Genomic DNA, 57671 nt, shown 5'->3' with positions numbered 1-57671 from the left:
AGAGTTGCCAATTATGCAGGCGCTGCGGGGCGAAACAGTGCGGACTGAGGGTATAGAAATTAGGACTGGAAATAAGATTATTCCGGTGGAGAGTTGGGCGACTCCTATTTATGATTCTATCGGCGATATTTGCTACGGGATTATTGCTTTTACTGATATTACGGAACGCAAGCAAGCTGAAACAGCGCTGGTGCAAGCTGAAGAGAAGTATCGCCAGATATTTGAAAATGCTCTTGAAGGTATTTTTCAGACTGCACCGGGGGGAAAATTGCTCAGCGCTAATCCTGCTCTGGCTCAAATTTACGGCTATGATTCCCCTGAAGAATTGATCGCAAGTGTTAATGATATTCAGCGGGAATTATACGTGCAACCGCACCGCCGTCAAGAGTTTTTGGCGCTGATGGAAAAGTACGGTAGCGTGTCTGAGTTTGAGTCGGAAGTTTATCGGCTAGATGGTAGTGTTATCTGGATTTCTGAGGATGCGCGCACTGTTTTTGATGCTAGCGGTGATGTGCTTTACTATCAAGGTTTTGCTGAGGATATTACTTTGCGAAGACTGGTAGATGTGGAACGACTCAAGTTTACAAATGATTTAGAAAAAGCTTTGGTAGCTCAAGAAAAGTTAAATGGAGCGCTGTTAGAAAGTGAAAATCGGCTGACTCAATTGCTGGAAGCAGTGCCGGTGGGTATATTTGTGATAGATAATGTCGGAAAACCTTGCTATATGAATTCTTGGGCTGAAAAAATATTTGGCAAAGGTTTGGTTTCTGATGTTGTTCCTAGCAATTTGTCTGCAGTTTATCAAATTTATTGTGCTGGAAGCAATGAGCTTTACCCGGACGAAATTCAACCGATTGTACGGGCGCTGCGGGGGGAAGTGGTGCACGTTGACGATGCGGAAATTCACGGCCCGGAGAAGATTGTGCCGATCGAGGTTTGGGCGACTCCAATCTACGACGAACGAAAAAACATAGTTTACGCGATCGCGGTTTTTCAAGATATCACAGAGCGCCAAGAGGTAGAAACCGAGCGGCAAAAATTCACAAACGAGCTCGAAAAAGCTTTAGCAGCGGAAGAAAATTTAACAGATGCTTACGGGCGGTTTGTGCCGCACCAATTTCTCCACTTTCTGGGATATGAAAGTATTCTGGACGTAAAATTAGGCGATCAAGTACAGAAAGAAATGTCGGTGCTGTTTTCAGATATTCGCGATTTTACTACTCTTTCTGAAACTATGAATCCTGAAGAAAATTTTCAATTTATTAATGCTTACTTGTCGCGGATGGAACCAGTAATTACTGAGAATTTTGGCTTTATTGATAAATACATTGGCGATGCGATTATGGCGCTGTTTAATGGCAGCGCAGACGATGCTGTGAAAGCTGGAATTGGTATGTTAGAACAGCTTAACGAGTATAATGTCAGCCGTCATCAACCCGATCGCCCGCCGCTGCAAATTGGCATTGGCATCAATACAGGTTCTTTGATGTTAGGTACGGTTGGCGGCCAAAGTCGGATGGACAGCACGGTGATTAGCGATGCGGTAAATTTAGCTTCCCGCGTGGAAAACTTGACGAAAGAGTATGGAGTTTCGATGTTAATTACTCACCATACTTTTATACAGTTGAACGATATTTATGATTTTAGATTGATCGATCGCGTTACAGTGAAAGGTAAATCGCAATTGGTAACAGTTTATGAAATATTCACGGGAGATCCGCCGGAGGTGCGACAAAAAAAATTAGATACAAAGACAATCTTTGAGGAAGGTTTGGTATTGTACAATAATAATAGGTTTGTCGAAGCGAGAAGATTGTTTTCGCAGTGTAAACAAATCAACCATGAGGATAAGGTAGCTAAAATTTATATGCAGCGATGTGTGAAACGGGCGATATATTCTATATAAAATTATTTAAAATTTTCGGCTGCGGTGTGAGCGCTAACGTCGAAGGATTTGAGATTGAAAAAATGAGAATGAATAAAAAAAGTTGTAACAATAATAAAGAATTTTTGCAAAAAGTCTACTGATTGCGTAAGAGTTGGGAACTATATCATGTCCTGCTGAACACCATAACAAATACGGTTACACTCATACATGATGTTAACTGTTAACTGTTAACTGTTAATTTAGTATTCCGATGAATAGAAAATTTGATATGAATCGATCGGACACGATATAATTATTTTTTAGATGGGCAGGGAAACGCAAACAATTGTTTCTTGCTGCGGTAAACTTTCTATTTTAAATCTTCCTCCGTGCAATTCTGCAAGGCGTTGAACTATGGCTAAGCCCAATCCCAAACCTGCTTGTTGGTATAGTTTGCGATCGAACTGTCTGTAAGCTTCTAGTTGTGCAATGCGATCGGGAGTCAGGCCGCGTCCTTGGTCTTTTACAGAGAGAATAAACGTCCGATCTTCGATAAAAGTGCTTAAAAAAACTGGGGTTCCTTCTACAGAAAATTTGAAGGCATTGTCGAGCAGTTCCTCAACAATTTTTGTGAGTTTTATAGAATCGATAGCGACTGACGAATCTTGCAAATTTAATTGTAAGTCGTCGGTTCTATTCACTTGTTTTGCTTGCTGCCGCGCTTTTTCAGTCAGCAAAGATTTGACGCAGCTAAATTCGCTGCTACGCATCTCTTTTAGCTGTTCGGGATTTGTGGCGGCTATTTCCAGTTCTGCATAAAGCAAAACGTTTTGAATCAGCCTGTACAAGCGATGACCGGAAGTGTTAATTTGACCGATCATTTCTAATATTTCTGCTTTTTCAAAGACTTGATATTCGGATAATATTAGCTCAGAAAAACCCAGAATGGCATTCAAAGGAGTCCGCAATTCGTGGGGAAGAGACATACTAATATTAGTCCGCAATTCGTCTAGGGTTTTTTGAGACTGCTTGCTAATGGTTTTATATTTTTCAAGTCGAATAGCAATTGCTTTTAGCAATTCTTGCGGCGTACAAGGCTTAGTAATGTAATCGTCGGCTCCTAGTTCCATGCCCGTGCGAATGTCATTTTTATCGGCTTTGGCTGTGAGGAAAATAAATGGAATTGTGGCAGTTAGGGGTTCGGAGCGCAAGGCTTTGAGGACGGCGTGACCGTCTATTTCCGGCATCATCATGTCGCACAAAATTAAATCTGGGATTTGGGCGATCGCCAATTTGATGCCGGCTCGGCCGTTGGTGGCTCCAATTCCTTGAAAATTCTCGGCTTCAAGTAAATCTAAAATATTTTCTCTAATCGATTCTTCGTCTTCTATTACCAAAATTTTTGCCACGGTCGTTACTCCTTTTAATTAATAGTTGATTAGAAAATTGTTCTTTCAGAACCTTGACAATTTTGTGATTTTTTGCTAAAATTTAGGTGATTGGTTGATCTTTATAGTTAAGCATTAAGTGATTATTGTGTTTGTGAAATCAAAGGCAAGGTAATAGTGAAAGTTGTACCTTTTTCTTCTTGGCTGTCGATCGCCATTTGGCCGCCGTGCAGTTCCACAGCCCGTTTCACAATGGCTAAACCGAGGCCAGTTCCCGAAATAGTGCCGACATTTGTAGAGCGGTAAAAAGTTTCCAAGATGCGCTCTAGATCGGCTTGGGGAATCCCGATGCCGCGGTCTTGAACTTGGAAAACAGCTTTTTGGTTTTGACAGTTGAGCTGTAAGGAAATTGTACTGCCGGCGGGGGAATATTTGATAGCATTTGAGAGGATGTTTCCCAAGATTTGCCGCAGCAGTTTTTCATCCATTTGAGCGTCGCAGTTGTCGCCTTCATGTTTAAAGGCGATCGGGTGTTGGTTGCTGTCGTTGAGCTGCTGTTCTTCTACCAGTTGGCGGCAAAATTTTTCGAGGTTTAAGGAAACTGGTTGAAACTGCAAGGTGTTTGCTTCGATTTTGCCAATTACTAGAATATCTTCTAATAACTCTGTCATGCGTTTAATTGCTATTTGAATCCGCGCAAAATGAGTAGATTTTTTATCTTCAGTCCACTTAGAACTGTAGTCTTGCAGCAATCCACTCGAAAATTGGATGGTTGTCAAGGGGGTGCGGAACTCGTGGGAAACCATTGTCACAAATTTGGCTCGCAGTTCGGAAAGTTCTTTTTCTCGTGCGAGGGTTTTGAGAATTTCTGCTTCGGCTCGTTTGCGATCGCTAATGTCGCGGGCTTCAGCAATCAGCAGCAAAACTTGTCCCGTGTCATTTTTAACAGGTTTCAGTGATAAATCAACTGTGATAATTTGGCCACTTTTGCCTAAAAAGTCTATTTCGCGGCGAAAAAATTCACCCTTAGCAGCCTTGGCGAGACCTTCTTTTAATTGTTCTTTACCATTTGGTGATTGTTGCCAAATCAACTGTTCCCAAATCGGGCGGCCTACAATATTTTGCGATCGAACTCCGGCAAAATCTAGGGCTGTCTGGTTCACTTCCAGCACGATTCCTTCGGGAGTCAGCAGTTTGGTAAGCTGAAAGGAAGAGTCAAAAATCGCCCTAAAACGCCGCTCGCTTTCCCGCAGCATTTGAAATGTTTGAGAACGTTCGATCGCGTAGCGGATCGTCCGCACTAATAATTGAGTGGTAATTTGACCTTTAACAATGTAATCTTGGGCTCCCAAGCGCACTGATTCGAGTCCGATCGCCTCATCGTCCAAGCCTGTCATTACCACCATTGCCGCATCGGGAGCCACTTCTCGCAGTCGAGTTAGCGTTTTCAAACCGTGGCTGTCGGGCAAAGAAAGGTCTAGCAAAACTATATCAAAGGATTGCTTGCCCAGTTGGGCGATCGCCTCGTGCAGGAATTCAACAGACACGAGTTCCCACTCCACTCCGACAGATACTTCCAACAGTTCTGCAAGCAAATCAGCATCAGCCGGATTGTCTTCTACTAACAGAATCTTAATCCACATAGCTTAAAGATTTTTGACTGTAACATTTTCACTGCGTATCAATCTCAGGTTAAACTTTTTGGTTTTTTTATGCAATTTTTATTTGTTAAGCTATTATTCTAAAAGTGTCACTACCGCCAGCCACCAATCCTCAATCCATTAATAAATTACAGGAAGGTGGACAACGGCGAGCCAGAATTCCTCAATTAACCTGACTACTTTAGTAAATTCTACAAAGTCTACAGGCTTAGTTATATAACAGTTGGCATGGAGCGAGTAGGACTTGAGAATATCCTCGGGAGCAGCAGAAGTGCTGAGAATCACGACAGGAATTAATTTTAACTTCGGGTCAGTTTTAATTTCTTCTAGCACTTCAACACCGCTTTTTTTCGGCAGATTCAAATCTAGCAAAATCAAATCGGGACGGGGTACGTCCAGATAGGGTGCTTTTTTGCGTAAAAACTTGATTGCTTCGACTCCATCCTCCACAAAATGCAAGTTATTCAATATTTTACCCTGACTGAGGACTTCTCTTGCCAAATCGGCATCGCTGGGCGAATCCTCAATTAACAGAATCTCAATTAATCTAACAGTGCTTGGATCGCTCATAACCTGTTTATCCTTGTGACTATAAAAAAAATAAATGAAATTTAAGCCTTCAGATACTAATTATAGGAATAGTAAAGTAAAAAGTCGCTCCTTTTCCTTCTTGAGATTCCACCCAGATGCGCCCGCCGTGGCGTTCCACAATGCGCTTGCACATCGCCAAACCTATGCCAGTACCGGAATATTCGCGGCGAGAGTGCAGGCGTTGAAAAATAATAAAAATGCGATCGGCATATTGCGGATCGATGCCAATGCCCCGATCGCGCACGCTGAACACCCATTCGCTATCTTGCCGGCCCGCAGCGATATGAATCAACGGGATATCTTCGCGACAAAATTTGATACCGTTGGCGAGCAAATTTTGGAATAACTGCACCAGTTGAAATTCATCCGCCATCACGGTTGGCATCCTGTCGCAGGTGATGACAGCTTTTGTTTCGGCGATCGCAATTTGCAAATTAGACAAACTTTGGTTGACAGCAGCATTGCAATCGGCTAGCTCAAATTGTTTACTTCGGGTTTCCAAGCGCGAATAGGCCAACAAATCATTAATCAATTGTTGCATTCTGGTAGCGCCGTCAACAATATAATGAATATATTTATTTGCTTTAGCATCCAAATTGTCTTGATAGCGGTGGGCGAGCAATTGAGCGTAGCTGGTAACGGCTCGGAGCGGTTCTTGCAAATCGTGGGAAGCCACATAAGCGAATTGTTCTAATTCTTCGTTAGAACGCTTCAGATCTTCTGTAAGTTGCAGCATTTGTTGCTCCGATATTTTACGTTTTGTAATGTTATAAACTAAGGCACAGCATGATAGCATATTTCCCTGAGAGTCCATGACTGGACTGGTAGACATATCCGTCCAAATATCTTTACCATCCTTAGTTTTGAATTTGAATTCGTGTTGTTCAGCAATACCTTCCTTGCGACGCTCGAAATTATCGAGAGCTTGTTGTTTTTCCGGTTCATCCATGAAGTCCCAAAGCGGCCGACCGAACATTTCTAATTCACTATAGCCGAGCATTCGCGACATTGCGCGGTTCACGTAAGTCGTGACGGCCTTGTTATCAATTACCCAAATACCTTCTTCTGCTAATTCAACTATTTGCCTGTATTTGAATTCGCTTTCCTGCAACGCTGTTTCAGTTAGTTTACGCTCGGTGATATCTTTCATAAAACAGTGATAGCCGTTAAAGGTTCCTTCGGCATCGCAAGCTTTGACCATTGTTAATTGATTGTGAAAAAATGAACCCTTTTTCCGCACACCTCTAGCTTCAACTTCTACTTTGCCAGAAATTAGCATTTCTTGATAAGCTAATGTCAACATCTCAACATCGTCTGGATGCACGGTAAGCTGCCATTCCATGCCTAGCATTTCTTCCGGTTCGTAACCACATTTACGAGCGTAAGCTCGGTTAACATTCACATAGCGTCCGTCAATGTCCAGCAGCGAAATGCCTTCCACCGCATTTTGCAGAGCATTGGTGAGGTCGCGCAGCTCTTTTTCAGCTTGTTTGCGTTGCGTAGCTGTCGCCACGGCATCGCTAATATCTTGACCGATCGCCAAAAAACCAGTAATATTTCCTTCAGTATCAAATAAGGCTGTCACCGACAATTGCACCGGAAACCGCGAACCATCTTTGCGAATGTAAGTCCATTCATTTTCGTCAGCCATTCCCCCGCGCGGCAAAGTAAAAAAAACTTCCATTCCCGGCTCTATCTTTACTCCCAATTCTTGAGACAAAACTTCCGCTCTTTTGCTGACCTCCAGAGGATCGTGAATGATGGCTGGCGTGACTTTTCCTACCACTTCTCCGGGGGAATAGCCTAAAAGTTGCTGGGCGGCGCGATTAAATGTTTTAATTTTACCGTCTGGTTCAGTGGAAATAATTGTGTAGTTAGCGCTGTTAAGAATTGCATTTTGCAGTTGCGTCAATTCCAACAAAGTTATCGCAATTCTTTGTCTGTAAGCTACTTCGCTTTGCAATTGTTGGTTGGAAATTTCCATTTGAGCAGTGCGATCGGCAATTCGATTTTCCAGAGTTTCATTGAGCAGTCGATTTTCCTCTTCTACCAGCTTGCGTTCTGTAATATCAGTAATGGTACACACATAGCTTTTAACCTCCCCATTTTCTCCGATTTGACCGACAGATTGAGCGAAAACCCACTTCACGTGACCGTCGTCAAGACGTTGAAAACGGTACTCAGATTTAAACGGCAATTGCTCCTGCGCGACGCTATACCATTGAGCAAAAACGCTCTCGCGATCGTCTGGATGAATGCCTCGCAACCACCCTTTACCCAAAGCTTCATCGCCGGTAATTCCAGCAATTTGACACCAGCGTTCGTTGACATATAAACAGTCTCCGGCATCGTCAGCATAAAATATTCCAACTGGCGAAGCTTCTGTTAAAGTTTGATAGTGAGCTTCTGTTTCTCGGCGTTCGATGATTTCTGTTTGCAGTATTTGATTAATTATCTCTAATTGAGCGGGACTCGTGAAAACTAATGCTTCAGGAATTAACGGAATCAATGCGAAAGCTGTGTAAGCAGAAATGACTGCGGTGATCAGTTTCAAGCTCCCAGAAAGCCAATAAACAGGATGCCAAAGCGTCCAAACTTCCATTATATGAGTAGTGCCACAGGAGAAAATAAAGGCTCCAAACAGCAAAAAAATGTTGCGAAAGGGCAAGTCTTTTCCTTGAGTGCTAAAATAAATTAGCGATACGGGTATTGAATAGTAAGCCAGGGCAATTATAGAGTCTGACACTACGTGGAGCGCGACTAGATCTCGCTGCCAAAGGTAACAGTGGCCGTGAGAAATATAGTTGCTAGTGAATAACAGGTTATTTAAAAAAGTCCACATGATAAAGGAATGGGTAATGGGGAATGGGTAATTGGTAATTGGTAATTGGTAATTGGTAATTGGTAATTGGGTAACGGGGAATTTAACCCCATAACTTATAACTTATCTCAAATTTTTGAAATATACATAAGACCGGGCAAATGGAATTCGCACGCCAAACAAACGAAACCCACCGCAGCGGGTTAAGGTTTGATCTTCTTCAGTCTTCAGTCTTTAGTCTTCCGTCTTCCGTTTTCCTTCTTCCTTCTTCCTGATGACGTTGGACGGAAAGCTCCGGGGAGACAGCAAAACATGACTAATGACTAATGACAACTAAGAGGGCCCGCACGCACCATCCACCGCCCCTACTGACTGATGACTAATGACTTCTTCCTTCTTCCTTCTTCCTTCTTCCTTCTTCCTTCTTCCCTCTTCCTTCTTCCTTCTTCCTTCTTCCCTCTTCCTTCTTCCCTCTTCCTTCTTCCTTCTTCCTTCTTCCTTCTTCTATAAAAAAAGGGGGCGAGCCAAAAGCCCGCCCCATCATTCATTATGCTACTGCGATTAACCCAAGAGTGCCTTAGCTTTAGCCACCACATTATCAACGGTGTAGCCAAACTTTTCTAAAGCAACGGGGCCTGGTGCGGAGGCACCGAAGGTGTCGATGCTGATGCTGTCGCCTTCGGAACCTAAATAACGTCCCCAGCCGAAGCTAGAAGCTGCTTCAACTGCTAACCGTTTGGTAACAGCTTTCGGGAGTACAGATTCGCGGTAAGCGGCATCTTGTGCGTCGAACAATTTCCAGCAAGGCATGGAAACGACGCGGACTTTTTTGCCTGCGGCGCGCAATTTTTCAGCGGCATCAACGCAGAGGTATGTTTCGCCACCGGTGCCGATTAAAATGATGTCGGGAGTGCCGCCGTCGTCGGACAAAATGTAAGCGCCTTTGGCTGTTCCTTCGATCGAGCTTCCGGCCAAATTCGGCAAGTTTTGACGGGACAAAGCCATTAATGTGGGGCGTTTGGGGCTTTCAACTGCCACTTTGTAAGCACCGGATGTTTCGTTTCCATCCGCAGGGCGAATCACCAACAAATTGGGGATGGCGCGCAGAGAAGCGATGGTTTCGACTGGTTGGTGAGTGGGGCCATCTTCGCCCAAAGCTACGGAGTCGTGAGTCATGACATAGATGACTCCAGCTTCCGAGAGTGCGGAGAGGCGAATTGCACCGCGCATATAGTCGGCAAATACCAAGAATGTGGCGCAGTAAGGAATCAAACCGCCGTGGAGTAGCAGACCATTGGCGATCGCGCCCATAGCGTGTTCCCGCACGCCAAAGCGCAGGTTACGTCCTTCGTATTGACCTTTTTGGAAGTCTTTTTCACCCTTAAGCAGAGTCATGTTAGAAGATGCCAAGTCAGCCGAACCGCCGATCAATTCAGGTAGGACAGCAGCCAAAGCATTCAAACATTTTCCAGAATGATTCCGAGTCGAATCAGCCTTATCTTCTACCTTGTAAGTCGGGAGAACTTTATCCCAACCTTCGGGAAGTTTGCCAGCAACCGTGCGTTCGTATTCTGCTGCTTCGGCGGGATATTTTGCTTTATAATCTGCAAAAGTTTTATTCCATTCTTGTTCGGATGCAGCACCGCGATCGACTGCTTTGCGGAAGTGAGCCAAAGCATCATCAGGAATTTCAAACGGTGCGTATTCCCACTTCAAGAAATCGCGAGTTGCTTTCACTTCATCGGTACCCAAAGCAGCCCCGTGAGAACTGTAAGAATTGCGCTTGTTGGGAGAACCATAACCGATGACTGTGCGGACTTTAATCAGAGACGGTTTGTCCGTGACTTTTTTGGCTTCTTCAATAGCTTTGTGAACTGCTTCTGCGTTAGTATCTTCGTCGAGGTTGGTATTGTCTACTGTAATGACGTGCCAGTTGTAGGCTTCAAAACGCTTGCCGACATCTTCAGTAAAGGCCAAGTTAGTGTCGCCTTCAATGGAAATGTGATTGTCATCGTAGAGGGCGATTAATTTGCCAAGTCCGAGGTGCCCGGCCAAAGAACAAGCTTCGCCAGAAATACCTTCCATGTGACAGCCGTCACCCATGATGACATAGGTGTAGTGGTCAACAATGGTGCTATCGGGCTTGTTAAACTTGGCAGCGAGGTGAGCTTCTGCCATTGCCAAACCGACGGCGTTAGCAATGCCTTGTCCCAGGGGGCCGGTGGTGACTTCTACGCCTTCGGTGACGAAGTTTTCCGGGTGTCCGGGGGTTTTGGATTCCCACTGACGGAATTGCTTGATGTCGTCGAGGCTGACGCTATCGTAGCCGGCGAGGTACATGAGGGCGTACTGCAGCATACAGCCGTGGCCGGCGGAGAGTACGAAGCGATCGCGATTGAACCACTTAGGGTTTTTAGGGTTGAACCGCATGAAGCGATCCCACAGTACGAAGGCCATAGGCGCAGCGCCCATCGGTAGTCCTGGATGTCCTGATTTTGCTTTTTCTACCGCATCGATGGCGAGAAAGCGGATAGAGTTAATGCAGAGTTCTTCGATTGATTTGGTTGCAACAGCCATAATTCTGGTTTTTATATGTATGAGAGAGTGTGTGCGAGCTCATATCCGGTGAATTGACCGTGATTGTTGTAGGGGCGAGTTAACCAATAATCCTCATCAAAACCAGAGTTTTAGTAAACGCCCCAAACCAAATAGTACGATCGACCGACCGGACACGATCTGTGTGGTCAATTTTGGCAGAGGTGCGATGAGTCGAGTTCGATCGCTCGCGTGTCTGCTATGGAGTTTCTGTGGAACTGCCGTGAGACTGCACTACATATCATCTCACCTGTTGCGACCGACAGACAACTTAATTTTTTAATGTTTCGCCCGCTTTATGCTGTCGATAACAATTTGCGATCGCAAATATTTCAGCAGCCAGGGTACAAAAAGCAGCGTGTCTCTGAATTATTTAGCAAATTGGCCCCGTCAGGCAGCTCAGTTATGATAGAGTTTGGTGTTTCTGACATCTTGCACCTGTTGCGATCGAGCTTTCGGGCATCCGCCGTCGGCCTACCCACAAAAGAATTGAGTTGTGGAACAGACCAGAAAGCCTGTGAATGTGACAATGCAGTGCAAGATCTAAGATATTGGTAATTTTAATTAGGCAATAACTAATGACTCTGAGTGAAGCCGAAGTCCGCAGTCAAAAAGTAGACGAACTGCGATCGCAAGGCATAGAACCGTATCCCAGTCAATCCTACGCGCGATCGCACACAGCCCAACAAGTTCGCGAAATATTTAGTCAGCCAGGAAAAGAACTCGAAAACGGACAAAGTGACCCCGAAGAAATTCCCCTGCGATTAGCCGGCCGCATTATTTCCAAGCGAGACAGCGGCAAAATTGGCTTCATCGATTTAAAAGACGCCACAGACAAAATTCAACTCAAAATCGAAAAAGCCATCGTCACCGGCGAAGTCGGTTTGAGCTTTGAACAAATCAAAAAATTGCTTGATGTCGGCGATTTTGTCGGCGTAGAAGGCATCGGCTGCCGCACCCCCAGGGGAGAACTTTCTATTTTAGTTCGGGAATTCACGCTTTTATCAAAAGCTACGATCCAATTTCCCGATGCTTATTACGGCATCAACGACCCCGAAGTTTGCCGCCGCCACCGCGAAATGGACTTAGCTAGCAACCAAGAAGCCCTCAACCGTTTCATGCTACGCAGCCGCATCGTCCAAAGCATCCGTTCCTATCTTTGGAAAGCCAACTTTTACGAAATAGAAACGCCGACACTGCAAGCTATTTACGGCGGTGCTGCCGCTAAACCATTCATCACCCACCACAATGCTTTAGAAGTAGATTTGTATTTGCGCGTCGCCCCAGAATTGTTCTTAAAAAGAGCAATTTGTGGCGGTTTCGAGCGAGTATTTGAACTAGGAAAAGCCTTTAGAAATGAGGGCATTGACAGCACCCACAATCCAGAATTTACCTCCTTAGAAGTTTACCAAGCTTATGCAGATGTATTCGACATTTTAACAGTTGTCGAAGATGTGATTTGTTTCGCAGCAGCAGAAGTATTTGGCGATGTGCGGGAAATAGAAAATCAGGGAGAAACAATCAGTTTAGAACGTAAATACGACTACAGCGAAAAATATCCCGGTTTTAGCGGCAAACACTGGCAAGTGAAAACAATGGTAGAAGCTGTCAGAGACGAGTTTGGACTGGATTTTGACAGTTTGGACTTAGAAAGTGCAATATCCTCCGCAACCAAACTAGAACTGCACCTTTCCAAGTTAGAACAACAGAGTTTAGGCTACGTGCTCTACGCAGTTTTTGACAAATTAGTTGTTCCCAAACTAATTCAACCTACATTCATCATCGACTACCCAGTCGAAGTCAGTCCCCTAGCCAAAGGACACCGCAGCAAACCCGGATTTGTCGAGCGTTTCGAGCTATTTATCAACGGCACAGAATACTCTAACGGATTCTCAGAATTGAACGATCCGAAAGAGCAAAGAAAGCGGTTTGAAGAACAATTAGCACAGAAAAATGCAGGAGATGACGAAGCGCATCCAATGGATGAAGATTTCATCCAAGCGCTATCTTTGGGAATGCCAAATTGTGCCGGAATGGGCATCGGTGTAGACAGATTGGTAATGCTTTTAACCAATACTCAAAGCATCCGAGATGCCGTGATGTTCCCAACAATGCGGCCAGTCAAAGATTGATTAGAGTTACTTTTTCAACCGCAGATATTTGCGGATGAACACAGATTAACGCAGATAGAATTTCATCTGCGTTAATCTGCATTAATCTGCGGTTCAAAACATATTCTTTCATATCAAATAGCCTTTCTCAGAAAGATGAGGTACTATCCGGGATAGGCCAAACCGGGCATAGGGCATAGGGCATTCCTCACTTTTGTGAGAACCCCTATATCGTTTCCGGTTGCATCGGAATAATAAAATCGAGTCGTACCGCCAACAGTCAACAGTCAACAGTCAACAGTCAACACTCAACAGTCAACAGTCAACAGTCAACACTCAACACTCAACAATCATGTATGAGTGCAACCGGAATTGATATCACCGCATAAACGAACCGACAACGCCATTCATATCTTCAGTCAAAGGATTTCCCAAAGCCTTAAATTTCCACTCGCTACCTTCTCGATAAACTTCTCCCATCAACATATTTAATTTGCCTTCATAGGAAGGATCATTTGACAAGCGATAGCGAGCGATTTCTTTCCCGCCTGCATCTACAGCCCTCACGTAAGCATTTTCTACCATGCCAAAATGCTGTTTTCTTTCTTTGCCATTGTAAATATTTACACCCAGGATAATTTTATGATATTGTGCTGGCAACGAGCTGAGTTTCACCAATATTTGTTCGTCGTCGCCGTCTCCCTCCCCGGTGAGATTGTCGCCGGAATGCACAACTGTTTTATCGTTTGATTCTAAATGAGAGTAATAAATTACATCTTCTTTGTAATTTTTTAATTTGCCATTTTCTCCCAGCAGCAAAGCGTAGGAATCTAGGTCAAAATTTACACCGCTGCTTCTACCGAAAAGACCTTTTTTAACTTGCGCGACATCCCAGCCCAAAGCCATTGTCACTCTGGATAGGTCGAATTCGCTTTTGCTGAGAACAATTGATTGTCCTTTTGTCAAGTTAATAGCCATAGTTTTGTGATTTTGTAAGGTTTATCGTGCAATATGGGATTGATAAAAAGACCGGGCGGTTTCAACAGTACGTCCGACTTGTTTATTCCCAGGAGATCCCTTGTAGCATCCCCCTTAAGAAAGGGGACGAAAGAGAACTCTCTTGTCCCCTCCCTTTTTTAAGGGGGGGCTAGGGGGGATCGACTTTATCTGAACCGTATTGTTTTATCTCGACCTTTTATCCAGCATACTTGTCTACAAAACTTTGCAAGCCTGAATTGTAGCCTTGTCCGACTGCTTGGAACCTCCACTCGCCATCTTTCTTATAAAGTCTGCCAAACTCCACCGCAGTCTCCCTAGAAAAATCCTCGTCCAAATCGTACTTAGTTACTTCTGTGTTAGTAGTGGTGTCGTAAATCCTGATAAAAGCATTTCGCACTTGACCGAAGTTTTGCCTTCTCGATTCGGCTTCGTGGATGGTGACAACAAACACAATTTCTTCTACCGACGGATCGACTTTGGTTAAATCGACTGTAACGGTTTCATCATCGCCAAATCCTTCTCCGGTTCTGCTATCTCCCAGATGTATTACAGCAGTATCGGGCGACTCTTTGTTGTTGTAAAAAACAAAGTATTTTTCGCTGGGAATTTTGCCAGCAGAACCCAACATAAACACGGAAGCATCTAAGTCAAATGCATCGCCGGTGTCTGTAGCATTAGTATCCCATCCCAAACCGATCCCGGCATTTTTCAGCCCCGGTGCTTCTTTAGATAGATTGATTCTCCCGCCTTTTTCCAAGTTAATAGACATTCGCCCTCCTATTCACAACATCAATCTTAATTACCGATCGCCATTATATCAATTATCACAGGAGCTTGACAAATTGCTGCTGGTACTCATCCTCAGTCATCAGTTCTCGGGTATTTTCCACCCTGTCTAAAAACACGATGCCTTCTAAATGGTCGTATTCGTGTTGAAAAATCCGGGCTACAAAGTCTGTAAGTTCTTGTCGGTGAACTTTGCCGTCTCTACAGGTGTATTCTATCTCGATCGCCCTACTTCTGGGCACTAACCCGCGAATCCCCGGAATACTCAAACAGCCTTCCCAGTCTTTGACTGTTTCTGTGGATGCAGCGAGAATCCGGGGATTAATCATCGCCGTCGGTTCCATCTTCGGGGCTTGGGGATAGCGCAGGTTGGGGCGGGATGCGACGATGAACAGCCGATCGCACTTCGCCGCTTGGGGGGCCGCAATCCCTACTCCGTTCGCCTGTTGGACAGTAGAGATTAGGTTGTCGATTAGCTGTTGAATGCGATCGTCCTTAACATTCTCGACAACTTGCGACGGTTGGCGCAGTACGGGATTTCCTAATTGTGAAATTTGTAATATTTCTGGCATAGTTAGTTGTTATTTGTTAGTTGTTATTTGTTAGTTGTTATTTGTTAGCTGTTATTTGTTAGTTGTTATTGGGAATTATATCCGTTAAATCCGCTACAAAACCCGTTACCTAACATCCGTTAAATCCGCTACAAAATCCGTTTTCCAACATCCGTTAAATCAGTTATAGCCCTTCTCAGATAGGTGAGGTATGTTGTTGGGCTTCAGCCCTCTTATGGCGATCGTAGAACCCATTTGATATCTTTTAGGGCGATCGCTAAAACTTGCTATAAATTTAGCTGCATAACGGACTCAAGCTGTGCGACCGGAGCGCAGTGTTAGGCGACCTAGCTGGACGATGGAAGTGAACAGACCTCCATGACTTGAATCAAGCCACGATCGATGGTGAAGCGATGACCAACCCGCTCATCAGCAACCACGCTTCCAGCCATATCGCGCACGACTTGGTGCACATCGACCAAAATCCGCCCGCCCTCCTCTGGGTGAAAGGCACTAGGCTCCACATGGGGATCGATCTCGCTCCATTGCTCCGTCCAGTAAGCGCGGACTTCTTCATGTCCACGGACAAAACCGCCTTTGAACGCTCGCGGCCAAGCCACGTCCGCAGTCATGAGGGCGAGGGCGGCGTTGATGTCTCGCGCGTTGAAAGCAGCGTAGGCCGCGCGTAACAATTCGATTTCTGATGCAGGTTGATTTAACATAAAATATCTCAAATGGATTCTATACAAAATCCGTTGCCGAACTTTTTATCGAATTTTTTGAACAGGCAAACTCCCCGGTTGTACAGTTAAATTAACTATTTGCCCGTTGCGATTAATCTCCATTTGCAACAGGCCGCCAACCTTGGCATTTTGCACGAAATCCTGAACAGCTTCCGACTGAATAATCGGCTGATTGTTAATCTTTTGAATCACATCTCCAGCCCGCAAACCTGCGGCCGCCGCCGGAGAATTGGGAACTACACTCACAATAGCCACACCCCGATCGACTGCAACTCGCAAATTGCTATTAGGATTGCTGTTAATTTGCTGCTTAACATCAGGAGTCAGCGTCGCCATTTCAATGCCCAAATAAGCGTGTTCGACTTTCCCCGTCGAAATCAGTTGCTGCGCTACCTGTTGCGCCGCCTGAATCGGAATCGCAAAGCCCAATCCTTGAGCGCCTTGAATAATCGCGGTATTCATCCCAATAACTTCCCCCGAAGCATTCAGCAGCGGGCCGCCGGAATTCCCCGGATTGATTGCAGCGTCTGTTTGAATAAAACCGATGCGCTTGTCGGGTACGCCCACATCAGAGCTCGATCGATCCGTAGCGCTAATAATCCCCGCAGTTACGGAATTGTCCAAACCCAAAGGATTGCCGATCGCGATCGCCCATTCCCCAGGCAACAGCTTATCAGAATTGCCGATCGCCGCCACAGGCAGAGCAGTCGCCTCAATCTTCACCACAGCCACATCCGTCACCTTATCCGCCCCCAACACCCGCCCCTGATAGCTGCGGCCGTCCCTGAGAGTTACACTTACCGTATCTGCACCCTCTACAACGTGAGCGTTAGTGAGAATCACGCCGTCGGCCCCGATCACGAAACCCGAACCCGTACCCCGTTCGATCCCGCCCCTGCCGCCCGAATTCGGTTCTGCACCAAAAAAATCTTCCGGCGAAAGCGATCTATTTGTCGGTTTCACCAAGCGCGAAGCATCGATCCGCACCACCGCCGGGCCTACTTTTTCCACCGCAGCCACAATGAAATTTACATTAGCTGCATCGCCCGACAAAGGAACCTGCGGCAATACTTTGCTACCTTTAACCTCAGTCTTAGGAGGCAGTTGCAATTTCGGTTGCATCACCTCTTGTCTCGAATCACCAGAATTAGGACGTAATTGAGAAACCGTCAGCCGATCGCCCAACATGGCGGCTCCGGCCCCCGTTACCAGCAGCAATATGTAAATTGCCGGTTGCTTCCAAAACTTGCCTGTAGAACTCTTCATAGCCACGTTTTTAGGCTTTCCTGCCACATTTAAATATTTGCTTAGCAGCTCTTTGATACCTGCTATATCGCCGCAGAGCCGCAAAATTTTTGGGCGATGGTGTCCCGCCCCGCAAGCTACGGCAGACTCCCTTAAACTTTAGCATTCAGCTTCTCATTTTGGATTTTTGATTGCCGATTTTCGCTGATTTTGCTAAGAGATACGGTTGAAACCGCCCAATCTTGGGCCGCTCTAGCTTCCCAACCACCAACTCGACTAAACTGAACTGTTTGGACTTGAAAATCTCTTAAATGCCGATCGGCAGAGGTAATCGATGGACATTCCCCTCGAAAATCTGTGGAATCAGATACTTGAACGTCTCCAGGTACAACTGAGCAGACCTAGCTTTGAGACTTGGATCAAAACTGCCAGAGCCGAACAGCTCGAAAATAACTGTTTGATCGTCAGCGCCCCCAACCCCTTTGCTCGCAATTGGTTGCAAAAATATTACAGAGAAATCCTTGCTGATGCAGTCGAAGAAATTCTCGGCTATCCCGTAGACATTTACTTGACAATTGCCGGGGGAAATGAAACAGGCGACAGCAGCGACTCCGCCACAATTTGGCCCTCCCCCATCGCCGCCGATGTCCCCGAAAACAAATCGCTTCACCCGCCTAAACCCGCTAATTTAAACCCCAAATACGTATTTTCCCGCTTTGTCGTCGGTTCCAACAACCGCATGGCTCACGCAGCAGCCCTCGCAGTAGCCGAGTCTCCGGGTCGAGAATTCAATCCCTTATTTTTGTGCGGCGGCGTTGGTTTGGGGAAAACTCATCTGATGCAGGCGATCGGTCATTATCGCTTGGAAATTGATCCCAACGCCAAGATTTTTTACGTTTCTACTGAAAAATTTACTAACGATTTAATTGTCGCAATTCGCAAAGATAGTATGCAAAGTTTCCGCGATCATTATCGGGCAGCGGATGTTTTATTAATAGATGATATTCAATTTATCGAAGGCAAAGAATACACTCAAGAAGAATTTTTTCATACGTTTAATACTTTGCACGAATCTGGAAATCAAGTAGTTTTAGCTTCCGATCGCCCGCCGCAACAAATCCCCCGCCTGCAAGAGCGTTTGTGTTCCAGATTTTCGATGGGATTAATTGCTGATATTCAATTGCCAGACTTGGAAACGCGGATGGCAATTTTGCAGAAAAAAGGTGAGTACGAAAATATGCGGTTGCCGCGAGATGTGATTGAATACATTGCTTCTAGCTATACTTCCAATGTGCGGGAATTAGAAGGAGCTTTGATTCGGGCCGTAGCATATCTTTCCATTACCGGTTTGCCGATGACAGTTGAGAATATCGCCCCGGTTTTGAATCCGCAAACTGAAACGGTACAGGCGACTCCCGATGCGGTAATTGCAGTGGTGGCTGAGGCGTTTGATGTTTCTGTTGAAGATTTGAAAGGAATTTCCCGCCGGCGCGAAATTAGTCTCGCCCGTCAAATAGGGATGTATTTAATTCGGCAGCATACTGCTTTGAGTTTGCCGAAGGTTGGCGAAGTGTTCGGCGGAAAAGACCACACGACGGTGCTTTACAGTTGCGACAAAATTGCTCAGTTGCGGAACACTGACCCGAATTTGGCTCAAACTTTGCGTCAGTTGAGCGATCGAATTAACGTTGTCAGCCGCAAAAGTTAGTGACATTACTCCGACCTAAAGGTGCGGAGCTTCTTTGAATCACTTCTTAGATTTCCTAGTTATTCCCTCGCGGGTTTTCGACTTTGACCTAGATTGAGACACCTCAATCCCCGGCAAACCGTCTGCATAGGCATTTTGAATTCCCGACTGTCCATCGGTATTAACCAAAGCTATTCCTCTATTTCTAATTACTTGACCGCTGGCGACATCTCTATCGGTTGTGTAGCCACAATTAGAACAAGAATGCACCCTGACACTTAAGTCTTTTTTGACTTTTGTACCGCATTCAGGACATTCCTGCGAAGTACCTCTAGCACAAACTTCACCAAAAAATTTACCGCGTTTCCAACACAGGTATTTGACGATGGTTCGGAATTGTCCAAATCCAGCGTCAAGCATTTGTTTCCCCAGCATTCCTTTGGCTAGGATTCTGTAATCCAAGTCTTCCATGAAGACCATATCGCCAGCATCGCAAAGCGTATGAGCTTGTTTGAAGTGGAAATCTTTACGAGTGCTGTCAATTGTGTGGTGAAGTCTGGCAACCTTGATACGTTGTTTTTCGTAATTTTTAGAACGTTTCTTCTTTCGAGAAAGTCTGCGTTGCAGCAATTTCAGCTTGCGGAGCATTACTTTCAGGAATTTGGGCGATTTTACGAGAATACCGTCGCTAGTTGCTAGAAACTTCTCAAGCCCCACATCTACCCCAATAGGATGACCGTGAGGCATTGGATCTGGAACGCTGACATTGCATTGGATATTGATAGAGGCGTACCAGATATCTGCTTTATTGATTATCCGCACCTGTTTAACCACAAATCCACTCGGTATTGGGCGATGCAGGTTGATTGGAATCAACCCCAATTTTGGTAAAGCAATATGCGTACCAGTCACCGGATTGGTTTTGAACTGCGGGAACAGCAAAGACTTGAATTGACCAAACTTCTTGAATCGAGGGAATCCATGCCCAATTTTTTGAAATCCTTCCCAGGCTCGGTGTAACTGCTTGAGCGCTTGCTGCAACACTTGGCTCGGTACTTCACTCAATCGGGGAAATACCTTTTTAGCGCCGGGCAGTGCGTTGAGTTGGTTTACTTCGCTAGGGAAAGGAGTATCCGCAGGTATGATGTACTCATGCCTGATAGAACATCTGTCAACCAAACATTTCCGACCATTACACCAATCCTTAATTTCTCGCAACCCGTAGTTATAGGCAACGCGACAAGTATCCATCCACTCAAAAAGCGACTGCGCTTGAGCGACGGTTGGATAGATTCGGTAGCGGTAATTCATGGTTAACATTTCACTACCATAGCACATTTAGTGACGAGTATGTCTCTGGTAAATATAAAGCCGTCCTAGAAGGACGGGGTTTTCGACCCAATTTTCTGATAAAAAGTCATTAGTCATTAGTCATTAGTCATTAGTCATTAGTCATTAGTCATTAGTCAGCAGTCATTCCAATGCCCCTGACCCCTACCTGTGGAAAAACCTGTGGAAAATTTGCCCTTTGTTTGTGGAAAACTTTACTCGATCGCCCAAAACCATTTTTTTACTAAAATGGGCGATCGTATTCAGCAGCTTTTCCACAAGTTTTCCACAGTTTTTGGAAACTATAAGTCATATCCCGCAAACAGTTAACTTTTTTTTCCACAGTTTCCACAGGGCGATCGACATAAAAATAATTCAACAAATTAAAAAAAAATCTAGTCCTCGGCGCGTTAACCTCAGAAACCCGATTTCTAAGTATATTTCTCCTTCCTTCACAAAATTTTGCCCAGAAACCCGGTTTCTAGCCCCAGAAATAAGCCCTGACAGAGAAAAGTCAGCCCGCCGACTTTCTGTGATAGGATTTGGTTTCGTCTCAAATCCGGTTAATTAACCTCCCATGAAATTGGTTTGCACCCAAAGTGACCTCAACGCCAACCTCTCGTTGGTAAGTCGGGCCGTTCCCTCCCGCCCGACACATCCGGTACTAGCCAACGTGCTCTTAGTAGCGGATGAGGAAAATCAGCGGGTTAGCTTGACAGCTTTCGATCTCAGTTTAGGAATTCGCACCAGCTTCGCAGCAGAAGTGACCGGCGGCGGCAGTTTTACCATACCCGCTAAATTGCTCAACGATATTGTTTCGAGACTCCCAGATGGAGAGATTACTTTAGAAGATGAAGCGGGGGACACCGTAGCATATCTCAGTTGCAGTTCAGGCAGCTACCAAGTTAGAGGCATGGGCCCGGAAGAATTCCCAGAATTGCCAGCAATCGAAGCCGGAACAATCCTCAAACTGCCGCCCGAAGCCTTGATAGAAGGACTCAAAGGAACTTTATTTGCGACAAGCCCCGACGAAGCAAAACAGGTACTTGCAGGCGTGCATTTAAAGGTATTGCAAGATTGCTTGGAATTTGCAGCGACAGACGGCCACAGATTGGCAGTAGTTCAAACTGTAAATGAAAAAGTCGAAGGCGAAGAAACCCAAGAAGAATTTGAGGTGACAGTTCCGGCTAAAGCATTGCGGGAAGTAGAAAGAATGCTAGTAATGCGGCAGTGGACTGAACCAGTTACGCTGCATTTTGAACATGGTCAAGTAGTGTTTGAATGGGCAGACCAGCGGTTGACAACTCGCACCTTAGAAGGGCAATATCCCGCATACCGGCAGTTGATTCCACCGTCTTTTGAGCGGCAAATTACCTTAGAAAGGCGATCGCTCTTAGCAGCCGTCGAAAGAATAGCAGTCTTTGCCGACCAAAAAAATAATATCCTCAAATGCAGCATCGACGAGGAAAATCAGGAAATTACTTTGTCGGTAGATGCCAAAGATGTCGGTAGTGGCAAAGAGTCAATGCCGGCGCAGATTTCGGGAGACAGCATCGATATTGCTTTCAACGTGAAATACTTAATTGACATTTTGAAAACAGCTCAGTCTCCCGAAATTCAACTGCAATTAAACGGCGCTCTGGCTCCTGTAATTTTTCAACCTTTGGGCGGAGTCAATGCTACATTCTTAGTGATGCCAGTTCAGCTAAGAGCGTAACAGTAGGGTGCTCTTCGGCGCACGGCCGTGCGCCGAAGAGCACCCTACATACAGCGTATTCCAGGTTTGTGAAGTGTAGGGACACGGCAGTGCCGTGTCCCTACGCGGAGTTGAGGATAGGCGGGCGTACTTCATAAATGTGGAATCTGCTGTAATTATACCAATGGAATAAAGTAGCGCTAGATATTACCCCCCCAACCCCCCCCGCGACTTCGGGGGGGCTAAGACTTCATCTATACCACATCTTTAGAAAAATGGTATTAGTTTCTATTTCTTCCCTCTTCCTTCTTCCTTCTTCCTTCTTCCTTCTTCCTTCTTCATTCAAATCAATGGCAACAAAATCTCGAATTCCGTCCCCGTACCGGGCGTAGAATGCAAATTTAACTTGCCTTTATGCTTCTCCGTCACAATTTGATGAGTAATTGCCAACCCCAAACCCGTACCTTTCCCAGCAGGTTTAGTGGTGAAAAATGTATCAAAAATCCTGCGCTGAATTTCTGGCGGAATTCCCGGCCCGTTATCGGCAATTCTGATCGCTATCCAAGCGTTATTTTGATTTTTTTCGCTTGCTTCTGGGCTGAAACCGGCGTTTTGGCTGGCGGATGATAGCTGTTTTGCATTTGGTCGTAGCTTGCGGGGCGGGACGCCATCGCCCAAAACATAATTTTGAAGTAATTCCGAATTCACGAAGTCTCCGTCAGAACTGTCTATTACCTCAGTTTCAATCGTAATCGCAGCGACAAAACCTGTTTCTCCTTTTACTTCTTCCAAAGCATCGATCGCATTGCTGATGATATTCATAAATACCTGACTCAACTGACCAGAGTAACACTTGACCAAAGGCAAATCCCCATAATTTTTAACTACTTTAAACCCGTACTTCAGACGGCTTTTCATAATTAGCAGCGTACTGTCAATACATTCGTGGAGGTTAGCTTCTTTCAAGTGAGTTTCGTCCATGTAAGAAAAGGTGTGCAGGCTGGTGACAAGTTCCCTCAGTCTCTCTGATGAAGCCTTCATGCTTTTGAGAATTTCCACCCAATCTTCTTGCAAAAAATCAAATTCTATATTTTTTTTGAGTGCGTCAATTTTTTCGCTAGGCCCGACAATTTGCTCGTAAGCAGACAGCAACTCCATGATGTCTTTCGAGTAGTTAGACAAAAAGCCGAGATTTCCGCTGATGCAGGTGACAGGGTTTCTAATTTCGTGAGCTACTCCAGCTACCATCTGCCCCAAACTGGCTAATTTTTCGGTTTGAATTAGCTGAGATTGAGTTTGCTGCCCCAGCAATTTTGTCGCTAATTCGTGAATTTTTGACTGGGCCACTAACAGTTCGCGTACATCTACCAAAGTATAAGTTTGGGGCGACACTTGAACCACAATCGGCTCGTAAAGCAGTTCTTTCGAGCGCTGCAGCGACTTCCGGGCTGCATCCACGATTAAAGTATTGCTAGGAAAAATCAAAGTCTCAATTTCAGCAAAGCGATATAAAGCCTTGACAGGTCGTTTTAAAAATAATTCTCTTCCAAAAGGACGGCTGAGAAATTCTAAAAATCTCCGCCGGGAAATCATGCCGACAAATTTACCTTGATTTGTCAAAATGACTCCCGGTAACAGCGGATTAGTTTCTAACATCTGGGAAATTTTCATCCCGAAATCCATAGCTTCTACTTGAAAATCGTAAAGCGATAATTCTTGGAGAGTAGAGTCTAAACGAAGTTCTCCAGAGTCAGCTTCGGACGCGAGTTGTACTGGTATTTCTACGCAAGAAGTATTTAACATAAATTCATCAGCACGCTTTTTTGGTTTTTATTTGCCAGCAGACATTCAGTTACCAAAGCTCAGTCGGTGAGTAGCTGAGTGCTTTTGCCGACATCCCTCTGGCAAACGGCATTTTAAATTACACAAAAAACTGTTTGTGGCAAATGGGATTTTACCACTCCAAGTATTAGGCAAGGAAAGAGGATGACCGAGATAGATGCGCCTTGGTAATTATGCCTGACTTTATTTTATATTGGCTTGAGGCGTATTAACTGTTCTTTGGAGTATTTAACTATTCGTTAACCTTGAGCTAAAAGCTTAACCTGTTGTTAACAATAACCCGATTGTGCTGGAATTTATCATTAATTGATGATACAGGAAAATCATTATTGCGCGATTCTTAAATACCCCTGCTCGGTTTGCCCATAGAGTCTGGCTGTCTAAACAATTTTGTTATTTTTATGATTTGTTCGTTACAACAGGCAAATTTGGCGCAATATTTGGTAATGTTTTAATTAATTAAACTTTTGTGATTTTTTGTGATAATTCGCGCCATTTAAATTAACAACTATCCGATTGATAGGAAATCAATATAAAATTAAATTTAACAACTATTATTTTTGTGTGGAGATATAAAGATTATAGGCGACCATTGCTAGGGATCGGATATTGCGGTGTCCGGTGCTGGAATCTGCAATTTTTAATGGTTTCTATAACATTGAGGACGATCGCCAAAAAGTTTCAACGGAATTTTAAACTTAGTGCTGTGCAGAAGGTATGATCGACAGGGAGTCCGCCAAATACGTGAAACTAAATACCAATTTACCAGTAGGCGATCGATGCAACCAGCCCTAACGAATCAGTTAAACAATGCTTTTACCCTTTTTCTCAGCCTGTTAGTAGAAGCAATACCTTTTCTGCTGCTGGGAGTTTTATTCTCAGGTTTGCTGCTGGGGTTTGTAGACGAACGCAAACTCGTATCCCGCATCCCGCGAAACCCCCTGCTGGGCGCTTTGATGGGGAGTTCGATCGGCTTTTTGTTTCCCGTGTGCGAGTGCGGTAACGTGCCCGTAGCCCGCAGGTTGCTGATGCAGGGAGTACCCGCACCAGCGGCGATCGGCTTTTTGCTAGCAGCCCCCACCATCAACCCGATCGTAGTTTGGGCGACTTGGACAGCATTTCGCGATCAGCCAGAAATTGTAGTTTTGCGGGTAGTCTTTTCTCTGTTTATCGCCACAATCATCGGCTGGGTGTTCAGCGCCCAAGCAGACTTGCGGCCTCTGTTACACCCCTCTGTAGCCCGCGCAATTCCCCTCCCAAAACCAGAGTTTTCCGAACAAAACCTCGCCCAAGACAGCACTCCGCTATTGTTGCAGTCTGGAACATTTATGCTCGGTCAGGGGGGTGCAGTGCCGATCGAATCTTTGCTACAAGAGGAGTGGAAGCCCTTACCAACAGGCAAAACCGAAAAAACCTCTAAACCTTCCTCAATGTTTCACCGCGTTTCTAGAGAGCGTCTGCGCCTGCTTTTAGATAGTATGGTACAGGAGTTGCGGGAGTTGGGAGGAGTTTTGGTCATCGGAAGCGCGATCGCCGCCATCATTCAAGTTGGCGCACCCCGCGAACTAATTCTCAACCTCGGTCAAGGCCCGGTTTCCTCGATTCTCGCCATGCTGCTATTAGCCGCAGTCGTATCGATTTGTTCTACAGTAGATGCTTTTTTTGCCCTATCTTTTGCCGCCACATTTACCAGCGGTTCGCTGTTAGCCTTTCTCGTTTTCGGCCCGATGATTGACCTCAAAGGCATCGGTTTAATGCTCTCTATTTTTAAAGGTCGAGCCGTAATTTACTTAATTGTCTTGGCTGCTCAACTAACATTTTTAATGACCCTCGCTGTCAACTTGTATCTCGGTTGAAAAATGAGCTAATGAGCGAAAACTCAATAACTTAAGCACCTCCTACAGTCCTCTCTCCTGTAAGTTGCGAGCTCGGGAGGCAGAGTCTCCGGATCTACGTTACCAGGCAGAGCATGGTAACAAGCAAAAGTTGCGAGATCGGGAGGCAGAGTCTCCGGATCTACGTTACCAGGCAGAGCATGGTAACAAGCAATTCCCTCTTCCCTCGGACTTCTTCCCTCGGACTTCTTCCTTCTTCCTTCAAAATATGAATCTTAAAAAAATTAGCCCTTGGCTGGACGCCCTAGCTATCCTAGCCTGGGGAATATTGCTCCTCAAATATTGGATTACAGGCAAATTAAGCATTCTGATTCACCCCAATTACTTTGGCTTGACAGTCGCGGGAGGAATCGGCTTAATGGTGATTGGCGGATTTAAGATTTGGGAACTCTTAAAGGTCGATCGCGCCAACAAACAATTGCGGACATCCCCAGCCAACAACTCTCCCAGAATCACAGAAGTTGAACACATTACTTTATTTCCCCCCAGCATCGGCAGCACCTTAATGCTGAGCGTCGCATTAATCGGTTTAGCAGTAACGCCCCGCACATTTACCAGCCAGACAGCATTGGAACGAGGTCTCACCGAATCTCTGCCCATCACCAGACTGCAACCGCAAGAATTTCGCAATACTACAAAACCCGAAAATCGATCGCTCGTCGAATGGGTGCGGCTGTTAAATTTTAATCCCGAACCAGATACATACAGAGGTCAAAAAGTCAAGGTTAAAGGATTTGTGATTCACCCGCCCAACATAGCAGAACAATATATGTGGATCGGGCGTTTTATCATTACCTGCTGCGCGGCGGATGCCTATCCAATCGGGTTGCCGGTCAAATTAGCGATCGGTCAAAACCGCGCCTCTTTTCCCCCAGACAGTTGGCTAGAAATAGAAGGAGAAACAATCGTAGAAGAACTACAAGGCAAGCGCAAATTAATCATTCAAGCATCCTCCCTCAAACCAATTCCCGAACCAAAAAACCCTTATGATTATTAGATGTGGAGCTGGTTGCAGATAAAATTTTATCTTTCTGATTGTAGGATGTGTGTCTGGCCATTCCTACAATCAGAAAATGAAGATATGGTAAAGTTCGCTAAAAAAAATGGCTGCTGCATCCTGTAGAAGTTGCCAACGGCAAATTCAGCAACTAGACTCATAATTAGGAAATAAGTTTAGAGTATATGTCATCAGAAAAAAAATTAGCCATCAAAGGCGCATTCTGGACGATCGCCAGCTATGGAAGCAGTCAAATTATCCGATTTGGCAGTAACCTAATTTTGACCCGCCTGCTTTTGCCGGAACTATTTGGTCTGGTGGGTCTAGCCTACGTTTTCATCACAGGTGTCCACCTATTCACAGATATAGGTCTGGGCCCAAGCATCATTCAAAACAAGCGCGGGAACGAGCCAGAATTTCTCAACACCGCTTGGACAATGCAAGTTTTTCGCAGCTTATTTGTTTGGTTGTGTTTAATTGCAATCACCTGGCCAGTTGCTAACTTCTATGAAGAACCCCGTCTCCTGTGGTTGCTTCCCTGCATAAGTATAAATACCCTAATAGGAGGGTTCAAATCCACTTCCGTATCCACCCTCGAACGCAAAATGAGCGTCAAGCAAGTAGTGCTTTTTGAGTTGGGGATACAGGCAATTTCTACTACAGTGATGATTGTATGGGCCTTTTTCCATCCCACAATCTGGGCCATCCTCGCCGGCGGTTTTGCTAACTCTATCATAGAGTTAGTATGGAGCCATTTTTTGATTCCCGGCAAGTCAAACCGCTTCGCTTGGGACAAAGAAGCCGCTAAAGAAATATTTTCTTATGGAAAATGGATATTTTTATCGACGATTTTATTTTTTCTGTGCTCTCAAGCCGATCGCCTAGTTCTAGGGAAAATCTTTACTTTAACAATGTTGGGCATTTACGGCATCGCTTTTACCCTCGGCGATATGCCGCGCCAAGTGATACTCGCCCTCGGAGGTAGGGTAATTTTTCCCTCTATTTCGATGCTAGCAGACTTGCCTCGTGAGGAATTGCGCGCCAAAATCATTAAAAACCGCAACTTAATCCTGATACCTTTAGCCGTAGGCTTAGCAATTTTTGTGAGTTTTGGAGATCAGCTCATTCTAACACTGTACAGAAAAGAGTATATGGCAGCATCTTGGATGATGCCAATCTTGGCTGTAGGTATCTGGCACACTACTCTCCACAATTTGATGGGTTCTTGTTTGTTAGCGGTTGGCAAATCTCAATATGGAGCTATGGGGAATCTGGTAACTTTCTTGAGTATCACTATTGGTATCCCGGTCGGATATCATTTTTTTGGTAATTTAGGTGCTGTGATTGCTGTAGCTGTCGGTGATATTCCTACTTATTTAGTAACCAGCTACGGTCTTTGGAAAGAAAGGCTAACTTGTTTTTGGGAGGATATCCAATTGACAGCACTGTTCTTAGGGGTACTAGCAGGCATACTTTGTGTTAGAATGTATGTCCTCGGTTGGGGATTGCCAACTGATAAAATATCGCCGATGGATTTAGTACCTATCAATCAACTATTTCAGTAAACAAAAAGGAGATTGTCTGTATGTCAGATCAATATACACTAAAAAGAAAAGTAATACACTTTATCTTTTTTCAAATTGCTTTGTCACAAGAAATATCGCGGTCGGTTATTAGGTATATAAAAATGATGGTTTTTTATCAAAAAAAACCGGTCATAAATTTATTTCAAGAAAACGAACTGCCCCAAAAAAAACGCCCCAAAGTCTTTGTTGCTGTCGCGCATATTACATCAGTTGAAGAATCTAACAATCCAGAAAAAGGGGCGGCAAAGATAGAGAGACTCGCGCACACCATAGACGGACTGTTGACAAGTTTTGCTCATTGCGATCTGAATATTTCGATCCAAACTCTACCGAACAGGCACGTTACAGCTTATTTGCCTGAATATCAAACTAAGTGCATTCAGGTACAAGAATATCCTGAATGCGACCCAATGTTTGTAGAGTTTAGGCTTCAGGAAGAGTTTGTTGAAAAAGTAGAAGAATTTGAATGGTTTTTATTCATAGAAGATGACATTATCTTGTCGGACTCTTTCACCCTAGAAAAACTAGAAAAATTTAACCAACAAAGCGGGTATGAAAATGCAATTCTTTACCCAAATCGTTATGAAATGTATCAAGGGACTAAGAGATATATTGATTTGACGATAACGCAACCATTGGTAATAAACAAGCTATCTAGTGTAGAGATAGAGGGTGTAAAATTTGCGGAATTTAACAATCCTCACGCAGCATTTTACTGTTTGTCAAGAAAGCAGATGAAACACTGGATAAAATCAGGTCGTTTCTTCAAAAATCGAATAGTGGATGTCGGGCCTTTAGAGAGTGCAGCAACTTTTTGTCTTTTGGAATGTTTCTCTATATATAAGCCTCACCCGTCAAATTTAAACTATTTTGAGGTCAGGCATTATGATAGCAAATATTCTATATTATATCCCGAACCTGAATCGCCCTATACACTGTCAGCGGTTAATCAGAGTTCCAATATACCAATCGTCAAGGATTCGTGAAATAATGGCTCTGGGCTAAGTAGCCGTCTGAATTATTAGGAGTTTGGGACGGGGTGGCGATCGAACGCTCTCGGATTGGTTCGTAGTGCGGTGAAGTCCGCACTACGAACTGTTTTTGCTACGATCGTCAACCGGAGTTGATATGAAAATTGGATCGCCAAATTAGGTTTTTGAACTGGGGTGCGCCTGGGAATGTAAAATTTAAGAGGGAAAATTGGGCAGTGATTTTTCACCAGAAATAGGAGAGAACAATTTGTGAATATTTTTAACAAAAAATTTAATCCTTCATTCTTCGGTATTCTGCCGTTCAAACAGCCCATCGACCGCACGGCCATCTTTCTGATGTTAATGTTGAGCGTCTTAATCGGACTGCTGCTGCTGAGTGGCGATCGCACAGCGCCCAGAGTGCGAGAATTTAGCTGGGAAAACAAACAAATCGGCGCGCGAGATACCGGCTTTCTCCTCACCTTCTTTCGCCCGATGAACCACTCCACCGTCGAGGAAAACTTAACCCTAGAACCGAACCTCCCCGGTAAATTTAGTTGGGCGGGACGGCGCATGGCTTACACCCTCCAAGATCCAGCACCCTACGGCGTTACCTACACATTAAAACTCGCTGGTGCAACGGACAAGTATTTCGGAGAAAACAACCAATATAAAGGCACGCCAATGCAGCCGTTTAGCAGTTCCTTTCGCACTCGCGATCGGGCTTTTGCTTATATCGGCGTTCAAGGCGAAACAGAAAGCAGATTAATGCTAGTCAATCTCAGCAGCAGCGAATCGAAACCGATACCCCTGACTCCCAAAGATTTGGTTGTCACCGATTTTAAACCCTATCCCGGGGGCGATCGCATTTTATTCTCAGCCACAGATCGATCGATAGCCCGTACTCGCGGCACCCTAAATCAAGAACTATTCACAGTCACCACCGGCCTCAATCCCCAATCCCCCGGAGAAGAACCCCAACAAAAACAGCCAGCAGGTAGAATCGACAAACTACTAGACTCCAAAGATTACCAAAACCTAAAATTTGACCTTTCAGCCGACGGAAAAATCATCCTGATTCAGCGAGTCAACCGCAGCAATCCCAGCGATTTCAGCCCTTGGATTCTCGAAGAAAAATTACCGCCCCGACCATTGGAAAATCAACAAGGCGGAGATTTTATGATTCGGCCCGACAGCAAATCGGTGGTAATGTCTCAAAAACAAGGATTAGCGATCGTCCCGCTCAAACCAGAAGCAGACCCAGTAGAACTTTTACCAAAATACGAACAAGTATTGGGAATGGCCCGCGACAACTCCGCCGCCGCCTATGTTAAATACAACGGCGACTTTACTCGATCGCTTTTCATCTTAGACAACCAAGGTGTGGAACAAGAAATATTGCGGATTCCCGGTAGCATTATCTCCGTTTATTTCGACCCGCGCAAAAACAAAGACAATCAATTCCAGCGTCTTTACTGTTTGTTAGCCCAACGTCTCGAAACAGAAACCTACAAAGAACAGCCTTTTATCGCCGCCATCGACCTCAAAAAAGAGGGCACTCGTTTGGTAGGAACCATCAAACCGCTGCTAGTTTTGCCGAACCAATTAGATACCCAAATCAGTTTATCTCCCGACGGTCTGGCATTAATTTTCGACCAATTAGTTACATCAGCAAAACCATCAGCAGCAGACAGTCCCCGCAACTCCGGCGGACAGTCGATCGCCACCAGCCGCCTCTGGGTGCTACCCTTATTAGAAATACCTCCAGACGGTTCTGCTGCAAAAGTAAAGCCCGAAGAACTTCCCTTTACCGGCTATCATCCCCGCTGGCTGCCGTAAATCGATTTTATACTTTTTGGCGATCGCAGGTGGAGAGAGTTTGAGAGTTTGACAAAAGTTAACGATTTTCAGTTTGTCGAGATATAAAACGTTTATTTGCACAACAGCCGATCGCCAAAAAGTGCTTGTTACAAAACCAGAGATGCTCCCTAACACAGCGAGATTCATGCCGACCGCTATGAAAATTTGTTTACACAATCAAAATCAATTCAACATCAATTGTAACCAATCTTAACGACCAAATAAATAAGGATAAGCTTTCTAACAGAAGAATAATCACAGTTTGCTCAGGGTGCTTTAATATCAAGCACCCTGAGCTTGATTTCTGCAATTAAGCTTAAGCCTTAAAATAATTAATAATCGCCTCAAATCAAGTGCTGGCCTCGAACTCGCTCTTTTTTGGTCGATCCCGAACCAGATAGCGAACTGATATAAAATTAATAAGATACAGAAATCCGCAGGTACATTGGGTATCAAAAATATTACTGCTATAAATAGCAGACTCTCAGGTTTGTTATGCCAACCACTAACCCCAGTCTCAAGAATTTTATCTCCCCAGTGCCGCTGTGCCGACCAACGGCGACACTAGAATCGCTGCGGTCAATTTTCATGGAGGGAAATTGCGATCGAGTCGCAGTAGTCAACGAACAGAAGGAGCCCCTAGGATTAGTTTACCTCCGAAGCCTTTGGACGGGCGCGGACTCGCGCACAAACGACGGAGAGAAACTTTTGTCGGAAAGCTCGATCGCGATCGAACCCATTACCACAGTACCGGCCGCTTTGAGTGTCAGCGAATTCTGGCAGTACCTGCAAAAAGAACAACTAAATAGCCCAGCCCACAGCCAAAGCGTCGGCGGTTTCTCCAAAAGCCCGATCGCCCTTACAGATGCCAGCGGTAAATTTTTAGGACTCCTAGAGAGCCTGAGCCTGCTGCAATATATCGCCACACTCAACAGCAGCAGTCAGGCGGAGTCAACAGCAGTCAAAGAAATCGAATTAATACCCGTTTCCTCGGCGCTAGCCACCGCCGAGGGCAAAGGGCGCTTTTTAGAAGCGGGATTGAAACCCTCGGAAAACCTTAACTCCCTAGTCCAACTCCTAGAAAAACTGCCCCTACCGCTGAGATTGCAAACCCCCAGCGGACAAATAGTCAGTCAAAACGCAGCGTGGCGGATTTTGCTGGGAGCCGGGCCTCAACCAATTCCCGAACCCGCAGCAAATTTGGGCAAACACTCGTCCCACCAACCAAGCCATGTAACCACCGAATACCAGAAGAGTGTGCAATTCGAGGCTATCACCTCTGAGTGCAGGAGCTTAGTAGGAGTAAGTCTATCGGGCGATCGGGATGCAGCCGCAGCCAGCAGTTGCGCGCTACCCCTGTACTCAGCCGCCTCCCCATCAACCTTAACCGCTCCAGCTTGGTGCGCCATCGCAGGCAAACCAGACACATACATTTGCGACTGCCCGGTACAAACAGGTCAAGAACGGATCTGGCAATTTGTCAAACAGCCGCTCGGAGACCAACTAATTTTAGTCATGGGACAAGATGTCACCGAAGAACATTTAGTCGCCAAAGAACTAGCAGCAAAAAACGCAGATTTAATCCACCTCAACCGACTAAAAGACGAATTTTTATCCTGCATCAGCCACGAACTAAAAACCCCGCTCACCGCCGTCCTCGGTTTGTCAAGCCTCCTCAAAGATAAATTGATCGGAGAACTCAACGATCGGCAATCACGTTACGCCAAACTAATCCATCAAAGCGGACGGCATTTGATGACAATAGTTAACGACATTTTAGACTTGACCCGCATGGAAACCGGGCAGCTAGAACTAATTCCCGAATCCGTAGAAATAGCAGCAACTTGCAAAAGAGCCTTTGAACAAGCAAAACAACTGCAACAGCAAGAAGAAAAATCTCCCCCCAAAACAAACGGCGAAGCAAACGCAGAACCGTCAGAAAAAATAGAATTTACACTCGAAATAGAACTGGGAGTTAGCTATTTGATTGCCGACGAACTGCGACTGCGACAAATGCTCGTCAATCTCCTTGCCAACGCCCTAAAATTTACCGAAGCCGGCGGCAAAATCGGATTGAAAGTAAATGTTTGGGAAGGTTGGCTCGCCTTCACCGTTTGGGACACCGGCATCGGCATCCCCGCCGACAAACAGCACCTGATCTTTCAAAAATTCCAACAGCTAGAAAGCCCCCTCACCAGACGCTTTCAAGGAACCGGACTGGGACTGGTACTGACTCAACGGCTCGCGAGGCTCCACGGCGGAGACGTTTCGTTTATTTCCTCAGAAAACCGAGGCTCTGAATTTACCCTGCTGCTACCGCCAAATCCTCCCGGAAACTGCGGGGAAGAATCCCCAGCGCCTGCTTTGGCCGAGGAAGAATTATTCAAATCAAAATATCAGCATCCGATCGCCAATTCTCGCTCTCGTTTAGTATTAATAGTCGAAGCAGTTCCCAAATATATCGAAGATTTAACCAACGTCCTCTCCAGTTTGGGCTACCAAGTAATAGTCGCCCGTTCCGGCACCGAAGCCCTGGAAAAAGCCCGCAGGTTCAGTCCCGAAGCGATATTCCTCAACCCGCTGCTGCCCCTGCTGTCCGGTTGGGACGTGCTGACGCTGCTCAAGAGCGATCCAGATACCCGATCGATTCCGGCAATCGTCACAGCCACCAGAGGCGAAAAAGAACGGGCTGCTGTCAACCGCGCCGAAGGCTTTTTGAGCTTGCCGGTGGAAGAACCCGCTTTGCGAAGGTTGCTGGCAGATTTGATCGGCCAAAGTAATGCTAGTAGCAACAAGGTGAAAAATTCTTTAACCGTGTTGTGGCTGTGCCCGCAAAACAGTTCGTCTCAAGGTTCCGCTTTACTGCTAAATCCCACCTACTGCCGGGTTTTAGAGGCAGACGACCTCGACCAAGCAGAACTCGTCGCCCGAATTTGGCGGCCTTCGGCGATCGTCTTGGACAGTACAAGTCAACTGCAAAACCCCTTAGCTTTTATTGAACAGTTAAGTCGATCGCGCAATTTAGGTTCTCTGCCCTTGGTGACTTTAGACCCCGCAACTACGCAACTGGCCAATCAAATCAAAGGATTGTCCGTATTTCCCTGTTTGGCAGCCGGCAGTCGCGAAGGCACTCTTTTGGGCGCCTCTGCGTTGTGGCAAGTGATTCAAGTAGCTGCGGGCATGAGTTGGAAGCCCAGCATTTTATTTGCTGACATTTCGACTTTACCGGACTTGCACCGCGCGGCTGGGGAGAATCCGGGCCAAGAATTGAAAAATGGCGATCGATCGACCAATGCCGAGATTCCTCTGCCCAATTCCCAGTTTTCGGCTCCGAACTTTCAAGCTTTTATTCAATACATCCAAACCGCAGGATTTCGAGGGGCGATCGCACCCTGCTGGAGAGAAGTTTTGCAGCAGTTGCAATATCAAAGCGTTGACTTAGTTTTGCTGTGCTTGCGAGATGTCCCCTCAGAATCAACTGCTATGTTGCAAGCGCTCTCGAACCTGCGACAAATGACTGGAAAACTGCCAATTTTAGTCTGGGATTATCGATCTGTTGTAAATTCAGAATCCGAGGCGATCGACTTTTTGCTGCAAGAAGTATCGGCTAAAATTTTGCCTTCTTCCTTATCGGTAGCACAATTGTTAGACCAAATTCAACAGGCTTTATTAACTCATTCAGATTGCTAAAAACAAAAAGTTTTTTAGGTTTTTAGTAAGGATTTCAGTTCTCTCTAAAGGAGTATTCAACAGACTTTATCAACTCACTAAAGTTGCTAAAATGAAAAATTTTTCTGGTTTGTAGTGAGGATTTCAGTCCCCTCTCAAGCAGTGAATCAAAATTATTATTCCTGAGTGCAAAACAGAATCGGGGAACAATTTAACAGAAAACCGCAAAACGTTGCGAGTCAGGAAGCAATATCAAAACTCAAAAATATGAGTTATTATAGGCGATCGAGAAACCATTATATTTTTTCCTGGGGCTGTACAGTGCCTAATCGCATTTCTTTAATATCTCTGGCGATCGCGCTTAGTTTGGGGACAATGCCCAAGCCCGTTGTCGCACAGGCACTCCTGCCTTACACCCTGCAAATCGACTCGGCCCAACTCGACCAGACAGCCTTGAGCCTTGCTGAAGAAGCAGTCCAGCTAGCCAGACTCCAGCAGTACCAACTCGCCATCCCCAGAGCCGCACTCGCCACACAGTTAGCCCCCAAGAACGATCGAGCTTGGACTTTGTTAGGCAGCTTGTACCTTCAAGTCGAACAGTTGGACAAAGGAATTGAAGCTTTGGGGCAAGCTCAATCTCTATCGCCAGAAAATCCCTCAATTAAATTTGTCTTGGGAGAAGCTTACTTTCGGCAAGCGAAGTACGAAAAAGCAGCCGAATACCTGCAAGCTGGTTTGAAACTAAAACCAGACACTCCGGGCGCATTATTTGATTTGGGCAACGCTTTTTACAAGCTCAAGCGGTTTGATAATGCGATCGCCCAGTACGAAAAAGCCTTTGCTTTAGAAAAAAACCTTTGGCCAGCGATCAACAATATCGGATTAGTCAAATACGAAATGGGAGATGCCGATGGCGCAATCAAACGCTGGCAACAGGCGATCGCGATCGACAACAAAGCAGCAGAACCAATGCTAGCTCTAGCAGTAGCACTCTACAGCAAAGGCGACAAAGAAAAAGGTTTAGCAATGGGAGAAGCCGCCCTGAAATTAGACAGACGCTATGCCACTGTAGATTTTCTCAAAGAAAACCTCTGGGGCGATCGCTTGATTTCAGCCACCCAAAACTTCCTAGCCACCCCCCAAATTCAAGCAGCACTCACCAAAATTCAAGACGCTCCACCCCCTCCCCAGACATCGCCCTAAGCTTATTATCAACCCAATTTAACTATGACACCCACCGATCGCCTCGCGCCCCTAAGCTGGACAGAATTGGAGGCACTCACAGACTTTCAAGTCGATCGCACCAACGGGCCAACTAACTCTCAAGCCCGCTTGCGCCTCTTCGGACATCCCGAATCCGACGTGAGAGTCACCCTGTACCGCGACAATCATGCGTGGTGTCCCTATTGCCAGAAAATTTGGTTGTGGTTGGAAGAAAAACAAATCCCCTACCGCATTGAAAAAGTTACCATGTTCTGCTATGGGGAAAAAGAAAGCTGGTACAAGCGCAAAGTGCCATCGGGAATGCTACCGGCGATCGAGCTAGACGGCCGCATCATCACCGAAAGCGATGATATCTTAATCGCCCTAGAACGAGTTTTCGGCCCCTTGGGTTTGGGGATGGAAAACCCGGCAGTAATACCCATGCGGCGGTTAGAGCGACTGCTGTTTAGGGCCTGGTGCTCTTGGCTGTGTTACCCGGCGAGTTCAGCCAAAGTAGAACAGCACAACCGCAAGCAATTTATCAGTGTCGTCGCCGAAGTAGAAAAAGCTCTGGCTAGCACATCTGGGCCTTATTTCCTCGATGAATTTGGCACTGCGGATGTGATCTTTACGCCCTACGTCGAACGGATGAATGCCAGTCTTTACTACTACAAAGGCTACTCAATGCGGGAAGAAAACCCGCGCTTTGCTGACTGGTTTGCGGCGATGGAAAGTCGCCCTACCTATCGCGGTACTCAGAGCGACTTTCACACCCACGTCCACGATTTACCGCCTCAGATGGGCGGGTGTTATGAAAACGGCGAACCTCAGATGCTACTCAATAAAGCCCGCGTGGATAATGGGCCGTGGGCCGGACTCCCGGATGTGATGTATCCAGAACCGGAAACCTCCCGCGCTGAAGCTCTTCACCGCGTCATTAAGCACCGCCACAACATCGTTAGAGTCAATCCTGCTGATGACAGCTTATTTGATGAGGCTTTGCGTTGTGCTTTAACTTTGATGATGACTGGCGAAGTTTGTACGCCGCCGGCTGGTTCTGATGCGGCTTTGCGGTATTTGCGCGATCGGGTGAATGTGCCCCGCGATATGTCGATTTACGCGGCGAAGCGCTTGAGGGAAGCTTTGGAGGAAACGGCGGCGTTGGTGGGCGAGGGCCAAGGTTCTCCGATTCTGCTGAAGAATCGGCGAGATCAAGATCCGGCTAATTTTGTGTAGGGGGCGTCTGGTGGATTTGCTCAAAGATTTCTCCAAACACGACATCACAGATTTGTAAGGTACGATCGGATTATTTACTAGGCTGTTTCAGAGGCTATGGGTATGGTTTCAGTATCCAACAACCAACCAATCATTATTCGTACAGAGCGCGGACTGACAATTTCAGGTACGCGCATCACTCTCTATGATGTCATGGACTACTTGACGGCTCAATATCCCCCGAAGTTTATCCGTTCCTTGTTTGATTTAACAGACGCTCAGATGGACGTTGCTTTATCCTATATTGAGGCAAATCGTGCAGAAGTCGAAGCAGAATATCAAGTTGTTTTAAGGCAAGCTAAGGAAATTCAGCATTACTGGGAAGAACGCAATCGCGAACACTCTGCCCGCGTTGCAGCGAGGCCACCCAAACCCGGTCGAGAGGCTCTTTGGGCAAAACTTCAAGAGCAGAAAGCCAAACACGAACTAGAAGCATGAATTTTCTGATAGATCACAATCTCGGAGGTCATGCAGAGATTTTATTGGGCAATATTGCGAGTCAAGGCTGGCTAAATCTACTTCCAATTCGGGTTGTTACCTTCAAGCAGATGAATTTGTCGATCAACAGTAACGATCGAGTTGTTTGGCGACTTGCTCAGGCCAATCAGATGATTTTGCTTACTGCCAACCGCAGCATGAAGGGTGAAGACTCCCTGGAACAGGTGATCCGAGAAGAAAATACAGTGGATTCCCTTCCTGTGATTACGATTGGAGATGCCGATCGATTTTTAGGCGATCGAGTCTATCGAAATCGTTGTGTCGATCGTATTCTGGAAATCTTGCTGGATATCGAAACCTGGATGGGCGTTGGTCGTCTTTTTGTTCCGTAGGGTGAGTCAATAAATAAGGCAGTGCTGCTAGCCGAACAAGCCAAAAAAACTGAGTTTCCAACACTATCGAGTATTTTTTATGAAAGTATCTATCTCTTTGCCTGATGAGCTAGTGCGTTACATTGACGATCGTGTAGAAAATCGCAGTCGGCTAATTGAGCTTTTATTGCAAGCATGGCGCAAACAACAAGAACAGCAGGCAATGGTAGAAGCCTGTTTATTGCTTGATGAACTGAGCGATCAATTAATCGATGAGGATAAAGCATGGCAGCAAGCAGCGATTACCGACTGGGAAGCATCTGGCTAGTGACTTTCGATCCCGCTCGCTGCTGAAATTAACCCTTAGTAGTGACGCTATAGCGATCGCTTATTCCTTGGAGTGTCATGTTTTCTTGTATAGCATCATGGGGAATCAAAACATATTGCCAAGGTTTGCCACCGTGATTTAGCATATAGTCTGAAGCATTTTGACACCATTGAACAGCGACATCTTTTTTAGCAAGCACTTGAGGATTGTCAATTTCATTTCGAGCTTTTGGTTCAAACATATAAATAACTTCTTCTGTTTCAGCAACAAAATCGGGTTGATATTCTAGATAATTACCCTGCCATTTGTAATAAAGCTGAAATTGTCCTTTTGCGGGTTTAAACCATTTGATTGCATCCCGTTCTAAAATCATTGCTAGTATTCTTTCTGCTTCCGATTGAAATTTCTGTTCTCGATAGAGGCATTTGGAGAAGCCTGTAAACAGATATTTGGACATATTGCTTTTGTCTCGTGGCGAAGATTGATAATCAAGGCGATTCTTAGCATTTATAGTGTAGGCGCTATCTTTTAGGGCTGTAAAACCTTTACTGATTTTGACTTCATAACCTGTTGTTTCTTCCCAGAAATGTTGCTGCATTTGGCTATGGACAAAATTGGTAATTTCCCTTTGGTAAAAGCGTAAAACTTTGTGTGTATCTTCTTCGGATAAGTAGGTCATAAAATGACTGATAACTTGACCCGCAAGGTCATAGAGTAAATCAGCGTGTTCGTCATAGGAAATATCATTGAAGTTGACTAAATTTTTGACAATATAGTTTTCTAGCCGTGATTCTTCAAAGTTTTCTTTGCTAATTTCCATAAAATCAACTTTATTCGTTGTTAGCGATTGAATCTGTAATTGTTCTTGGGAGGGAACGGGATAATTTAAGTCGGTGACATCTAGGGCAAAAGACCTGAAACCCGATCGCAATTCCCCTTTAGGAGTCACAAGAATTTTAGGAATATTGATGGTTTGCTGGATCACTAAATTCGTTGTTTTCGCCACGATCGCTTCAATATCGGGAGGTACTATTATGCCCTCAAGTTCCATTTGTGCGGGTTGATATTCTCTAGCTACGGCTTCGCGCACCCTTTCCTGAACTTTTGGGGATGCGAGATCGGCGGTAGTTGGGACTTCTTCGGGCCGGCTTTCAAGCTTGAGGATTTCTTGGTATGTAAGCTGTGCAATCTTTTGTTCTATAGGTGATTGAAATAGGGATTGTTGAATATTTTGGGGTTCGCTTTCAGGTAAATTATCAGGTAAATTAATGGGTTGTTCAAGGTGAAGTCCTAGATTTTGGGCTAATTGCGATCGCGAAATTACTGTTTGTGTCTTTTGCTGTAAGTCTTCATCTGTAAGGATAATTTGTTTTAATCGGATTTGGGATTCTGGGCGCTTTGCTTCATCGACAATTTCTTGGAATTTGTCATGGGCGACGATATTTAGGCGATCGACAATTTCTACACCTGTACGCATTCCATAGGGCAAACGCAAGCCCCTTCCGATAGATTGCTCGATCAGGATTTTAGAATTTGCGGCTCTCAGAGGGACAATTGTATAAAGGTTGGTGACATCCCAACCTTCTTTGAGCATATTTACATGAATCACAATTTCAGTAGGTTCATCGGTATGTTCTACTTTGAGCAATCGCTCTACCATTTCATCTTCTTGAGCGCCCGTTTTACTAGAATCAACTTGAATAACTTTATGTTTATAATCCCCTTGGGAAAATTCATCGGATTGAATGAGTTCCATCAGTTTGGATGCGTGGGTAGTGTCACGGGCAATCACTAACATAAAGGGTTTAACAGTTGTTTTTCCCGTTTGAATTGCATAGGTTTCTAATTCAGCTTTAATATTTTCATGGAGATAGATGCCGTCTTCTAGTTTAAGACGCTCGATCGCGTCTGGTGACATTGATGCGGGGTTAAAATCTTTGCGGGTGACGACTGCTGGATCTTTAACAAATCCATCGGTTATGGCACGTCCGAGGGGATAGTCATAGATGACATTTTTGAAAGCTACTGAACCTTTATTGGTTTCTACAAAGGGTGTGGCGGTAAGTTCTACCCCCATTAATGGTTTTAATTCGTTAATAGCCCGAACTCCTGCTGAGGCGCGATATCGGTGCGATTCATCCATGAGAATTACGAGGTCTTTTAATTCTGACAAATAATCAAAATAGCTTTCGCCAATATATTCGGATAGTCGTTTAATTTTGGGGCTTTTACCGCCGCGTACTTCCGAGTTAATTTTTGAGATATTAAAGATATTAATTTTGCATGAAATTTGTTGATCTAAGATCGTTCGCGCATTCATTTCATAGTTGTCACCTGTGATGATGACTGGTGGAGAGAGCGCAAATTCAGAGATACCCGTAAATACATATTTTGAGGTATTGGGCGTAAAGTCGGTAATTAGTTTATTATAAATGGTCAGGTTTGGGGCAAGGATAAAAAAGTTTTTAATGTTATATGCTAGGTATAAGTAACTAATAAAAGCGCCCATGAGTCGAGTTTTACCAACACCTGTGGCTAGGGCAAAACATAGGGATGGAAAGTCGCGCTCGAAGTCAGTAAACGTTGGGAATTCTTTTTTGATGGCAACTAAACTTGCTTCTCTATCTAAGATTTTTGGGATGGATAAGAGTTTACAAATGCGATCGAAAATTTCTAATGATTGGCGCTGGGGATGGCGCAGACTGAGACGATTAGAAATATTATTAACAAGTTTATTTCTCATAGGTATCCAGGTCAAATAGTGCTAGTTGTCCTAACTTTGGAGGTGCTTTTGGCAAGTTTTCAATTTTTAGACTGTAATCATCATGTCCCCATTCACACCGTGAAAGGATTTGTTTAGGAATTTTTTTAACGGTGAGGTTTGGGAATATGTCGGTTTCGCCTCGAAAGGCGGTACATAAAACAAGTAGAGTGCGCTCTTGTCCTACTTCGTCTGCAAGTTTAGATAGTTGTTCGTGACTAAAATTTTGGGTGGTGACATAGATAAAGTCGCTTTCGGTGGAGTAGCCATGTTGCCAATAGAAGGTATCTGATGGTGCATAGGTGAAACCTTCTATTTTGCAGAGTGCTTCGGCAAGCATGGCGGCGTTATAGGTTTTGTTGATAACCCAATTATCCCATTTGTCTTTTTCTAGTAGGGATGGTGCGAGACGATAGTAACGAAACCCGCCGCCACCTTTCCAGTTAAATGATTTGCTAATTCCACCTTGATCTTCGCCATCAATTACTTTTTTGAGTCGGGGAATGATATGGGTATGACAATGTTCGCCGAGTTCAATCATGATCCATCGTCTTCCCATTTTCTGCGCGACTGCGCCTGTTGTTCCCGATCCTGCAAAGGAATCAAGAACAATATCTTTGGGATTAGTGGCGATCTGAAGAATCTGTTGAAGTAATCTTTCTGGTTTCGGTGTCGGGAAAGGTTCAACGTGGTTGAGTAATTTATTGAGGTGATCTCTCTTTGCTTCTTGATTATGCCCTACTTCATCTGCTGTCCACCACGTTCTCGGTACAACTCCTTCTTGGACATCTTTTAGATATCGCTTGATAATGGGCATTCCATCACCATTGCTTCCAAAATAGACACGATTCTCTGATAGAGCAGTTTCTAGTGTCTTCTTTGAAAAACTCCATCCTCTACCTGCTGGTGGGGTCACTACTCTTCCTGATGGAAGCGTTACTGGGAAACGAGAGCCTATACTTGCACTTTTGGCAGTACCATTATCTCCTTGAAGCCAATCTCCTCTGGGATCATTATCAGGATTCCGATATCTTTTGAGTTGATGTTCAGAACGTTCCAGCAAATTCCGTGTAGCTGACCATAGAGGTAAATTCTTTACATATATCAAAATATAATCATGTGATACAGAGATTGCCGTATCACTTCTTCGCCCCTTATCTTTCTCCCACACCACACTCGTAAGATAGTTTTTCCTACCAAAAATTTCATCACAAATCACCTTGAGATAATGCGCTTCATTATCATCAATTGTGATCCATAAAGAACCATCATTCGACAATAGATTACGCAAAATCTCTAAACGATCGCGCATTAAACCAAGCCAGATAGAATGTTCGATTCCATCATCATAATGTTCAAAAGCTGAGCCTGTGTTATATGGGGGATCAATAAAAACACATTTAACTTTTCCTGCAAACTCAGACTCTAAAGCCTTGAGAGCCAACAAATTATCCCCAAAAATTAAGCGATTATCAAAAATATCATTTTCACTCACCTGATGCGCCGCATGATAAGACCTCTCTGGATCTTCCAGCAAAATTCGCGGCTCCAATTTGGGGCGAATATCCTTACCAATCCAAGTTAATTCTAGTCTCTGCTTCTTATTCATAATTAATATCTATCTCAAAAGTTAAACGGGAGGTATATTCGGATTTTCAGCCTGAGCATCCCTGCGATCTAACTCCTGCATCACCTCACTCGTTAAAGGATTAACATCTGTGATATTCCTAAAAATAGCAAGATATCCCTTATTGTCACTAGCAAATCTAGATTCAGCAACAGTGTAAACAACCTCAGCAATCTCTAACCCAATTCGTGAAAGTTGGATTTGATCGTCCTCAGATAAATAAACTTCATGCTTATTCAGCAATGTTTTATAGCGTCTTGCAAGAATATCCAGAATAAAAAATCTACCGTGCTTATAAAACATTTTTTGTTGATTTGTTGCAGCCTGTTCTGAAGCCGAAAAAATTTCATCCAGATATTGAAAGATTCGCACATAACGACAAAGCGTAACTCCTGAAATCGCATCACTAAACAATATACCATAATAACGCTTATAAAGCTGACCAATCTCTTTCTTTGCTGCCACCAATATTTCGGTGTCACCGCTAAAACAAGCAAGGGCAACTGCCGCTTGTTCAATCGTAATCGCATCCTGATTCTGCTCCGCCGATGGTCGATATTCATAAACAATATTCGATACCATACATTCCTGTCGCAAACGTTCTTGATTGGGATCTAGCGCGGCAAAATAAACATCGCGCACAGCATTTTGCGTATTTCTGGCCCCAGTAATTTTTTCGCCAATATTATCAATTTCCGTCCCCAATTCAATAATTGTAATTAATAACTTTGCATCAGCAGATATTGAGCCACTAGCATTATAAACAGAAGCGATAGCTCCTACCGTTTGCGCCCCATTCACGACGGAAAAATCTTTTAAAGTAATTTGAGTTAATTCCTGTTTATGTCCCGACGGCAAACTAATTGCCGAACAAGTAATCGTCAGACCATTGTTGAGATAGAATAGTTCAGATGGTTGCTCTTTGACAGTTTCCGCAATCGCTAAGTTAACATCCTCTGCACCTAGGTAATAACGGATATTTTTCTCAAAAAGCGACTTATTATGCTGTTGATATAAAGAGGCAAGTTCTGAAGCCTTAACCAATCCATAAAATGCCCTACGCGGCTGATCTAAACAATGCCAGTTTTCCAACGTCAAGACTACATCAACAGGGGCGATCGCTTGTTTTGCGGTCAACCAACCATGTGTTATGGTAATATTTAAATCTTGCCATTCAAAACGTTGAGCGAACTGATTCAGTTCACTTTTTAACTGATTAAGATCCGTAATCACATGAGAACTCAGGCTTTCATCAAGATATATATTACAGCCAACTATTTTTACCCCGTTAGCATTTAAAGCATCTTCAACATCTGGCTGCAAGCGCGTCAAGCCGTCATTAAATTTCTGAAAACGTCGATGGACTAAATCTCTAATCCCATCACAAAATTTTTTATTATCACCCATATTTGGAGCATTCCCAGCCTTAGCCTGCACCAACAAAAGCAAATTTTTCATCCGATCGAAATAAATGGCATCAATCCCATTATCATTTTGCCCGTTGATAATTGAGTTGGCCGCTTGAACTGGGGTAATATCGGCAAGATTGGCGATCGCAAATGCAGCCAAAGAACGGCTCAATCGATTTTTTTCATGTTGCTCTGTTGTCCAGTTCCTCTGAAGCTGCGGGATCATTTGAAAATAATCCTGCTTTAGTGCCTCAATGATTTGAGTCTTTTTGACATTGATATTCGGATTAGGCATTGAGCGATCGTTAATATTTTAATTTTTTCTAAAATCGCTAAAAAGTTAAGCTTTTAAGCTTAACTTTTTACGGACTAATATCTAAGCAACCTCTACGAACACACCGCTTCGAGCAAACTCCTCTTCTTCAGGACTGAAGACAGGAGCTCGATCGACAAGATCGGGGTCAAAGTAATATGTCTCTTGTAGGAATTGTCCGGTGACGATCGCCTCCTCCAACTCCTTGATATAATCTTGGGCAACTAAGCAGGCCTCCTTGATGCCTTCCTCATCCCTCTTATCCAACAGCTTTTGCAATGTTGCTCTCACCCCTGTCAGTCGTGCCGCGGGCTTGAGCATACCGTAGAGGCGGTACATCCGATCGGTGGCAATGCTAATGTGTTTGAGGGCCTTGGCTCGTGCTAGCTCAGAGTCAATGCTGGGCCAATAACGGGTGGTGTAGAATGCTTTCTCATCCTTGTGATACCACTCCTCCGATCGCGCAATTGATGAGGAGACAGTATTGTGCAGCTTCCAGAAGAATAAGCGCAGGGAATCGCCATCTACTACGGTGGACAACTTCGCCTCCATTGATACCTCAAAGTTATTCAGAAGCGGGTCGCGCCCAAGCACGAGGTACTCCACAGGGTACATTTCCACCTCCTTATTCTGCACGACGTAGGCGTTGAGGTGGTGGCGGCAGTAGGGGCAGGGATACATAGTGGCAAACAGCTTGAAAAAGTCCTTGAAGATGGCCACCAGAGTTTTTTGCTGTTTGGGGGTCTTCGTAGAGACGATTTCAGCCGTAGTGTGGAAGAAACGCCACACCGCAGGGCCAATATAGTAAGGGAAGCTGACGCGCATTTGTGAATTCTTTATTTCACTGCGATCGATATACACATCGATAAACGACACATATTGCGAAAGTTCGCCAGACTCGCGCCCAAACTCCATGCGTTCGCGCCGTTTCTGTACCCCATTTAGGTAGTTGTGCGTCAAGCGCCATGCCTGTTGAAGCATCAGCTTCTGTTTTGGAGCACATTTGGGAAAGCTTTCTATAACATCCGCCCCATAGCGCCCAAATTCCCCTGACGTTTTAGTGGCTTCGTACCACTGGTTTAAAGCCGTTTCGTCAGGCACCGTGTTCAATGGGATGTCTGCTGCGGTAATGACGCTAAAGGCAGCCAGCAACTTCGGCATAAAGTCTTCATACCAATATGCCACGGGCATCATCGCACCATCGATTTTCTCTGAGGCATCCGAGAGGATGACGCGGTTCCACTTCTTCAGGTAATCTTTGGGATTTCCCTCAGATTGGGCTGGTGGCGGTGCCATTTCCTCACTCAGCTCCATTTTTCGCAGTCGGTTGAGTTCGTTGATGGCAAGCACGCCCTCGGCGATGTCGCGCAAGTTGAGACTCTTCTTCTTGATGGTGATTGCAAACTCGACTCCCGCGGCAAACTTCTCCTTGGCGGTGGCAGATTTACCCCGCGCCTCCAACATGGCTTTTTGTTCTGCCAACATTTCTGGAGTTTTTTCGATCGTCTTCCAGTTCTTGATGCGAGCCTGTAGTCTGGCATATTCATCTTCGATCGATTTCACGACTGCATCCAGTACAGGGTTGCACGCAGACTCTACGATACCTAATCCTTTATAAAGGGCGATCGCAGTTTTGACAAATTGCACAAAATCAGCGATTCTGTACGGCAAATTTCTCACGCGCAGGTGAGTCTGGTGGTTGGCGGAAAAACTCTCACGGAAGCTGCGGTAGGCCGCTCCCTGGATCAGACGAAACAAACCAATCTGCATTTGCAAGCGGGACGTACCGCGCTTCTTCTCAGTTTGTGGGTGTTGGGCGAGTAGTTCTTTTAGCCGCGCTATTTCTGGATTGCTATCGGTGGGTGCTTCTTCTAGATTAGGTTCAATAGTGGCAGAAGCTGCTTCGCTGACAGCCGTTGCTGTACTTGCGATCGCAGCGGCTGTACTATCTGAAATCTCGGTTGTCTGTGTACTGACAATCGGAACCGGCGAGTCTTGATATCCGGTTGCGATCTCTGACTCATCCGGTACCAGTTTGCAGAATTCCTCAAAGTCAATTGAGGCATCGCCATCATTGTCTACCTCTTTGATGATCTCATCCAGCTCTTGCTCTGTGAGCCCAAACTGGCTCATCACACCCTGCATCTCGTTTTTAGTGATTTGACCGCTGCCATCCTCATCAAATACACTAAATGCCATTTTGAGACGACTCTGGCGATCGCCCTGCTGGGACACCATCAGCATTTTGAATTCATCAAAATCGATACTGCCAGACAAGTCTACGTCCACTTCTTTGATCATGTCGCGCAGCTCGGTTTCGTTAGGACTCTGGCCGAGCGATCGCATCACTTGACCCAGTTCTTCTGATGAGATAGAACCGCTCCCGTCTGCGTCAAATACTTTGAAGGCTTCCCATAACTTTGCCACCTCTTCTTCAGTCATGGCTTTTTTTTCAAGCTCCACAGATGTCATAACTAAATTTTCCCTGATTTTTTTATTAGCTGTCTATTGATTATGACCAATATACTTTAATTCCTGATGACTTACGCAACGGTATTGTCACATCCAAGGGGGTTGCCGATCTCTCCCACTTTGGCTTGTGACAGTTGATCTATCAGTTTGATATTACTCCCAGTAATTTTCCCAATCATCCTGAAAAGCTTCCCGTAATCTCTGCATATACGCATCAGTCTTAATCTTCACCATCCACAGATTATGAGAGTTGCTGCCTCCCTTGCACACAACACCTTCATCCACACCGTATTTCCCCTTGCGAATATCATCCACAAACTTGCCAGTTAATTTGCCACGATAAATCACTCGCGCAATATTTAATTTACCAAAATCCTGAATAAACCGATCGGGAATAACCATACCGCCCTCGGTTTCCACATCAAAAAGCACTAATTGTTTGCGATCGTCCTTTTGGTGCATTCCCGCAAACGAGTTAGCACCAAAAAACTCTGTAAACACAGTAATTTCAGGGCAGTGATACTGTTCGTTCTCTCGAAATATAGACTCTAACGGACTAGCAAAATCTCTCTTAAATATTTCAGGTGCTGTTTCTAAACCTGGATGTGCAGCATTAAATTCTGCAATTCCCATTTCATCCAAATCAAATCTACTGCGGCGCATACCAAAAGCATACCAACCGAGTTCAAATTCCCAAACCCAATGCAAATTAGTACCATCGTACTTCTCAAAAGCTATACATTGTTCGTTAGGGCAATTTTTACTATCGGGAATTTTGGGATATGCAAGCTGAATTCGTGTCATATAGAGGAAGGAAGTTCGGCAACGGATTCTGTAACGGATGTAACGGATGTAACGGATGTAACGGATGTCAGTCCGAGGGAAGTCGGAAGAAGGAAGAAGGAAAGGGTTTCTAACAGTTTCCCCCCTTCCCCTTCTTTCTTAAAAATCCCTCAATTGAGCAGTTTGAACCGCAATATCTTTCGTCTGGGCACCGCGGCGCACCTTCAGCTTCAGAATTTGACCTATTTGGCTGTTTTCCACCAAATTTTGCAACTGTGCCGGCTGTGTCACTTTCTCGCCGTCAATTTGAACGATCGCATCTCCCTTCCGAATCCCGGCTTTCTCAGCAGGCGTATTGGGCACCACTCGCATCACCAATACCCCTGTAACTTCCGGCACGATCGCAGGAGCATTGGGGTCAGCATTATTCTCTCTGGCCATTTCAGGAGTCAAAGCAATCATCTGAATCCCCAAAAACGGGTGGCTGACTTGTTCTCCCTTGGCTAACTGCGCGTAGATGGCCTTGGCTTTGTCGATCGGAATTGCAAACCCAATACCCATTGCGTCAGCTCGAATCGCCGTGTTGATGCCAATCACTTCTCCCCTGCTGTTTAACAGTGGGCCGCCGGAATTGCCGGGATTGATGGCCGCATCCGTTTGAATGAAATCGAGCCGCTTGTCGGGGATGCCGACGGCTGCACTGGAGCGTTTGAGGGTGCTGATAATGCCCAAGGTGACGGTGTTGTCAAATCCTAGGGGGTTGCCCACGGCGATCGCCCAATCTCCCACTTTCACCGCATCGGAATCTCCCAAGGTTGCCACGGGCAAGTTAACTTCCTTAGTATTAATTTTGACCACAGCCAAATCCGTTACTTCGTCAGTACCTTGGACTTGTCCTGGAAATGTCCGCCCGTCGTTGAGGGTGACAGTCACTCGATCGGCTTTGTCAACTACGTGAGCATTGGTTAAAACAATCCCGCTTTTGTCGATGATGAAGCCAGAACCTTGACCGCGCAAGCGTTCTTGTCTCGGTGTCATGCTTCGCAAATCTTCTCCCAAAAATCTGCGGAAGAAGGGGTCTTCCATTAACGGGTCGAGGTTGCGACTGACAGTGCGCTCGGTATCAATGCGAACAACTGCCGGCCCGACTCGCTCGACTGCCGCCGTCACAAAACTGTTGGTATTTGTCGCCGCCGGGATTTCCGGGCTCTGCAGCGCTAGCATTTGCGGATTTGGCAGAGTCGCTGGGAAACTCAAATCTGCTTGCTGCAGGGCTGTTCTTGCCATTTGCCGCGAGTTTGGCGGATTTTTGTCAATTGCTAAAGCCAGTGCAGGATTGATGGCTAGAACGCTCAAGGCGATCGTCATTCCTAAAATTAGGGCGAAGTGGCGATCGCCGGTGCGGGGTGCGCGGTCAAAAAACTTAAATAGTCGCATAGCGTCAATCTTTGTTACTCTGAGTTATTCTGGTCAAGGTGTGCGAAGGTGTGCGATCGCGCCCGCTTAATTATTTGCGGCTCTCTAGATCCTAAATATATTTTGACAGTTACAATACATGAGTCAGCAGCTTTGACTAATTCAACATATTCTCAATTCTAACTTGAAAATTTTCTTGACTAACATCAGTTTCACAAAATAATGCAACACTAGACACGGGAGCCAACCCTTACCGAATAACTCACTTCCCAATCTAAAATCTAAAATCTAAAATAGCATAACCCCAATGATTGTATCTGATACTTCGACTGACAAATCCTTGCCCTCAAATTCCCACCACCATCACAATGAATCGGCCCACCCTCACCATCACGATGAAGAATCGATGCGGCGGCTGGTAAATCGCTTATCTCGGATTGAAGGACACGTCCGCGGCATCAAAACAATGGTGCAAGAAAACCGTCCCTGTCCCGAAGTTCTCGTGCAAGTTGCAGCAGTTAGAGGAGCCCTCGATCGCGTAGCGAGAATCATTCTTGACGAACATTTAACCGAGTGCATCGCCCGAGCCGCTAAAGAAGGCAATATTGATACAGAAATAGAAGAATTGAAAGCGGCTTTGGATCGGTTTCTGCCTTAATTGCGGCAGATTTTTACCTCCATATAACAAAACCTGCAAATTAGACAAAACTTGCAAGCTATAAATTATGGCACATTTTTTAAGCATCTTTCACAAACTCTGAAAGCGAGTTTGCTTCACAAAACTGATGCCAAAGAAACCCGGTTTTTGCGAAACATCTTGGTTTGCTAGCGCAGTATCTAGGAAGAAACCCGGTTTCTGACCCGCGCGCGCCATTCTTAGTTCAAAAACACTTAGTTGAGTTTGTATTGAAGATGCAAATCCTCAAAAATTTCAAAACCTGCAAACTTTTGGACGGTGACTGACTTGCTGCGCGAGTACCAACAGTCTAGACTTTCGTCAGCTTGGCTTTTAGCTGATATCTGACTGTTGCGTAAACGGCTTTATAGGAAGCTTCAATGCTGTATTCCTGCTGCAACCACTCTTGAATTTCTCCATAGCTTTTAAAGCCTTTCTGGGGGTCGCTGAGGCGCATTGCCAAACTAGCGCGGGCTAGAGGAGGAATCGCAGGCTTGCGGCCGCCGCTGTGCTTTGTTTCTAGGAGTCCTTCAAGTCCGTCAGAGCGGTATTTTCTCAGCCACCGCTGCACAGTAATTCGGTTGACGCCGATTGTCATTGCTAATTCTTTAACTGTCTTAATTTGACAAATTTTAAACAGGTAAAGTGCTTGAATTTTTTGAAAGCCGCTTGCCGTTTTTTGTTCGTTTAACAAGCTTTTCAATTCTTCAATTGTCTCTGTGATGCTAAGTTTACATACTCCAGCCATACCAATTACCTCACGATTTGCGTTATACAATAGGTTTGTTTGACAAGGGATAAAAATCGGCCCCATCCCAATCGATCGCCTGTTGTTTGCTAATCAAGCAATACACAAGCGCTCTCCATCATTTTTTTTCATTCATCGGCTTACTCAGACGATAGTAAGCCGGTTCTTGGTTTAGCCCGGGGCTGCAACCAGATTTTTTGAGAAATTACCTGTTTTTTGGGTAAGTTTTGTCTTCGACGATCGCACCAGCGTCATTGCTAATACCGATCTTGGTTAACCGTTTGACTGCTACATTCGCTGCAATAGTTAAATTCTATGTGATATCATTTCTGCTATTTTTACTCAACATTTATCATCGTTTTCATGGTGTGTTTCGGTATTTTTTGTGCCGATATTGGCAATTTTTAATCATTACGTGCTAGCAAACAGGTTAAATCTGTACGCCAGCGATCGAAATTTTACACATACATTTCCCTGTACCCATAAGTGCATTTCTGGCTCTCGCTGTGCCAGAAATCCTGCGACACCAGCACTTTCATCAATCTGAACAGGTTGCGTCGAGTGACGCTAGAACCGACCTTCGTGCCACAGGCCTGTCTCTGTGAAACTACTCGATCGATCGCCTGTTGAGTAAAACACGCAGGCGGTGGGATTGTCAATTTCCCAGCCGCACGGTACCATTATCGGCTATTTTTTGGGCTTTGTCGCGATCGAAACGGTTGTTTCTATGTGATACTACTAACATCAATTAGCGATCGCGGTCACACCACTCCTCAGTAAACTCAACTATACGCAAGAACTTATGGCCTCGATCGCCCTTTCGAGTTAAAATCCTTTGATTTACTCAAAAAGTGCGATCGAGGTTGTTAAAAAAATTAATCTTAATTTTTGTCAATTCAGGGGCAAAGAGAATCCTGTTTTGCGCTTCTACTCCCCAAACAGTCTCAGAGTTCTGGGCCTGGGCGTGAATCGGTCAGCATCTAAAATCTCAAATGGCAGAACATCCGGTATAACCAACCAACTGACAGTATTCTGCATTTAAAAGGTGTAGAGAAGGCAAAATGAAAGTTGACGAACTGCTCAAGCTATACGCAATAGGAGAAAGAAATTTTAGTGGGGTCTACCTGCACGAAGTATACCTCTACGAAGCAGAATTGATTGGAGCCAATCTGTATGAAGCAGACTTGATTGGCTCCAATCTCAGCAAAGGCAAACTCAGCAGAGTCAACTTTGGCAAAGCCAATTTGTCGAAAATCAATTTGAGTAGAGCCGACTTAGCTGGAGCGGACTTCACAGAAGCACTTTTACTGGAAGCTAACCTGTACAGAGCAGAGTTGATGGGAGCAAATTTGAGCAAAGCAGACTTGAGCGGTGCTTCGCTAATCCAAGCAACTTTAATTGGAGCCAACATATCTCGGGCAATACTCTGCCGTACAGACTTGCACGGAGTAAATCTTTACGGAGTAAACTTGCGGAGGGCGGTGCTGACAGAAGCTGATTTAATTGGCGCAAACCTGAGCAAAGTAGACCTCAGCGGAGCCGACTTAATGGGAGCGAGCTTAATTAGGGCAGACTTGACAGAAGCGATTTTAAGTGCCTCTGATTTAAGCGGGGCAAATCTCCTAGGAGCAAACCTTACAAAAGTTAACCTGAACGGAGTATATCTGAAGGGTACGACGATGCCCGACGGCACGATCCACGACTAATTTATGTTTTAAATTTTATGGTTGGTGAGAACCGCTTCTCAAGGGTAACAAGCTTTTTGTTACCCTTATTTATTGGTGGCGAAATGTTTATTTGAGACTCTGGTGAGGACGTGAATTTTAATGTATCGGCTTGGACGCATTCAGGTCAAAGAAACCGGGTTTTTACCTTATCTGTAGACTACAACGCGCATATTTTCCTAAAAAACCCGGTTTCCGATCGCCCGTGGGTAAGCCCTATCTATAATGTCTAGAATCAGGTAATATTTAACAATATCTGTTATCTTGGCTTTCACTTGCTTTGATAAAAGCTATTTTAGATTTAATATTTGGGATTTTGGATGGTTAATATGAAACTTAGAATCCTTGCTGCTGCAACGCTGTTAAGCACGATCGCGCCTCTAGCTCCTGCAATGGCCGAGAACATCCAACACACGCAACAATTACTAGCCACGAAACAGTGCCCCAACTGCGACCTGAGCAGTGCCGGTCTGGTTTTAGCCAACTTAACAGGAGCGAATCTCAAAGGAGCTGACTTGAGATTGGCCAACCTCAGCCGAGCCAACCTCACCGGAGCCGACCTCAGCGGAGCCAATCTCAGCGGCACAAGTTTGTTTGGTGTCAACCTCACCGGAGCAAACCTCAGCGGAGCCAACCTCAGCGGAGCTGACTTGAGAAGCGCCTATCTCAGCAATGCCAATTTAACTGACACCAATTTAACTAACGCCCAATTGCTGGGAGTTAGGGGAATGCCAACTAATATCGGCAGCGCGGAAGATTTCTATCGCTTGGGAGTAATGGAAGCTCAAGCGGGAAACTACAGAAACGCCATTGATTATTACAATCAATCCCTGAATATGAAATCGGATCTAGCCGCCGTTTATTTCGCGCGCAGTATGTCTCGGGCTGATTTGGGAGATTTCGCGGGGGCGACTCAAGATGCCGATCGAGCTAAGCAACTCTTTACCGATCAAGGAAATCCCCAAGGTCAGGAATTGTCAAAGCAGTTAGCCGAAGCCATTGTGGCGCGCCAAAAACCAACCGAGCCGCGCACTGGAGGTAACGGCAACTTGATGAGTCTTCTCGGCTCCCTCGGTTCGGTTCTGGTGAAGATACTCTTGCCTTAAGCAGAGCTTGCTAATTCACCGGAATCTCGATCCAGAACTCTGTACCGCGACCTGGCACAGAAATACACTTGAGTGTTCCTTGGTGTTTCTCAACTACAATTTGATAACTGATAGAAAGTCCTAAACCCGTCCCCCGACCGACGGGTTTAGTTGTAAAAAAGGGATTAAATATGTGAGAAATTAACTCTTTGGGAATGCCGTGACCGTTGTCTGCAATGCAAATTCCTACTGTTGTTTCATCGATTAATTCGGTACGAATCCGAATGGAAGGGTAGGAAAAATCAGGAATCAAAGACTCGCTGCTACCATTTATATCTGCAGGTTCTATCTCCTGTTTTTGGGAGCTAAAATATGTTGCTGCTGCGCTGGCAGAGAGTCCGGGAACATTGATAATTTGCTCTTTTTGTCCCATTTCTAGCGCGTCAATGGCATTGCCGATCAAATTCATAAATACCTGATTTAGCGAGCTGGCATAGCATTCTACTAAGGGCAAATTGCCGTATTCTTTGATAATTTCTACGCTGGGGCGATCGGACTGCGATTTGCATCTGTGTTGTAAAATCAACATGGTACTGTCGATGCCTTCGTGAATATCAACAGGTTTCTTTTGAGCTTGATCGAGTCTAGAAAAATTCCGTAAAGATACAACTAACTGGCGGATGCGCTCAGATCCGACTTTCATGGAAGTCAAAATTTTGGGTAAATCTGCGGCCAGAAATTCAACGTCGATGGCTTCGGAACACTCGCTAATTTCTGGGTGGGGATTGGGATAGTGCTGGCGGTAGAGTTCTACCAAGCAGAGCAAATCTTTGCTGTATTCGCTGGCGTGGGAAAGATTTCCGTAGATAAAGTTAACGGGGTTGTTGATTTCGTGGGCGACTCCCGCCACCAGTTGTCCGAGACTGGACATTTTTTCGGTTTGAATCAGTTGGGCTTGGGTATTGTTGAGTTCTGTGAGGGTTTTAGCTAGCTGTTCGGCTTTGTCTCGATCGGCAGTTGCGGCATTGAGACTTTCTTGATAAAGTTCTGCTTGGTGAATGGCGATCGCAGCTTGAGAGGCCAAATGTTGCAGCAACTCTTGTTCTGCTGTTTGCCAAACCCTCGGCGCTGAACACTCGTGGGCTATCAGCAACCCCCAACATTCGGTATCTGTGCCCATCATCGGCACAATTAAACTTCCCCTCACCTGCAATTTTTCCAAAAATTCGCGGTGACAGGGCGTTAAATCCTCAGTCTCAATATCGTTAATTGCTCGCACTCGTCCAGCTCGGTAAAAGCAATCTGAGCCTTCGGGGAAGCATTCTTGTGGAGATTTGAGACCTAAAATTGACTCCCACTCGCCGCGCACAGCTTCGACAACTACCTCGCCCTGTTTGGCGGCGGTAAATTGATAGATTACGGTGCGATCCGTATCGAGCAAAACTCTCACTTCCCGCACAATAGTTTGCAGGATAGTTTTTAAATCTAAGGTGCTGCGAATTTGGTCTCTAACTCTGGTCAATACTCGAGCAAAGTCCAAGGATTTTTGCAATTGGGCAGTGCGTTCTTGAACTTGGCGCTCCAAGTTGGCATTCAGGGCCTGCACTTCTTTATAAAGTAGGTACTGCCCAATTGCCGCACAAAATTGGCTGCCGATCGCTAAAGCTTGCTCGATATCTTCTCGTTTCCACTCCGGCGACTGACCTTTTTTGATTTCTCGCCAGACTTCAAAGGATTGTCTGGGGAGGGTTTGTGCAGCGCTGCTGTCAAAGCGCCCCGCCCACATTTTTTCGGTATCAATTTCATTGCGAAAAATGGTCAAACAGCCTACTACTTGTTGTTCGTGGTGGAGGGGAATTACGAGCAAACCCCGAATTTTAGTAGCTTGGAAAGCTGGGAATAAAACTCGAAATTGAGATTCTTTGTAGAGGTCTGTAATTATCCAAGCTGGGAATTGAGAATTAGTAAAAGTTGAGAATTTGGCAATTTTTTCGGTGTTTTTGAATCCTTTGCTCAGCCATTGCTGCCAGAGCGGATGAGCTTCGATCGCCCCTGGTGTTTCTCCGTTGGAAAGTGTGGGTTGCTCGCCGGTTGCGAACAGTTCAAAGGTAGGCTCGCTTTGGGCAGCAATGGCAAATGCTCGATCGCCCTTAACCGATAACTTTTCGCTGTTTTTGACATTCGGGGCGTTGAGATAAATTCTGCCACCGCTGCCACCAAAGGCTGCTACAGTGGCCTCTAAAGCCTGTTGCAGTTGAATATTGGCGTGACCGTACAACATGGCTGCGATGCGGCTCACGGTGGCTTCGCGGGCTGCTTGAGAGCGGATTTTGTGGAGCAGGATCGAGTGGCCGATCGCATTTGACAGTTGATCTGCTACGAGCTGAACTACTTCTAAATCTGTGGGTAAAATATTGCGGGGAACCGAGTGGTGAGCAACTAAGAGTCCCCACAGTTCGATGTGAGTTTGGCGATCGCTTCCCGGCTCGCATCTAGTCACGCACGCGGGGGCTTCGCACATATCTTCTGTTTGGCTGTTTTTCGACACGATCCGGCGGTGTAAAATCGGCACTACAAAGGAAGATTGCACTCCCATTCCCATCAGGTAAGCTGTGTGGCAAGGGTCGAGCGCTCGGTAGTGCGTTTCTTCGTTTAGCAAAGGTTGACCAGTATCGGCGGCATCGAGGGGACTCAGGACGATCCTCCCGGAGTTAACATCTATAATTGTCCGCTGGCGCATCCTGACATACATCTCCCTGGCGTGGGGGGGAATGTCGTCTGCTGGAAAGTGCAAACCCTTCAAGGAAGGGAGACGGTTGTTATTAATTGATTCGGCAACAACTTCTCCGCTGCAGTCGGCACTAAACCTATAAATCATGATGCGATCTGTTTTCAAAAAAGACCGCATTTCTGCTACCGCAGTGGTTAAAATTTCTTCTAATTCTAGAGATTGGCGGATGCGTTCTGTGATCCGCCGCACCAAAATTTCTCTGTCTAGTTTATGATTTAATTCTTCTTGTGTGTTTTCTGTCAGTTGCATAAATCTCCTTTGGCAATCATCAGAATTACGATAAAAATAAGAAGTTTTGATATGCTGTCAGATGGCTCTGACGAGCACTGCACCTGCCTGATTTTTTTAATTTAACCGATCTGTAGAATAAATCGGGGGCGCGCGCGCGGCTTAGAGAGGACGCTGGAGCGCTGGGGGGACGGAAAATGTGCGATCGCCCCGGCGCAAGTCTTTGCCTTCAACAGACCAAGAAGCTTAACCGAATGATAATTATTATTATAATATTCTCATAAATTTCTCGCAATCTTAAAATCTCACTATTATAATTATTAATCATCAAGGTAACTTGACATTTGTTTGTCTAACTTCATATAACAATCAAAAAAAAAGGAATTTGAGTTTCTCTCAGCCTCCCAGACGTTGACCAATTTCGTGTCGCACGCTCATCAAAATTTTACCCAAATGATTTTGGCCTGTTCCATCGCAGCCGCAGCCCCAGTAGTAATCGGTTGGCGAATCCTCCACAATCACTCGCTCTCCCGTACCCAGAAGAATAGCTTGAATGTCTCGATGAGCGAGAAACTTAGTTAAAATTGCTTCGCGCATAATCGGAATTTTCACCGCTTCCCAATCGTCGCGAATCCGGTGATTGGGATCGCGACCTAATTGGGCTGCTTCTTGAGGAGTTGCTACGCCTCGAATCGCCGCCACTAATCTTCTATCGACGCTACCAACAAATTTGTGGGCTTGATAGTAATGTTCCACGGTTAACCAATTTTGACCGCCTAGGAAAATCTCATGCGGTGAAAAATTGGAAAAGCAGCCGTAAGGCTCCTCTACTTTATAAAAATAAATTATCATAATGATTTTAAATTTTCTAGGACAAGGAATATGCAACAATCCCGGACGCACGCGCCCGGATATTCAAGCGGATTTCGACCTAGTTTGATAGTTGAGAAATCAAGATTTTTTTGATAAAGCAGGTTGCAGAGCTTAAGTCCCACAGAGGCATTAAAAAACTGTCCGAAGTATTGTAATAAGCTGTTGTGCATTTAAATTGTATATTTCGACGATCGATCAAAAATCTTCTCCCGCTCTCCCCATCTCCCCTTCTCCGGCTCTCCCCTTCTCCCGCTCTCCCC

42 protein-coding genes (1 of these 42 running past the window's edge) are annotated in these 57671 nt (G+C 45.2%); 19 read left to right on the top strand and 23 right to left on the bottom strand.

Annotated features, from left to right (window positions below; translation table 11 throughout):
* Positions 1–1906, top strand: partial view of a PAS domain S-box protein gene (locus AACV78_RS04030; RefSeq protein WP_194008230.1) — the 3' portion only. Its footprint begins 701 nt before the window's first position; only the last 1906 of its 2607 coding nucleotides appear in the window; its start codon lies off the left edge, out of view; the stop codon is at positions 1904–1906.
* A 281-nt stretch (positions 1907–2187) separates the two neighbouring features.
* Here AACV78_RS04030 and AACV78_RS04025 read toward each other — a convergent pair whose 3' ends face one another.
* The 6 genes from AACV78_RS04025 to tkt form a co-directional block, all read right to left on the bottom strand.
* The gene (locus AACV78_RS04025) at positions 2188–3276 is read right to left on the bottom strand and encodes a response regulator (RefSeq protein ID WP_194008231.1); all 1089 of its coding nucleotides are present in this window, start codon (positions 3274–3276) and stop codon (positions 2188–2190) included.
* A gap of 122 nt (positions 3277–3398) precedes the next feature.
* Positions 3399–4898 (bottom strand): sensor histidine kinase, encoded by a 1500-nt coding sequence (locus AACV78_RS04020; RefSeq protein ID WP_194008232.1) that lies wholly within the window; start codon positions 4896–4898, stop codon positions 3399–3401.
* Between the two features lie 138 nt (positions 4899–5036).
* Positions 5037–5486: a response regulator gene (locus AACV78_RS04015; protein WP_194008233.1), complete on the bottom strand. Its 450-nt coding sequence runs from the start codon at positions 5484–5486 to the stop codon at positions 5037–5039.
* A gap of 49 nt (positions 5487–5535) precedes the next feature.
* Entirely contained in the window at positions 5536–8349 is a 2814-nt protein-coding gene (locus AACV78_RS04010; RefSeq protein ID WP_228042065.1) for a PAS domain S-box protein, read from the bottom strand.
* A 344-nt stretch (positions 8350–8693) separates the two neighbouring features.
* Positions 8694–8876, bottom strand: a complete 183-nt coding sequence (locus tag AACV78_RS04005; protein ID WP_194008234.1) for a hypothetical protein — start codon at positions 8874–8876, stop codon at positions 8694–8696.
* A 13-nt stretch (positions 8877–8889) separates the two neighbouring features.
* Complete coding sequence (tkt, locus tag AACV78_RS04000) at positions 8890–10905, bottom strand: transketolase (protein ID WP_194008235.1); 2016 nt, start codon at positions 10903–10905, stop codon at positions 8890–8892.
* A gap of 596 nt (positions 10906–11501) precedes the next feature.
* On the opposite strand from tkt, the gene lysS reads away from it, so the two are divergent.
* A complete protein-coding gene (lysS, locus tag AACV78_RS03995) occupies positions 11502–13055 on the top strand; it encodes a lysine--tRNA ligase (RefSeq protein WP_194008236.1) in 1554 nt (517 codons plus the stop codon).
* Positions 13056–13412: 357 nt separating this feature from the next.
* Here the strand turns inward: lysS and AACV78_RS03990 are convergent, their stop codons facing one another.
* From AACV78_RS03990 to AACV78_RS03970, 5 genes are all read right to left on the bottom strand, one after another.
* Positions 13413–14012 (bottom strand): TerD family protein, encoded by a 600-nt coding sequence (locus AACV78_RS03990; RefSeq protein ID WP_194008237.1) that lies wholly within the window; start codon positions 14010–14012, stop codon positions 13413–13415.
* Between the two features lie 217 nt (positions 14013–14229).
* Complete coding sequence (locus tag AACV78_RS03985; protein ID WP_194008238.1) at positions 14230–14802, bottom strand: TerD family protein; 573 nt, start codon at positions 14800–14802, stop codon at positions 14230–14232.
* 55 nt (positions 14803–14857) lie between these two features.
* Positions 14858–15391, bottom strand: a complete 534-nt coding sequence (gene def / locus AACV78_RS03980) for a peptide deformylase (protein WP_194008239.1) — start codon at positions 15389–15391, stop codon at positions 14858–14860.
* 326 nt (positions 15392–15717) lie between these two features.
* Positions 15718–16092: a nuclear transport factor 2 family protein gene (locus AACV78_RS03975; RefSeq protein ID WP_194008240.1), complete on the bottom strand. Its 375-nt coding sequence runs from the start codon at positions 16090–16092 to the stop codon at positions 15718–15720.
* Positions 16093–16137: 45 nt separating this feature from the next.
* Positions 16138–17379 carry an HhoA/HhoB/HtrA family serine endopeptidase gene (locus AACV78_RS03970; protein WP_194008241.1) on the bottom strand — a complete coding sequence of 414 codons (1242 nt, stop codon included), beginning with the start codon at positions 17377–17379 and terminating at the stop codon, positions 16138–16140.
* A 313-nt stretch (positions 17380–17692) separates the two neighbouring features.
* Here AACV78_RS03970 and dnaA point away from each other — a divergent pair, with 313 nt between their 5' ends.
* Complete coding sequence (dnaA, locus tag AACV78_RS03965) at positions 17693–19066, top strand: chromosomal replication initiator protein DnaA (protein WP_194008242.1); 1374 nt, start codon at positions 17693–17695, stop codon at positions 19064–19066.
* A gap of 39 nt (positions 19067–19105) precedes the next feature.
* On the opposite strand, the gene AACV78_RS03960 is transcribed toward dnaA, so the two are convergent.
* Positions 19106–20365: an RNA-guided endonuclease InsQ/TnpB family protein gene (locus AACV78_RS03960; RefSeq protein ID WP_194008243.1), complete on the bottom strand. Its 1260-nt coding sequence runs from the start codon at positions 20363–20365 to the stop codon at positions 19106–19108.
* A 253-nt stretch (positions 20366–20618) separates the two neighbouring features.
* The gene (locus tag AACV78_RS03955) at positions 20619–20753 is read right to left on the bottom strand and encodes a hypothetical protein (protein WP_255512907.1); all 135 of its coding nucleotides are present in this window, start codon (positions 20751–20753) and stop codon (positions 20619–20621) included.
* 198 nt (positions 20754–20951) lie between these two features.
* On the opposite strand from AACV78_RS03955, the gene dnaN reads away from it, so the two are divergent.
* Positions 20952–22091, top strand: coding sequence for a DNA polymerase III subunit beta (gene dnaN, locus AACV78_RS03950; protein ID WP_194008244.1), 1140 nt, complete (start codon positions 20952–20954; stop codon positions 22089–22091).
* A gap of 321 nt (positions 22092–22412) precedes the next feature.
* Here dnaN and AACV78_RS03945 read toward each other — a convergent pair whose 3' ends face one another.
* A complete protein-coding gene (locus AACV78_RS03945) occupies positions 22413–23873 on the bottom strand; it encodes a sensor histidine kinase (RefSeq protein WP_194010581.1) in 1461 nt (486 codons plus the stop codon).
* A gap of 818 nt (positions 23874–24691) precedes the next feature.
* Here AACV78_RS03945 and AACV78_RS03940 point away from each other — a divergent pair.
* The 11 genes from AACV78_RS03940 (at position 24692) to AACV78_RS03890 (ending at position 38505) form a co-directional block, all read left to right on the top strand.
* Positions 24692–25768 carry a permease gene (locus AACV78_RS03940; RefSeq protein ID WP_194010580.1) on the top strand — a complete coding sequence of 359 codons (1077 nt, stop codon included), beginning with the start codon at positions 24692–24694 and terminating at the stop codon, positions 25766–25768.
* Between the two features lie 247 nt (positions 25769–26015).
* Positions 26016–26804, top strand: coding sequence for a TIGR03943 family putative permease subunit (locus AACV78_RS03935; RefSeq protein ID WP_194010579.1), 789 nt, complete (start codon positions 26016–26018; stop codon positions 26802–26804).
* A gap of 185 nt (positions 26805–26989) precedes the next feature.
* A complete protein-coding gene (locus tag AACV78_RS03930; protein WP_194010578.1) occupies positions 26990–28369 on the top strand; it encodes an oligosaccharide flippase family protein in 1380 nt (459 codons plus the stop codon).
* 20 nt (positions 28370–28389) lie between these two features.
* On the top strand, positions 28390–29376 hold the full coding sequence (locus AACV78_RS03925) for a hypothetical protein (protein WP_194010577.1): 987 nt from the start codon (positions 28390–28392) through the stop codon (positions 29374–29376).
* 255 nt (positions 29377–29631) lie between these two features.
* On the top strand, positions 29632–31200 hold the full coding sequence (locus AACV78_RS03920; RefSeq protein WP_194010576.1) for a hypothetical protein: 1569 nt from the start codon (positions 29632–29634) through the stop codon (positions 31198–31200).
* 516 nt (positions 31201–31716) lie between these two features.
* Entirely contained in the window at positions 31717–34911 is a 3195-nt protein-coding gene (locus tag AACV78_RS03915; protein ID WP_194010575.1) for an ATP-binding protein, read from the top strand.
* A 300-nt stretch (positions 34912–35211) separates the two neighbouring features.
* Positions 35212–36093 (top strand): tetratricopeptide repeat protein, encoded by an 882-nt coding sequence (locus AACV78_RS03910; RefSeq protein ID WP_339383454.1) that lies wholly within the window; start codon positions 35212–35214, stop codon positions 36091–36093.
* 24 nt (positions 36094–36117) lie between these two features.
* Entirely contained in the window at positions 36118–37329 is a 1212-nt protein-coding gene (locus AACV78_RS03905) for a glutathione S-transferase family protein (protein WP_194010573.1), read from the top strand.
* 102 nt (positions 37330–37431) lie between these two features.
* Entirely contained in the window at positions 37432–37806 is a 375-nt protein-coding gene (locus AACV78_RS03900) for a DUF433 domain-containing protein (protein ID WP_194010572.1), read from the top strand.
* Entirely contained in the window at positions 37803–38198 is a 396-nt protein-coding gene (locus tag AACV78_RS03895; protein WP_194010571.1) for an ACP S-malonyltransferase, read from the top strand. The genes AACV78_RS03900 and AACV78_RS03895 overlap by 4 nt, the downstream gene beginning before the upstream one ends.
* Positions 38199–38277: 79 nt before the next feature.
* Entirely contained in the window at positions 38278–38505 is a 228-nt protein-coding gene (locus AACV78_RS03890) for a ribbon-helix-helix domain-containing protein (RefSeq protein WP_194010570.1), read from the top strand.
* 28 nt (positions 38506–38533) lie between these two features.
* On the opposite strand, the gene AACV78_RS03885 is transcribed toward AACV78_RS03890, so the two are convergent.
* The 5 genes from AACV78_RS03885 to AACV78_RS03865 all read right to left on the bottom strand — a co-directional run bounded on the left by AACV78_RS03885 (position 38534) and on the right by AACV78_RS03865 (position 47891).
* Entirely contained in the window at positions 38534–41248 is a 2715-nt protein-coding gene (locus AACV78_RS03885) for a DEAD/DEAH box helicase (RefSeq protein WP_194010569.1), read from the bottom strand.
* The gene (locus AACV78_RS03880) at positions 41238–42875 is read right to left on the bottom strand and encodes a site-specific DNA-methyltransferase (RefSeq protein ID WP_194010568.1); all 1638 of its coding nucleotides are present in this window, start codon (positions 42873–42875) and stop codon (positions 41238–41240) included. The genes AACV78_RS03885 and AACV78_RS03880 overlap by 11 nt, the downstream gene beginning before the upstream one ends.
* 21 nt (positions 42876–42896) lie before the next feature.
* Complete coding sequence (locus AACV78_RS03875; protein ID WP_194010567.1) at positions 42897–44597, bottom strand: AIPR family protein; 1701 nt, start codon at positions 44595–44597, stop codon at positions 42897–42899.
* Between the two features lie 81 nt (positions 44598–44678).
* Positions 44679–47057, bottom strand: a complete 2379-nt coding sequence (locus AACV78_RS03870; protein WP_228042063.1) for an EF-hand domain-containing protein — start codon at positions 47055–47057, stop codon at positions 44679–44681.
* Positions 47058–47240: 183 nt separating this feature from the next.
* Positions 47241–47891 (bottom strand): RNA ligase family protein, encoded by a 651-nt coding sequence (locus AACV78_RS03865; RefSeq protein WP_194010565.1) that lies wholly within the window; start codon positions 47889–47891, stop codon positions 47241–47243.
* On the opposite strand from AACV78_RS03865, the gene AACV78_RS03860 reads away from it, so the two are divergent.
* Positions 47870–48004: a hypothetical protein gene (locus tag AACV78_RS03860; protein ID WP_255512964.1), complete on the top strand. Its 135-nt coding sequence runs from the start codon at positions 47870–47872 to the stop codon at positions 48002–48004. The genes AACV78_RS03865 and AACV78_RS03860 overlap by 22 nt on opposite strands.
* A 25-nt stretch (positions 48005–48029) precedes the next feature.
* Here AACV78_RS03860 and AACV78_RS03855 read toward each other — a convergent pair whose 3' ends face one another.
* Positions 48030–49307: an HhoA/HhoB/HtrA family serine endopeptidase gene (locus AACV78_RS03855; RefSeq protein WP_194010564.1), complete on the bottom strand. Its 1278-nt coding sequence runs from the start codon at positions 49305–49307 to the stop codon at positions 48030–48032.
* A gap of 286 nt (positions 49308–49593) precedes the next feature.
* Here AACV78_RS03855 and AACV78_RS03850 point away from each other — a divergent pair, with 286 nt between their 5' ends.
* The gene (locus AACV78_RS03850; RefSeq protein ID WP_194010563.1) at positions 49594–49944 is read left to right on the top strand and encodes a metal-sensing transcriptional repressor; all 351 of its coding nucleotides are present in this window, start codon (positions 49594–49596) and stop codon (positions 49942–49944) included.
* A gap of 328 nt (positions 49945–50272) precedes the next feature.
* On the opposite strand, the gene AACV78_RS03845 is transcribed toward AACV78_RS03850, so the two are convergent.
* The gene (locus AACV78_RS03845; RefSeq protein ID WP_194010562.1) at positions 50273–50710 is read right to left on the bottom strand and encodes a helix-turn-helix domain-containing protein; all 438 of its coding nucleotides are present in this window, start codon (positions 50708–50710) and stop codon (positions 50273–50275) included.
* A 1061-nt stretch (positions 50711–51771) separates the two neighbouring features.
* Here AACV78_RS03845 and AACV78_RS03840 point away from each other — a divergent pair.
* Positions 51772–52416: a pentapeptide repeat-containing protein gene (locus tag AACV78_RS03840; RefSeq protein WP_194010561.1), complete on the top strand. Its 645-nt coding sequence runs from the start codon at positions 51772–51774 to the stop codon at positions 52414–52416.
* Between the two features lie 347 nt (positions 52417–52763).
* Positions 52764–53540, top strand: a complete 777-nt coding sequence (locus AACV78_RS03835) for a pentapeptide repeat-containing protein (protein WP_194010560.1) — start codon at positions 52764–52766, stop codon at positions 53538–53540.
* 10 nt (positions 53541–53550) lie between these two features.
* Here AACV78_RS03835 and AACV78_RS03830 read toward each other — a convergent pair whose 3' ends face one another.
* Positions 53551–56559: a GAF domain-containing protein gene (locus AACV78_RS03830; protein ID WP_194010559.1), complete on the bottom strand. Its 3009-nt coding sequence runs from the start codon at positions 56557–56559 to the stop codon at positions 53551–53553.
* A gap of 375 nt (positions 56560–56934) precedes the next feature.
* Positions 56935–57390, bottom strand: coding sequence for a riboflavin biosynthesis intermediates N-glycosidase (locus tag AACV78_RS03825; protein ID WP_194010558.1), 456 nt, complete (start codon positions 57388–57390; stop codon positions 56935–56937).
* Between the last annotated feature and the right edge of the window lie 281 nt (positions 57391–57671).

The sequence above is a fragment of the Tychonema sp. LEGE 07196 genome (genome assembly GCF_963890365.1).
GTDB lineage: Bacteria > Cyanobacteriota > Cyanobacteriia > Cyanobacteriales > Microcoleaceae > Microcoleus.
Note: the sequence above shows the minus strand (reverse complement) of the source record. Positions and strands in the feature narration are given on the sequence as shown.

Coding starts and splice junctions, on each gene's coding strand:
- AACV78_RS04020 (WP_194008232.1), bottom strand. CDS start 4,898: ATGTGGATTAAGATTCTGTTAGTAGAAGACAATCCGGCTGATGCTGAT.
- AACV78_RS04015 (WP_194008233.1), bottom strand. CDS start 5,486: ATGAGCGATCCAAGCACTGTTAGATTAATTGAGATTCTGTTAATTGAG.
- AACV78_RS04010 (WP_228042065.1), bottom strand. CDS start 8,349: ATGTGGACTTTTTTAAATAACCTGTTATTCACTAGCAACTATATTTCT.
- AACV78_RS04005 (WP_194008234.1), bottom strand. CDS start 8,876: ATGAATGATGGGGCGGGCTTTTGGCTCGCCCCCTTTTTTTATAGAAGA.
- tkt (WP_194008235.1), bottom strand. CDS start 10,905: ATGGCTGTTGCAACCAAATCAATCGAAGAACTCTGCATTAACTCTATC.
- lysS (WP_194008236.1), top strand. CDS start 11,502: ATGACTCTGAGTGAAGCCGAAGTCCGCAGTCAAAAAGTAGACGAACTG.
- AACV78_RS03990 (WP_194008237.1), bottom strand. CDS start 14,012: ATGGCTATTAACTTGACAAAAGGACAATCAATTGTTCTCAGCAAAAGC.
- AACV78_RS03985 (WP_194008238.1), bottom strand. CDS start 14,802: ATGTCTATTAACTTGGAAAAAGGCGGGAGAATCAATCTATCTAAAGAA.
- def (WP_194008239.1), bottom strand. CDS start 15,391: ATGCCAGAAATATTACAAATTTCACAATTAGGAAATCCCGTACTGCGC.
- AACV78_RS03975 (WP_194008240.1), bottom strand. CDS start 16,092: ATGTTAAATCAACCTGCATCAGAAATCGAATTGTTACGCGCGGCCTAC.
- AACV78_RS03970 (WP_194008241.1), bottom strand. CDS start 17,379: ATGAAGAGTTCTACAGGCAAGTTTTGGAAGCAACCGGCAATTTACATA.
- dnaA (WP_194008242.1), top strand. CDS start 17,693: ATGGACATTCCCCTCGAAAATCTGTGGAATCAGATACTTGAACGTCTC.
- AACV78_RS03960 (WP_194008243.1), bottom strand. CDS start 20,365: ATGTTAACCATGAATTACCGCTACCGAATCTATCCAACCGTCGCTCAA.
- dnaN (WP_194008244.1), top strand. CDS start 20,952: ATGAAATTGGTTTGCACCCAAAGTGACCTCAACGCCAACCTCTCGTTG.
- AACV78_RS03945 (WP_194010581.1), bottom strand. CDS start 23,873: ATGTTAAATACTTCTTGCGTAGAAATACCAGTACAACTCGCGTCCGAA.
- AACV78_RS03940 (WP_194010580.1), top strand. CDS start 24,692: ATGCAACCAGCCCTAACGAATCAGTTAAACAATGCTTTTACCCTTTTT.
- AACV78_RS03935 (WP_194010579.1), top strand. CDS start 26,016: ATGAATCTTAAAAAAATTAGCCCTTGGCTGGACGCCCTAGCTATCCTA.
- AACV78_RS03930 (WP_194010578.1), top strand. CDS start 26,990: ATGTCATCAGAAAAAAAATTAGCCATCAAAGGCGCATTCTGGACGATC.
- AACV78_RS03925 (WP_194010577.1), top strand. CDS start 28,390: ATGTCAGATCAATATACACTAAAAAGAAAAGTAATACACTTTATCTTT.
- AACV78_RS03915 (WP_194010575.1), top strand. CDS start 31,717: ATGCCAACCACTAACCCCAGTCTCAAGAATTTTATCTCCCCAGTGCCG.
- AACV78_RS03905 (WP_194010573.1), top strand. CDS start 36,118: ATGACACCCACCGATCGCCTCGCGCCCCTAAGCTGGACAGAATTGGAG.
- AACV78_RS03900 (WP_194010572.1), top strand. CDS start 37,432: ATGGTTTCAGTATCCAACAACCAACCAATCATTATTCGTACAGAGCGC.
- AACV78_RS03895 (WP_194010571.1), top strand. CDS start 37,803: ATGAATTTTCTGATAGATCACAATCTCGGAGGTCATGCAGAGATTTTA.
- AACV78_RS03890 (WP_194010570.1), top strand. CDS start 38,278: ATGAAAGTATCTATCTCTTTGCCTGATGAGCTAGTGCGTTACATTGAC.
- AACV78_RS03885 (WP_194010569.1), bottom strand. CDS start 41,248: ATGAGAAATAAACTTGTTAATAATATTTCTAATCGTCTCAGTCTGCGC.
- AACV78_RS03880 (WP_194010568.1), bottom strand. CDS start 42,875: ATGAATAAGAAGCAGAGACTAGAATTAACTTGGATTGGTAAGGATATT.
- AACV78_RS03875 (WP_194010567.1), bottom strand. CDS start 44,597: ATGCCTAATCCGAATATCAATGTCAAAAAGACTCAAATCATTGAGGCA.
- AACV78_RS03870 (WP_228042063.1), bottom strand. CDS start 47,057: ATGACTGAAGAAGAGGTGGCAAAGTTATGGGAAGCCTTCAAAGTATTT.
- AACV78_RS03860 (WP_255512964.1), top strand. CDS start 47,870: ATGCAAGCTGAATTCGTGTCATATAGAGGAAGGAAGTTCGGCAACGGA.
- AACV78_RS03865 (WP_194010565.1), bottom strand. CDS start 47,891: ATGACACGAATTCAGCTTGCATATCCCAAAATTCCCGATAGTAAAAAT.
- AACV78_RS03855 (WP_194010564.1), bottom strand. CDS start 49,307: ATGCGACTATTTAAGTTTTTTGACCGCGCACCCCGCACCGGCGATCGC.
- AACV78_RS03850 (WP_194010563.1), top strand. CDS start 49,594: ATGATTGTATCTGATACTTCGACTGACAAATCCTTGCCCTCAAATTCC.
- AACV78_RS03845 (WP_194010562.1), bottom strand. CDS start 50,710: ATGGCTGGAGTATGTAAACTTAGCATCACAGAGACAATTGAAGAATTG.
- AACV78_RS03840 (WP_194010561.1), top strand. CDS start 51,772: ATGAAAGTTGACGAACTGCTCAAGCTATACGCAATAGGAGAAAGAAAT.
- AACV78_RS03835 (WP_194010560.1), top strand. CDS start 52,764: ATGAAACTTAGAATCCTTGCTGCTGCAACGCTGTTAAGCACGATCGCG.
- AACV78_RS03830 (WP_194010559.1), bottom strand. CDS start 56,559: ATGCAACTGACAGAAAACACACAAGAAGAATTAAATCATAAACTAGAC.
- AACV78_RS03825 (WP_194010558.1), bottom strand. CDS start 57,390: ATGATAATTTATTTTTATAAAGTAGAGGAGCCTTACGGCTGCTTTTCC.